Below are 57671 nucleotides of genomic sequence, written 5' to 3'. Positions count from 1 at the left end.
GTTGCCGACGTACTTCTTGCGGCCGTCGAGCCGGTGCGGGCCGCCGCCGTCCGGCGAAGTCTTCAGCGCCGTCTCCAGCGCGGTGGCGTCGGATCCGCGATCCGGCTCGGTGAGCGCGAAGAACGTCCACGTCGGACGTTCGAGGAGCCGGCCGTAGAACCACTCCTTCTGCTCCCGGTCGGCCAGCACGTCGACGAGCACGCCGGACATCGACGCGCCCGGGCTGGCGAGCATCAGGCCGGCGTCGCCGCGGGCGAGTTCTTCGAGCACCACGGTCCGCTCGATCGCCGTCATGCCGTGGAAGCGGTGCGCGCCCAGTGCCAGGCCCGCGCCCCCGAACTCCGCGGGGACGAGCATGGTGGCGAGGCAGCGGACGCCGGCCAGGTCCAGGTGCGCACCGACGCCGTCGGGGTCGGTGTCGAGGCCGGCGCCCGCGGTGCGGAACTCCGCGCCCCACTCCCGGGCCGCGTCCCGCAGCGTCCCGAGCCGTTCGTCCAGCACGGTCGCGGTCACGCCACCGCCTCCGGGGTGTAGGCCCCGGCGAGCAGCTCGGAGACGTCGGCGACCTCGCCCGCACCACCGCGGACGAACCCCGCTGCGCCGAGCAGGCGCAGCAGCACGCGGTCGGTGTCGGTGAGCCGCCGGTGCAGGTAGGCCAGTGCGTCCGGCGCCGGGACCGCGTCGTGCGCGGTCAGGAACGCGCGCACCTCGAGCTGCCCGGTCAGTGCCTCGGCAACGGCGCCCTGGACCATCTGGCGGCGCAGCAGGGTGGTGTCGCCGCTGCGCCGCCCGCCCAGATACGCGAGCCCAGAGTCGAGCAGGGCGCCGGACAGGCCCAGCCGCAGCCACACCGACCCGGTCGCCAGGATCGGGTCGGGGCGGCCCGCGGGCCGGTGCGTCCGCACGAGGACGACCGGGCCGCCCGGCAGCTCCGCCGTCCGGACCACGAGCACGTCGCCGGCCACCGGCCCGGCCGGCAGGACCGCGGCACCGCCGGCGCCGAACACCGGCGCCCCGGCCGGCAGCGCCGCGTGCAAAGCCACCAGCGCCGGGGCCATCCCTTCCGCACGGGCGGTGTCGTGGCACCGCAGCCAGGTCGCCGTGATCGGCGGCGAGATCGTGGTCATCGCTCAGGCGGCCATTTCGGCCGAGACGAACCGGGCCAGCGACCCGACCGACTCGAAGTGGCTCATTTCCAGGTTCTCGGCGTCGAATTCGATGCCAAGCGCCTCTTCCAGCTGCATCAGCAGTTCCAGCACGCCGGTGGAGTCGAGACCGGCGTCGGCGAGCCGGGTCTCCGGGCCGAGGTCGGTGACCTCCGCCTCCAGCACGGACTCCAGCGCGGCGCAGATGCCCGCGACCACGCGGTCGTCCAGGACCTCCGTCGGTTCAGCCACGGTTTCCGTCACTTCGCTCACCAATCCCTTCGTGAAGACAGCAGCACTTACCCACAGGCCCGGAACCGGGCCTAGAGTTCTTTTTTCTCCGGTCTGGCGCCCTATCCCGCCACGACCCGGTCGAGCAGGGCGAGGCCGCGCGCCCCGCGCCGCCGCAGGCCCCGGGAGGTGCGCAGCGGGTCCCAGCCGGGCTCGCGTTCCGGGAGCAGCTCGGGATTCCCCAGCACCCCGGCGGCGTCCGCGAGGACCGGCCGGCCGAGGATCGTCGACGCGCACAGCGCGCCCCCGGTCGCGACCCCGACGATTCCGCCACCGTGCAAGATGCTCTGACCCGCGAGGTAGAGACCGTCGACGCCCGAATCGATATCCGGCCGTTGCCCGACCCGGCCCCAGGTGTGCAGGCCGTACGCGCTGCCCCCGGTCGAAAGCGTGTAGCGCTCCTGGGTCAGCGGCGTCGACGTCTCGACGTGCACGAGGTGCTTGCGGAACGGCCCGATCGCGGCCTCGGCCAGGTCCAGCATCTGTTCGGTGAGCCGGTCCTTGGCGCCCAGGTAGCCGGGTTCGCGCCGGTAGCGGGCCCCGTGCGCCGGCCCGTCCGTGAGTCCCCAGTGCGCGTAGCCGGGCGGGCAGGCCGTCATGATCTGGAAGTTCATGTGCCCCGGCGGGCACGCCGAGCCCGGCACCGGGTCCTTCAGGGAAGCGAAGGACAGGAACGCGAACGGCAGCGCGTCGAGCCGGCCCGCCTCGACCTGCGCGTACGCCGCATCGACGTCTTCGTTGGGCCAGTACCAGATGTTCGCGCTGGGCAGCGGCAGTTCCCGGTCGAGCGCGACGTAGCAGACGGCCAGCGGCAGGCGCATCGTCGCCGTCTCCGCACGGGCCACCACCGGCTCGGGCAGGTTTTCCCGGCCGTCGCACAGTTCCAGCACGGTCCGGCGGTAGTCCGCATTGGACACGACCACCGGTGCGCGGTGGACCGTGCCGTCGGTCAGCCGGACGCCCGCCACCTTGCCGCGCTCGATCAGGATCCGGTCGACCCGCGTGCGGGTGAGCAGCGTGCCGCCGTGCGACTCCAGCAGCTCGACGAAGGAGGCGGCGATCACCTGCCCGCCGCCCTCGGGGTAGTAGGCGCCGCGCAGGTAGTCGTCGAGCATCATCGTGTGCGCGACGACGAGCGTGCCGGCCGGCGCGGACCCGTAGTTCCCGGACTGGGCGGCCAGGATCGTGCGCGCCCGGGCCGACAGTCCGCAGTGGTCGAACAGCTGCGCGAGCGTCCGGCGGCTCCAGCGCAGCATCACGGCCGGCACCTTCGCCGCCGGCCCCGCGGAGAAGGCGGACTGGCGGCAGGCCTGCGCGACGGCCGCGCACACCTCGATGTAGCGGGTGATGCCGTCGGTCTCCGCGGGCAGCGCGGCCCGCAGCCGGTCGGCGTAGCGGTCCCACCCGGTCGGCACGTCCACGGTCACACTCGGCAGGACGATCCGGTCGAACCCGTCGGGATCCATGGGGTGGAAGCGCACCCGGTCGGCGAGGCCGAGGCCCGAGAGGACCCGCGGCAGCAGGCCGTCCGGTCCGCAGTCGCCGAGGTAGTGCACCCCCACGTCGAACTGGTAGGCGCGCCGCCGGCGGAACACGTGGCTGTTGCCGCCCGCGACGTCGTGCTGTTCGAGCACGAGCACGCGCATCCCGCTCGCCACCAGGTATCCGGCGCACACGAGGCCGCCGATCCCGGAGCCGACCACGATGGCGTCCCAGCGCTGGGCGGCCTTCTCTTCTGTGTCCACGCCGGCGACGCTATGCCGGAGCGGTGACCTCGGGCTGACCGCGCGCTGACAATCTGGGGGAGAGTTCGTCAGCGCCGTGCTGGGGGCTCCGGCCCGCCCGAGGTCACCTATTCAGGGGCCAGCGTCGAAGGCGACGGCCTGGTGCGCAACGTGAACCACGTCGGCGCACAGGTGGCCACCACCGTCAGCACGACGGCCAGCCCGAGTATCACAAGATATATCCACAAAGGACCGGACGGGAAGAGGCTGTCCGAGACGGCCGCGCTGAACGGTATCAGCATCGACGCCGCGACCAGCGTGCCGAGGAAGACGCCGATGGCGGCCACGACCCCCGCTTCCATGGCCATCATGCGCATCACCTGCCCCCGCGTCGACCCGATGAGCCGCTGCAGCCCGAACTCCCGCCGCCGGTCCGCCGTGGCCATCACCAGCGTGTTCACCATCGAGATCGCGGCGTACACGAGCAGCAGCCCGACGATCAGGTAGTTGACCCAGGCATTGGCCTGGACCTCCGCCAGGAAGGCCTTGGTCAGCGCCTCCCGGCCGGCCACCTGCACGCCGTCCAGGTCCCCGACCCGGCTGCGCAGCGAGGTGAGCAGATCGCCTTCCGCCGTCCCGGGCTGCGCCATGACGAGGATCCGGTCGGCCGCACCCGCGGCCGTGTGCGGCGCCAGCGTGTCGGCCGGCATCAGCGCCGAGGCCGAGGCCGCCGTGGTCCGCAGCGTCGCGACGACGTCCAGGGTGATCGGGGAGCCGTCGCCCAGCCGCATGGCGATCTTGGCGCCCACGCCGACCCCCAGCCGCTGCGCGAGGTCGGCGGGCAGGGCGATCGTGTTGCCGTGCAGGGCGTCGAGCTGCCCGCTCGCGACGATGCTCCCCCACGCCTTCGCCACGCCCTCCGCGGTGACGCCGGTGAGGTCCACGCCGTCCTCGTCCTGCGTCGCGTCCGACGGCTTTTCGTTGTACCCCTTGCTCGTCACGAACGCCGAGGCCCCGGCCACCCCGGGGGCCTGCTGCACCTTGGCGACCAGGTCCGGCGGCAGGTCACCGGTCGCGGACGTCACCACGGCGTCGGCGAGCAGCGAGTCGGAGTACTGCTTCTCCGCGACCGCGACCTGCGTGGTCTGGAAGTACAGCATGAAGATGGCGAGCCCGGTGGCGAGCATGATGGGCGTGACCGCCCCGGCCATCGGCATCCAGCGGGCCCGCGCGTTCAGCGAGGCGAGGTAGCCGGGCAGGCCACCGAACGCGCGGATCGGCCGGCGCAGCACCGCGACCAGCAGCTTGGTGAGCCCGGGGGCGAACAGCGCGACGGCGGTCGCCACCAGCGTGACGGCCGGGCCGGCCGTGCTCGCCGCGAGCGGGCCGTCGACGACGGTGATCGTCAGGTAGGCCAGCGCCGCCGCGCCGATCAGGCTCGACACCCCGAGCCACAGCCGCGTCGGGGTCAGCCAGCGCGTGGGGATCGCCGTTTCCCGCATCGCTTCGACGGGCCGCGTACGGCCCGCGTACCGGGCGGCGACGAACGCGGCGCCCCACGCCGAACCCAGGCCCACGACCGCCGCGGCGACGACCGGGTAGAAGCCCTGCTCGAACTTGAGGACCGGCTGGATCACGCCGAAGCCGGTCAGCCGGCCGAAGAGCCAGTCGCCGAGCAGCACGCCGGGCAAGATCGCCAGCGCGGTGCCCAGCGCCCCGATGATCATCGCTTCGCCGGTGATCATCCGGCTCAGCTGGCGCGGGGTCGCGCCGATCGCCCGCAGCATGGCCACTTCGCGGCGGCGCTGCTGCACCGAGAGCGTGAGGGTGCTCGCGACGACGAACATGGCGACCTGCGCCGCCAGGCCACCGAACACGGCCGCGAGGATGATCAGCAGCTCGCCGTCGCCGGCGGCCCTGGCGAACTCGGCGGACCCGCGGGCGTCGCCGGTCAGCGTCACCGCGCGCTGGTCCCGCACCGCGGTCGCGATCTGCGCGCTGACGGCGGCGACGTCGGCACCGGGGGCGAGCTGGACGCCGAAGGCGTCGACCTGCCCGGCCGCGGACCGCAGCCCGCCGGCCTCGGCGGGCGAGAAGAACACCGCGTCGGTGGCCATCCGGCGGCCGGCGTCGGCGATGCCGGTGATCCGGTAGGAGTGCACGCCCCCGCGGACGGCGATGTCGGCCTTGCCGCCGGCGTGCGCCCCGATCCGGGCCGCGGTGGCGGAATCGAGCACGACTTCGCCCTCGCGGATCGGGGCCGCGCCCTCGGTCAGCCGGTAGGGCGCCAGCTCCGCGGAAACCCAGCTGTGGCCGGCCTGCGTGCCGGGTACGGACGGGCCGCCCTGGTCGCCGAGCACCTCGGCGTGGAAGGAGACGTCCGGGACCACGTGGGCGACGCCGGGCACGCCGCTGATGGTGCTCGCGAGACCTTCGCCGAGCCGGACGCGCTCGGACAGCGTCGCGGTCTCGTGGTCGGCGTCCTCCCCGTGGCCGACCGTGGGCAGGTCGTAGGACTGGTTGCCCGCCACCACGATCGGCGCGGCGGCCAGGCGCTGCGGCGGGATCACGGTCCGGATGCCGGTCTCCATGAGCCCGCCGCAGGCGAGCATCACGGCGGTGCCGACGAACACCGAGACGAGGGTGGCGATGAAGCCACCGGTGCGGTAGCGCAGGGTGCGTACGACGAGGGTCAGCATCAGCGCGTCAGCTCGCTCAGCCAGGGGCCTTCCTGCGGCCGCTGCTCGGCGCGGGCGACGAGGTTGGTCATCCGCCGGGCCACCTCTTCGGGGTTCGGCTGCCGCAGCTCGTCGACGACCCGGCCGTCGGCGAGGAACAGCACGCGGTCGGCGTAGGAGGCGGCCACCGGGTCGTGGGTCACCATCACGATGGTCTGCCGGGACACGCTCTTCGCTTCCCGCAGCAGGGAAAGGACTTCCTGGGCCGACCGCGTGTCCAGCGCGCCGGTCGGCTCGTCGGCGAAGATCACCTCGGGGTGGGTGACGAGGGCGCGGGCGATCGCCACCCGCTGCTGCTGGCCGCCGGAGAGTTCCGCGGGCCGGTGGCGCCGCCGCTGGCCGAGCCCGACCTGTTCGATGACGCGGCGCACGAGCGCCGGGTCCGGGCGCCGTCCCGCCAGCCGCAGCGGCAGGGTCACGTTCTGCTCGACGTCGAGCGCGGGCAGCAGGTTGAAGGCCTGGAACACGAACCCGATCCGGTCGCGCCGCAACCGGGTCAGCTCGACCTCGCGCATCACGCTGAGGTCGGTGCCGCCCAGCACGACCGAGCCGGACGTCGGCTTGTCCAGGCCGGCCGCGCAGTGCAGCAGTGTGCTCTTGCCCGACCCCGACGGCCCCATCACCGCGGTGAACGTGCCGCCGGCGAAGCCCGCCGTCACGTTGTCCAGGGCCAGCACCTGGGCCCGGTCCTTGCCGTACGCCTTGCGTACGGACAGCAGCCGCACGACTTCGACCGTGTCGCCTTGCTGGTACATCTGCGGCTCCCCTGGCGTGACTTCGTTTCGTCCATTCGTTACCGCGACCACGTTACGAAGGTGCGGGCCGGTTTCCGAGGGTGCTAGGGAGCGGAAGTTTGCGGGGGTTAGCACTACCGCGGAGAACGGCCCGGCCTGCGCATAATGGGCGCCATGACTAGCGGAAGCCCGGTCGCCACGATGACGCGGTCGCTGCTGCGCGACGGCGGGCTCGCGACCCTGCGCGGCGGCGTGCTCGCCGTGGTCGCGGTGACCGAACTCGTGGTGTTCATCGTCGTGGTCACCGCCGGCTCGCTGATCGGCGTGGGCGTGGGACTGTTCATGCTGCCCCCGGCCGTGCTGCTGATGCGCGCCCTGACCGACCGGGTGCGCGCGTCGGCCGACGCGTGGTCCGGCGTGCGGATCGCCTCGCCGTACCTGCCGGAGCCGGCCGGGAGCACAGCGCTGCGCCGCTGCCACCACCTGCTCGGCGACCGCGCGAACTGGCGCGACGCGCTGTGGCTGGTGGTGGACAGCTCCCTCGGCATCCTGCTCACCCTCACCCCACTGCTCCTGGTCCTGCACGGGCTGCGCGGACTCGCGATGCCGTTCCTGATCGGGTCCGACGCGGCCGACCGGCTCGGCAGCTGGTACGTCGTGATCCCGGTGGACGACCAGCCGACGGCCTGGTTCGCCGCCATCCTCGGCCTGGCGCACTTCCCGCTGGCGCTGTGGAGCGCGCCGCACCTGCTGAAGCTGCACGCGCGGCTGGCGGCCACCCTGCTGGCCCCGACCGAGGTGACCCGGCTGACGAACCGCGTGCAGCACCTGGCCGAAAGCCGTGACGACGCCGTGGGTTCCCAGGCGACCGAGCTGCGCCGCATCGAACGCGACCTGCACGACGGCGCGCAGACCCACCTCGTCGCGATGGGGATGACGCTCGACGCCGCCATGCGCGTGCTCGACTCCCACCCCGAAGCGGCCCGGTCCTTGATGGACGAGGCGAAGAACACTTCGGCGAAAGCGCTGCAGCAGCTGCGCGACCTCGTCCGCGGTATCCAGCCGCCGGTGCTGGTCGACCGCGGCATCGCCGACGCGATCCGCACGCTGGCGATCGAAAACCCGCTGCGGATCGAGACGACGATCGACCTGCCCGGCCGGCCGTCGCTGGCGGTCGAGACCGCCGCGTACTTCTCGGTGTCCGAACTGCTGAACAACGCGATGAAGCACTCCGGGGCGGACAGCGGCGCGATCCACGTCCACTACGAGTCCGGCCGGCTGGTCATCAACGTCAGCGACAACGGCAGCGGCGGCGCGAACACCGAAGGCGGCTCGGGACTGCGCGGCATCGAGAAGCGGCTCGCGCCGCTCGACGGCTTCATCACGATCCTCAGCCCGCTCGGCGGCCCGACCATGGTGACGATCGAAATCCCGTGCGGCTTGGCGCTCTGACGACGGTCAGTGCTTCAGGTAGGCCAGCACCGCCAGGACCCGCCGGTTGGCGTCCTCGGACTGCGGCAGGTTCAGCTTGGCGAGGATGTTGTTGATGTGCTTGGAAACGGCCTTCTCGGAGATGACCAGCTCGCCCGCGATGTTGCTGTTGGACCGCCCTTCGGCCATCAGCTTGAGGACTTCGCGCTCCCGGGCGGTCAGCCGCTCCAGGCGGTCGTCGCGGGTGTTGTGCGTCAGCAGCCGCGTCACGACGTCCGGGTCCATCACCGTGCCTCCCAGCGCGACCTGGCGGACGGCGTCGACGAACTGGTCGCCGTGGAACACGCGGTCTTTGAGCAGGTAGCCGACCGAGCCTTCGCCGTCCGCGAGGAGTTCGTCGGCGTAGAGCCGTTCCACGTACTGCGAAAGGACGAGCACCGGGAAGCCCGAGATGCGGCGGCGCGCTTCGATCGCGGCGCGCAGGCCTTCGTCGGTGAACGACGGCGGCAGCCGGATGTCGACGATCGCGATGTCCGGCCGTTCGCGCAGCATCGCTTCCAGCAGGTCCGGCCCGTTGTCCACCGCCGCGCTGACCTCGAATTCGTGCGCCTCGAGCAGCCGCACCAGACCGTCCCTGAGCAGGAACTGGTCTTCACCGATGACCACGCGCACTTTGTCCGTCCCCCGCTTCGAACCCGACCACGACGACCCTCATCATAGGGCCGCGTCAGTCGGACTCGGCCACCACGCAGATGCCCAGCGCACCTCGGCGCGGGTCGTAGTCGGCCAGCAGCACCGGACCGGCGGCCGGGCCGTCCGCGAGCGGCGCCCAGAGCCCGGTGCACGGGAACTCGGGCGGCGCGACGATCGCCCCCGGCCAGGCACCCGTCCCGGCGAGCCCGCGGCCGACGACGACCGTCTCCGCCGGCTCGAACTCCGGCAAGGCGTCCGGCACCACTTCGGGTTCGTAGCCGACGCGGACCGTCCGGCGGCCGCCCGCCTCGAACAGCAAAGCGGTAGCGGCGTCCCCGATCCGGTCCGGCACGTCGTACGGCGTGACGCCCTGGTCCATGATCAGGACCAGGGCGCGCCGGTAGTCGTGGCGCCGGACGTAGGAGCCGGCGATCCGCAAGGCGGTGAACGGGGCCAGGCTGCCCTGCCCCGAAACGGAAAACACCAGCGGGTTGCCGGGGAGCACGGCGGTCAGGTTCACCGGCGCCGACAGCCGCGGGTCGAACTCCGGCGCCGCGTGGGCGACGATCGCGAGGTCGATCCGCTCGCCGGAGAGCTGCCCGGCGAGCAGCTCGCGGGCCATCGCGAGGAAGGGGTTGCCGCGCGCCCGCGTCACCCGGCCGGGCCGGAAGCCGATGTCGTGCCCGCGGCTGAGGTCGGCGAAGTACCGGTGCAGCTCGGGAACGTCGATTTCGCGGTCGCCGGGTGCGAATTCACGCCGGGTCGCCAGCGCCAGGCGCAGCGGAAACGGCTGCAGGCCCGGCGATGGCGCGGCGGACAGGGTGGTCGTGGACGCGCGGTACATCGCCTAGCGCTCCGCGCCCACGGCGACCGGCGGCGCGAACTCGTGCAGGTGCTGGCGGCGCAGCAGGTCCGCGGGCTCGTCCCGCTCGCTGACGAGGTAGTGCCGTCCACAGTGGACGATGACTTCGGCCGGGTAGCCGTGGCTGAGGAACAGCACCGGTGACGCCGTCGGGCCGTAGGCACCGGACCGCGTGACGCCGACCAGGTCGCCCGGGCGGACCGGCGGCAGCGCGGCCTTCTTCGCGAGCACGTCGTTGGGCGTGCACAGCGGACCGGTCACCTGCCAGGTTTCGGTGGCGGGTTCGTCGATGCGGTTGAGCAGCCGGATCGGGAAGTCGCGCTTGACGTAGGACCCGATGCCGACGGCGGCCATGTGGTGGTTCGTACCACCGTCGGCGACGGCGAAGTTCTGCCCCAGCGAGGTCTTCGTGTAGCGGACGCGGACGACGTAGGTCCCGGAAGTGGCGGCCAGGTACCGGCCGAGCTCCATGACCAGCCGGGTCGCCGGGTGCCGCTGCGCGAACTCGTCGATCACCGGGTTGAGCAGCGAAGCGAGCAGATCGCGGTCGAGGTCCCGTTCGCCGTCGAAGTACGCGACCCCGAGGCCGCCGCCGACGTCGACCATGTCCAGCGGGAAGCCCAACCGGCGCGAGACGCGTTCGGCGAGCTCGAAGATGCGCCGCGTGTTTTCGACGATCGGCTCCTCGTCGAGGATCCGGGTGCCCATGTAGACCTGCACGCCCATCAGCCGCAGGTTCGGGTGCCGGTCGACGAGGTCGGTGGCGGCGAGCAGCTGTTCTTCGTCGATGCCGAACTGGCGTGGCTTGCCGCCCATGGTGAGGCCCGAGCCCTTGACCGCGAAGCTGGGGTTCACGCGCAGCGCGACCCGCGCTTCGATCCCGCGTTCGCGCGCGAGCTCGTCGAGGATCTTCAGCTCGCCGAACGATTCGCAGACGACGGTGTAGACGCCTTCGTCCAGGCACGCGGCCAGTTCCGAGGTGCTCTTGCCGGGGCCGAGGAAGATGATGTCCTCGCCGGCGACGCCGGCCCGGCGCGCGGTGATCAGTTCGGCCATCGACGAGACTTCGGCCCGGGCACCGTGGGCGTGCAGCAGCGCGCACACCGAGATGTTCGGATTGGCCTTGAGCGAATAGAAGATCTCCAGCCGCGGGTGCAGCTGCTCACGGAGACCCAGCAGCCGGCCGCCCAGTTCGTCACCGTCGTAGACGAAGAGCGGGGTGCCGTAACGCTCCGCGAGTTCGGCGATGCCGACGCCGGAGATCTCGAATTCGACACTCATGCAGCGCTCCTCATTTCCGGAAAACCATGGCGGAGAACGTCGACCCCAGGCCGACGGAAATCATCAGGTAGTGGGCCCCGGGCGCGATGAGCCCGAGACCGTCCGCGGCGTGGTGGTTGAGAAAGGGGTCGGCGCAGAAGCAGTGCCCGGTCGTCCCGACGTTCTGCAGGAAGATCTTCGAGCGCGCGATGCCCAGCGCCGCGCTCGCGCGGACCCAGGAGATCTTGTTGACGTTGTGCGGCAGCACCAGGTCGATGTCGTCGGCGGTCAGCCCGGCGGCGGCAATGGCTTCGAGTGCGACCTCGGCGACCGCGCCGGGGTAGATCTGCCGGAACTCCGCGGCTTGTTCGTCGTCGAGGATGACTTCGCCGCCCGGGCCGCCGAGCGTGGTGGTGGCGTAGCCGAGCATCGTGTCCTGGTCCTCGCCCGGCCCGACGAGCACCGCCGCGGTGGCCTCCCCCATGATCGCGACGTCGGGAATGACCTGCGCGGAATGGGTGAACGCCTTTTCGCCGGTGAGGATCAGGGCGAGCGCGTCGGGATCGCCGTCGGCGGCCAGCAGCGTGCCGCACAGGTCGACGGCGAGCAGCCCGGAGGCGCAGGCGTGGTCGGTGAGGGTGAACAGGGTGGCGTGGGTGAGCCCGAGCGCCTCCCGCACGTCGATCATCGGGTCGACGGGGTACGGGTTCGCGGCCGGCATCGTCTTGGCGCGGACGACATAGCGGACGCGCTCTTCCTGGCCGCGCAGGGCATCGAGCTTGCTGACCGCCCCGAGCACCATGTCCGCTTCGGACTCGTCCGACCGGCAGACCTCGTCGAGGCCGTACATCCGCCGGAACCGGCGCAGCTGCCCGGCGGAGAGGGCCAGCTCGTCCTGCAGCGATTCGATCGCCACGGTCGTCGGCACGTAAGTGGACACCGCCACCAGCGAAGTCATCGCGCCGTCAACTCCCCTCGGGTCCACCACCGGTTTTCGGTCCGGCCAAGAATCGCGGCGCGCGCTGACGGGGCACTGACGGCCCACTGACCGGGAGATCAGGCGCGCCTAACGAAGCCCTGGCGCACCTTTTTCCGGGCAGCGCTAAGCGTGGATTTCCCGGCGCACCGCCGGCGTTTCCGCCAACGCGGCCAGCGCTTCGGCTTCGGCGGTTTCGTCGGCCAGATCGCGCGCCAGCTTCACCGCCCGTTCGTGGTGCAGCACGGCCTCGGCGTGGCGGCCGAGCGCTGCGTGCACCCGGCCCAACGCCGTGGTGGCGGTGCGTTCCCACCACCGGTCGCCGACCTCCTGGGCCAGCGTGACGGCCTGGCGGAGGCAGTTCGCCGCCTCCGGTACGTCGCCGTCGGCGTGGTGGACCGTGCCCAAGCCGGTCAGCGCCAGGCATTCGGCCCAGCGGTCCCCCGCGGCGCGGGCGTACTGCAGGCCGCGTTCGAGGTGCCGGCGGGCGTGGCGGGGTGCGGCCGTGAACCCGAGCCCGATGGCGGCCAGCGCTTCGCCCCAGCAATCGCCGACCTCCTGGGCCAGGTCCAGCCCGCGCCGGAACTCCGCCGCGCTCTCCGCCCGGCGGCCGGCGTGGTAGTGCAGGTCGCCGAGGCCGACCAGGGCGCGGGCTTCGCCGCACCGGTCACCGGCCGCGCGGTAGAGCTCGACCGCGTGGCGGTGGTGGGTGAGCGCTTCGTCGTGGCTGCCGCCGCGGGCGTGGATGAACCCCAGGTGGTTGTGCGTCTTGGCCTGTCCCCACAGGTCGTGGTTCGCGCGGTCGAGCGCCAGCGCGCGGTGGTGCTGGGCGACCGCCTCCGCGAAGTCGCCGCTGCGCCAGTGCCCGAGCCCCAGGTTCTTGCGCAGTTCCGCTTCCGCGATCGGATCGCCCAGCTCGCCGGCCACGCGCAGGGCGAGCCGGTGCGTCCGGATCCAGTCGTCCACGTGCCCGCGGACGAAGTAGAACCGCCACAGCGGCTGGACGAGCTGCCAGCAGTGGTGCGGCCGGTCCCGGCCCGCGGCCGCGGCGGCGACCGCGGCGAGGTTCTCCCGTTCGGCCTCCAGCCAGGCGAGTGCCTCGGCGGCGGTGCCGAGCTCCGGACCGCACGCCGGCGGGGACCCGGCGGGCCGGAACCGTTTCCTCGTCGGCTCCAGCACGTCCGCCGCTCGCCCGGCGACGTGCAGGTAGTAGTCGAACATCCGGCTCGCCGCCGCCTCCCGGGCCGCGGTGGGGGCGGCGAGACCGGTGGCGCGGGCGTGGTCGCGGATCAGGTTGTGGAACCGGTAGCGCCCGAGCGCGGGCTGGGACAGCAGGTGGACGTCGACGAGTTCCTCGAGGAGCCGTTCGGTCTCCCGGAGTTCGCGGCCGGCGATCGCCGCCGCGGCCACGGCGTCGACGTCGGTGCCGGGGAATTCGCCGAGGAGCCGGAACAGCCGTTGCTGCGGCTCGGTGAGCTGGCGGTAGGACAGCGTGAACGCCGCCCCCACGCTGCGGTCGCCGGTGCTCAGCTCGGCCAGCCGCCGGTGCTCGTCGCGCAGCAGGCCGGCCAGGTGGCTGACCGTCCACAACGGACGGTCGCGGAGCCGGGCGGCGGCGATCCGCACGGCGAGCGGCAGGTAGCCGCAGAGCCGGGTGATTTCGCCGGCCGCCGGATCCGGCCCGACGCGGTCCGGGCCCGCGACCCGGGTGAGCAGCTGCGCGGCTTCGGCCGGCGCGAGGACGTCCAGCGACACCGTCGTCAGGACGTCGATGCTGGTCAGCCGGGCCCGGCTGGTGATCAGCACGAGCGAGCCAGGGCCGCCGGGCAGCAGCGGGCGCACCTGGGCGGCGTCGGCCGCGTCGTCGAGCACCACCAGCGCGTTGCGGCCGACCAGCAGCGACCGCCAGAGCGCGGCGCGCTGGTCGAGCCGTTCGGGGATCCGGGCACCGTCCACGCCGAGCTGGCGCAGCAGCGAGTCGAGCGCGGCCTCGGGGGCCAGCGGGCCGTCCGGGCCGTGGGCGTGCAGGTCGGCGAACAGCTGCCCGTCCGGGAAGCGGTCGGCGAACCGGTGGCCGAGGTGCACGGCCAGCGCGGTCTTCCCGACGCCGGCCATCCCGCAGATGCCGTACACCGCGGCCGGGCCGGCGGCGCCGGTCAGCAAGCCGGTCTCGGCCACGCGCCCGACGAAGTGGCCGACGTCGCGCGGGAGGTAGTTGCCGGTGCCGAAGGGCTGGGCCGCGGCGGGAACCTCCTGGCGCAGGACGTGCAGCTGGGCCGCCCGGACCTCCGGCCCGGGCTCGATGCCGAGTTCGCTCGCCAGCCGCGCGTGCAGGGCGTCGAACAGCGCGAGCGCGGCCGCCTGCCGCCCGCTGCCGGCGAGGGCGACCATGAGCCGGGCGTGCAGGCCCTCGTGCATCGGTTCGTCGTCGCGCATGGTCTCCAGTTGCGCGACGACCTCGTCGTGCCGCCCGAGGGCGATCCCCGCGTCGGCGTAGGCGAGGGCGGTGGACAGCCGCCGCCGGGAGAGGGCGGCCACGGCGGAGTGCCGGTGCAGGGCGTCGTGACCGGCGAGCACCGGGCCGCGCCAGCAGGCCATCGCCGCGTCGAGGGCGCGGAAGGCGCTTTCGCGGTCGCCGCCGGCCTGGGCGGCCTTGGCCTCGTCGAGCCGGGCGTCGAACCGCAGGACGTCGAGCTGGTCGGGCGTGCCGTCGAGCCGGTAACCGCCGCGGCCGGTGGCCCGCAGCTGCAGCTGCGGGTGCAGCAGGGCCCGCAACCGGCGCACCGCGCCCCCGATCAGGTCGAGGTGCGACCGAGGCGGCCGGGCGCCCCAAAGGACGTCGACGATGTCGTCCACGGCGACCGCCCGGTTCGGCTGCAGGGCCAGCAGGCCGAGCAGCCGCGCCCAGCGGGTGTCCCCGAGGTGCTGCGGTGCACCGCCGACCTCGACGAGCAGCGGCCCGAGGACACCGACCCGGGTGGTGGCCGCGGCCGGCGTCCCCGGCTCGGGTTCGAGCGCGGCGATCAGCTGCCGGATCGACGCCGTCCGCGGATTCCGCGTCCGGCCGTGTTCGAGGTAGCGCACGGCCCGGACGCTGACGCCGGCCCGCCGCGCGAGTTCGGCCTGCGTGATGCCGAGCTCGCCCCGGCGCCGCCGGAGCAGCGCCGAAAACGGCTCCCCCGCCGCGGCGGTGTGTTCGGTGTGCGGAAGGCCTCCCCTGCCTGTGTCCACCCCGTCGATTCTGCCAGCGCCGGGGCGACCGTGTCCGGAATATCACCCGGGCACCCGGCAACCGGACCAGGCCCGGCACCCGGTCGGCGGACGCGGGCCGGGTGCCACGACGAGGGGCGCAGCACCCGCCGCGGTCAGGCCGGCGGCTCCCCGAAGGCCTTCAGCAGCAACCGGTGCAACGTCTCCCGCTCGCCCGGGCTCAGCCGGGCGAGCAGCTCGCCGGTCACCGCGCTCGACACCTCCTCGACCGTGCCCACCGTGGCGCGGCCGCGCTCGGTGAGGGTGAGGACGTGCCGGCGGCGGTCCTCGGTGTCGCGCTCCCGCGACACCCAGCCCGCGGCCTCCAGCCGGTCGAGCACCTTCACCAGGTCACTGCGGTCCAGGCCGAGCCGGTCCGCGACGCGCTGCTGCGACAGCGGACCGGACTCGCCGATGCAGACCAGGACGTAGTAGTCGCGCAGGGCGACCCCGTGGCCGGCCAGCGCCGTGTCGATCCGGCCTACGCCGCTGCGGTGCAACTGGCCCATCACGTAGGTGGGCCAGCGCAGCAGCGCGCGGGGCCGTTCGGGCGAGGAAGCGGACATGCCGGCGAGCATATGGGGGGCCGCGGGTTGGCACAATTGTAGGAGATCCCTACAGTAGGGCTCATGAACGAAATTCCGATCGCGCTGGTCACCGGCGCGAGCCGGCCGGAGGGTCTCGGCTTCGCCGTCGCCCGCGAGCTGGCCATCCGCGGCCACCACGTCGTCCTCGCCGGCCGGCACCTCGACCGGACCCGCACGCTGGCCGGGCAGCTCGCCGGCGAAGGGCACTCCGCCGACGCGGTGCGCCTCGACGTCACCGCCCCGGACGACGTCTCGGCCTGCGCGGAATTCCTCCGCGGCCTCGCCGGCCGGCTCGACGTGCTGGTCAACAACGCCGCCACCATGCCCGACTTCGCCACGACGTCCCTGCTCGACGCCGACCTCACCGCGGCCCGCACCGCCTACGACGTCGACGTCCTCGGCAGCTGGGCGCTGGTGCAGGCCTGCCTGCCGCTGCTGCGGGCCGCCCCCGCCGCCCGGATCGTCAACGTCTCCAGCGGCGCCGCCGCGCAGATCGCCGCCGGAACCGCCCTCCGCGAAGGCGTCCGCTCCCCCGGCTACTCCCTGGCCAAGTACGCCCTCAACGCCTTCACCGCGACCCTCGCCGCCGAACTGCGCGAAACCGGCATCCTGGTCAACGCCGTCGACCCCGGCTCGGTCGCCACCCACCCCGAACGCGGCGACGACGCCGACGACCGCTCCCCGGCGGAAGCGGCCCTCGACGTCGTCCGCGCGGCGACCCTGCCGGCCGGCGGGCCCACCGGCGCCCTGCTCAGTGCCGGCGACCCAGCGCTTCGCGCTTGACGAACCCGATCACGCCGGTCGCGACGAACAGCACCGCGCCCACGATGATCAGCCAGAACAGGCTCTTGACGACGATGCCGAGCACGACCAGGACGGCCCAGACCACGAGCAGGGCGATGATGATTCCCATGGCGATTCCCTTCTGAACTTCTCAGCAGGGAAATACCCCGTGGCCGGCGTGTCTACTCCCGGGCAAAGGCCCTTCCGGGGCCGGCTCCGGAAGGGACCACGGGGTGAGCCGGGCCGGCACTCAGTGGGTTTCCGTCGCGTAGCCGCCGTCGATGGCGAGGGTGGCGCCGGTGATGTTGCCCGCCACCCGGTCGCTGGCCAGGAACGCCACCAGGTTCGCCACTTCGGCGGGCCGGGTGAACCGGCCGGTGACGGCGTGCCCGGCCGCTTCCTCGGCGACCGAGTCCGGGTTCGCGCCCGTGGTCGCGGCGAGGGTTTCGGCCACCCCGCCGGCGCCGAGCCACAGGTCCGTCGCGACCGGGCCCGGGTTGATCGCGTTGGCGCGGATGCCGCGGGGCCCGAACTCCTTCGACACCGACTTCGTGAAGTTGACCAGTGCCGCTTTCGCCGCGCTGTAGTCGATGACGCCGGGGTCGGGCAGGATCGCGTTGACCGAGGCGACCGTGACGATGCTGCCCCGGCCCGCGGTCACCATCGTCGGCAGCACCGCCCGCGTCGCCCGGACCGCGCTCAGCAGGTTCAGCGTCACCGACCGCGTCCACTCGTCGTCGGTGACCAGCAGGAAGCCGTTCGGCCGCGGGGTGACGGCGCCGACGTTGTTGACCAGGACGTCGATGCGCCCGAACTCGGCCAGGGCCAGCTCGGCGAGCCGGCCCGGGCCGTCGGCGGTGCCGAGGTCGACGGCGAGTGCGTGCGCTTTCCCCGCCTGGACGAGGGCATCCAGGTCCGGTCCCGGCTCGCGCGCGCCGGCCACGACGTGGGCGCCTTCCGCGACGAGGGCTTCGGTGACGGCCAGGCCGATGCCCCGGCTGGCTCCGGTGACGACGGCGACCGCGCCGGTCAATCCGAGGTCCACGGGCCTAGACCCCCTGCTCGCGCAGCCAGCCGAGCACGGCGTCGGCGACCTCGCGCCAGCCGCTGTCGATGGTGAGCGAGTGCCCGCGGCCCTCGAACTGCTTCAGCTCGGTGACCGCGGTGGAATCCCGGTACTGCTTGAAGGTCGAGCGGGTGACGACGTCCGGGACGGTGTGGTCCGCGGTCCCGGAGATCAGCAGCAGCGGGCCGCGGTCCGCGCGGTGGGTGTCGACCTGGGCCTGGGAGTGCAGCACGAAGTTCGCCGCCGCGGCCTGGAACAGCGGCCGGGCCGGGGACGGGATCGTCCAGCGCCGGAACAGTTCCCCCGATTCCTCGTCGGTCAGCGCGTTGCCGAAGCCGAACCGGAACTCCTTCTCGGTCAGCGACACGGACCGGTGGAGGTTCGCGGGGTCGCCCAGGGCCGGCAGGCCCGCGCGCAGCTGGGCCAACGGCAGCGGCAGGACGCCCTTGATCTGGGCCGGGTCGATGGCGACGCCGGCGAGGCCGATCCCCTGCCCCAGCAGCTTTTCGGTGATCAGGCCGCCGAAGGAGTGCCCGATGATCACCGGCGGCCGCTCGAGGCCGGCGATGATCGACGCGTAGTGGTCGGTGGCGTCGTCGATACTGGTGTCCGCGACGGCGTCGGGGTTCTCCCTGGCCAGCTCGACGGTTTCGGGCTCGTGCGGCCAGCCGGGCGCGACGGGCGCGTACCCGGCCGCCCGGAAGTGGTCGATCCAGGGGGTCCACGAGGTGGCGTGCAGCCACAGCCCGTGGATGAACACGACGGGGGTGCCCGGTTCGGCCATCGGATCCTCCAGTTCGTCCGGGTGGTCCCCGAAGCCAACCCGACGGGCGGCCCGCCGTCCAAGACCCGTTGTGCCCGGATCGATAGCCGTGGTGGCATCGTTGGCGCTCCCGACCCTTCGCGCGGAAGGCCCGCATGGACCTCGACCTCAGGTTGGTGCGGTATTTCGTCACCGTCGCCGACGAACTGCACTTCGGCCGGGCGGCGGCCAAGCTCTTCATCAGCCAGCCGACGCTGTCCAAGCAGATCCGCAAGCTCGAAACCGACGTCGGCGGCGCCCTGCTGGTCCGCGACAGCCGCCACGTGGCCCTGACCCCGCGCGGCGACCGGTTCCTGCACCTGGCCCGGCAGCTGCTGGCCACCGCGGACCAGATGCTGCGCGAACCCGCCCCGCACCACCTGCGGATCGCCCACATCTTCGAGCTGGACACGGGCCGGGTGATCGCGGACGCGTTCCACACCGACCATCCCGGCGTCCGGCTCGTCCAGAGCCAGCTGGACAGCGCCCGCCAGCTCACGGCACTGCTCGAGGACCAGCTCGACGTGGCGATCATCCGCGTCACCCGGGCGATGAAGGCGGCCCACCCGGCGGGCTGGCAGCACCAGCTGCTGCGGCTGGAGCCGTTCCGCCTGGTCGGGCGGCCCGGCGACCCCCGCCGCCCGGCGGTGTCGGTGCACGAGCGTCCGATCGAGGTCTTCGCGGACGCCCCCGGCACGGCGCTGTACAACGTGCACGGCCGGTACTTGAGCTCGCTGGAGCAGCACACGGGCCTCGGCCTGCGCTGGCTGGGCAACCCGGGCACGTTCGACACGTGCCACGCCGCGCTGACTCGGGCGCCGGACAGCGCTTACCTGCTGGAGTTCGAAAGCTACGCCCGGCGGTACGAAGATCTCGGGATCCCGACGTACCGGCCGCAGGAGCTGCAGCCGGTGTACCCGTGGTCGCTGGCGTGGCGGGCGGGCGGGCGGTCGGAGGCCGTCCGCGCGTTCCTGGAACTGGCCGGGGAACTCGCGGCGCGGCTGCACTGGCTGCACCCCGAGCGGGCGGCCGGGGTGCCGCTTTGGGCGCCGCCGGAGGACCTCGCCGTCGCCACCGGGTGAACGACGGCCACCCGGCCAGGCGGTGCACCACGATCATGCCGCCGTGCGCGGGTCGTCGCCGGTGGCGGCCAGCCGCTCCTGCACCCGCGCGTGGCGGAACTGGTACACGCCACCGGCCTGTCTCAGCACTCCTCGCCGGTGGGCGTCGTCGAGGAAGTGCATCAGGCGCCACGGCAAGCGGCCCGTGGCCGCCAGCCACAGGTGGTTGACGAAGTAGTTGCCCCACGCGCGGGTCACCAGGACCGCCAAGCCGATGCCTGCGCCGAAACACACGCCGACCACGATCGGGGCCACCGGGTTCGTGGCCGCCGGGAACACCTGGCCGCCCGCCAGCGCGCCCGCCACGCCGTAACACGCCGCCGCCACTGCGCGGCCCATGAAGAAGCCGAACGACGCGCCCGCCACCCCGCCCGCGACGGCCAGCGCCAGGTCGAAGCGGCCGCCCAGCACCGGCAGGAAGTGCGTCTGCGCCGTGAACGCGAACGCCATCCCGTCGAACAGCCCCAAGGACACCAGGAACGACACCGACAGCGCGATCGCGCCGGTCCGTTCGTTGCGCAGGATCGTCCGCGGGCTCGACACGCGGCTCGCGTCGACCGGTTTCGCCAGCCACACGTGCACCGCGAACACCAGGCCGAACACCAGCGCCAGGAAGACGACCAGGCCCGTCGCCAGTGACCAGCCCAGGCCGAGCAGAACGCCCACCGCGGCACCGATCGCGAAGCGGCCGGCGAACTTCCGGGCCGCGCCGGCGAACCGCAGCTCCGTGCGCAGCGGCTCCGGCGGACGGCCGAAGCGGTGCGTCAGGGCGGCGGCGCCGCCGAACGATACGCCGTAGATCGCCGCCAGCACCGGTCCGTCGTCGACCCAGCCCGTGATGACGAAGAAGAACGCGATCAACGCGCCGGCCAGCCCCGACCGGGTTCCGGCGGGCACCGTGCGGTACAGCTGCCACCAGGCCAGGTCGCGGCTGCGCGCGCGTTCGAGGTGCCGGGCCAGGAAACCGAGCCAGCGGGTGGCCTGCTCGGCGGTATAGCGCCCGGACGGGCTCGTCTTCGGGTTCCGCCCCGGCGGCTGCGGCACCTGCGCGTAGGCGTTGGGGACGAAGGAGTCGAGCAGCTGCCCTTCGAGGGCCGCGGCGTCTTCGGCGGCGAGCAGGTCCGCGGGATCGGCCGGCGGACGGCCGTAGCCGATCCGCGCGAGGTCGACCATCAACGGCGTCCGCAGCACCCGGGCCAGTGCGGCGTCCGGATCGCGGCGCAGCCGGTCGGCGACGGGACGCCAGCGGTCTTCGCCCTGCCGCGCGGCCAGGTAGGTGATCGCCTCCTGCCGGACGACCGGTTCGAGCCGCACCACCGTGGCGGCGCCGAGCACCGTGCCGGACTCGCGCGTCGCCTGCTCGTACTCGGCGGAGCGGCAGGTGAGCACCAGCGAACGTCCTGCGCCCATGGTCTGGTCCAGGGCGTCCAGCGCGGCGATCCGCAGGTCGGCCGGCATCTCGTCGAGGCCGTCGAGGACCGGGACGACGTGGCCGCCGAGGACGAGCCGGGTCGGGGCGTCGGTCCCGTACTCGCGGGCGTTGAGCAGCGCCGGGTGGTCGTCGGCGAGCCGGGCCGCCAGCCACCGGTCGAGGTGCTCCCGCCGCGGATCCCACGACGCCAGCGACAACAGGACCGGGACGGGGGCGTCCGGGGTGCGGGTGCGCAGCAGCTCCAGCGTCAGCATCAGGGCGAGCACCGATTTGCCCGAGCCGGGAGCGCCGAGCACGACCAGCTGCCGCACGGGCAACGCGGTGAACGTCGCCGCGACGTCGTCGAGGTCGCCGCGCAGCGCGGGTCTCCCGGTGCGCGCGACCGCCGACCAGCGCAGCCTGATCGGCTGCGGCCGGTGCAGTGAGCGCAGCTCGGCTTCGGCGCGCCACTGCCACGTGACGGCTTCGGCCAGCTCCGTGATCGCCCGGTCGAACCGGTGCTGCGCCGGGGATTCCGGCTCGGCGTCCTCGGCGCCGGGCGCGGCCTCGGCGAGGATCTGCTCGTGGAGCCGCCGCAGATCGGGGTTCGGGTCGACGCCGAGTTCGTCGGCCAGCCGCCGGCGCAGGCCGTGGAACAGCGTCGACGCTTCGGAGTAGCGGCCTTCCTTCGCGAGGGCGCGCATGAGGAGCAGGTGGGACAGCTCGCGCATCGGGTGCTCGCCGCAGAACTCCGTCAGGTCGCGGACGACTTCCCCCGTTTCGCCGAGCCGCAGCCGCCATTCGGCGCAGAGTTCGACGGCGTCGGCGCGTTGTTCGTCGAGCAGCGCGGCCCGGCCGGCGAGCGTGGTCGTCCGCAGGCCGTCGAGCGCGGGACCGCGCCACAGGGCGAGCGCGGTGCGGATTTCCTCGACGGCGTCGACGAGTTTGGCCTGCCCGGCCAATCCCCGGGCCACGGCGACGTGCCGGCGGAAGCGGAGGGAGTCGAGATCGTCGGCGTCGATCTGCAGGCGGTACCCGGGACCGTCGGTGACGATCGCGCCGCCGAGCTCGCCGAGCCGGCCCCGCAACGCGGAAACGCAGTTGCGCACCTGCTTCACGGCCGTCGCCGGCGGCTCGTCGTCCCAGAGCGCGTCGATCATGCGCTCCACCGGGACGACCGCGCCCGCGTTGAGCAGCAGCACGGCGAGCGCGCGCTGCTGGCGCGGGCTCGCCAGGGTGACCCGGCTCCCGTACGCCGTCACTTCCAGCGTCCCGAGAATCCGGAACCTCATCGCAACCCCCTGGTCGTCAAGGCAGGCCCGGCTTCGAAACGCGCAGGTGGAGCGGCGAATGCCGGCGCGAGGACGAAACGAGGACGGCGTCGGGAACCCTAGGGGCACGGTGACCGAGGGGAACTGCCGGGGCGACCCGGTGGCGGGCGCGTCGTTGGGGGTCGCGCCCTCCACCGGGACCGCTCGGCGGTCCACGTTCCCGGCTCGGCGCCCGTGATGCCGGCGAGTTCGCGGCGGCAGGCCTGGGTGTAGTGCCCCTGTGAGGTCGGGGACGCGGCTGGTTGGTCTGTTGCGCAGTTTCTTGATGTCCACGTGCACCAGGTCGCCGGGTGCGTCGTGTTCGTAGCGGCGGACTGGCCGGCCGGTGGACCGTGCAGGGATTGAGCCGGAGCAGGTAGGCGATCCGCGCGGGTCCCTACCTGCGGATCACCCGGACCTTGATGATCCGCCGTTCGGTCCTGCCGGGAAGCTGGTTGCGGCTGGTGTGCGGCCGGCACGTGTCGCCACGATCGCGACCTCCCCGGGCACCACAGCCAGGCCCGCGTGCCCGCCCGGCGCGCCTCACCGCGGCGGGAACGCCGTCGGGGCCGGCTCGTAGCCGAGGCGGTCGATCGCCGCGGTGATGTCCAAGGTGCGCTCCACCGCGAACTGGCTGATGACGTACCGGTTCAGGCGGCCGGCCGGGAACACCAGGGCGAGCGGGGTCAGCAAGGGGGCCGGTACGTACGCCGGGCGCACCGGCACGCCCGCCGAGGCCAGCAGCCCGCGCAGGGCCCAGTCGATCGTCACCGGGGCGCTGTCGGCGATGTTGAACACGTTCGGCCACCCCGGTTCGGCCGTCGCGGCGAGCAGGCAAGCGCGGGCCAGGCTGTCCACATCGGTCATGCTGACCAGCACCCGGCCGGTGCCGGGAACCAGCAGCCGGGTGCCCCGCACGTTCTGCAGCAGCCTCGGCAGCAGGGTCGTGTCCCCCGGGCCGTAGACGGCGTGGGGCCGCAGGACGACCGCGTCGCGGGCGATGGCCAGCACGAGCTGTTCGGCCGCGGCCTTGGCGGCCGCGTAGGCGTTGAGGTACCGGTCCACCGGAGCTTCGTGTTCCTTCGCCCGCACCGTCGGCCGGTACGGGTCGTACACGCTGGCGCTGCTGACGTGGACGAAACGGCAGTCCGGGAACGACGCCAGCACGTGGTGGGTGCCGAGCAGGTTGGTCCGCCACACCTCGCGGGCCACGCCGGTGTCGGTCGCCGACGCCGCGCAGTGCACCACCGCGTCGACCTCGGGCGGATCGGCGAGCTTGGCCGCCCCGACGTCCCACGACCGGTACGCGGCCCCGCCGACGTGCCGGGCGTCCGCCGCGGCGCGCCTGCCGAAGGCGCTCACCTGCCAGCCCGCGGCCGCGGCGGCCCGGCAGACCGCGCCGCCGACGAACCCGGTCGCGCCGGTCACCGCGAGCCTCACGGCCGGCTCGCGGTCATCAGCTCGCGCAGGCGGCTCCGGTCGAGCTTGCGGGACCGGCCCGAGCGCGGCAGCTCCGGCAGGACGACGATGCGGTCGGGCACGGCTTCGGCGTCGATCAGCTCGGGCAGCTGCCTGCGGAGCCGCCGGACGAGGCGGGCCGGGTCGGTGTCGGCGCCGTCGGCCACGACCGCCAGCACCACGCTCTCGTCCCCGGTCAGCGGATCGGGCGTCCCGACCATCGCCGCTTCCCGGACCCCCGCCAGCAGCGCGATCGACGGCTCGTACAGCCCCGGGTAGATGTTGTACGAGCCCCGGATCAGCATGTCCTTCTTGCGGCCCGTCATGACGATCCGGCCCGCCCCGTCCAGCCGGGCCAGGTCGCCGGTGGCCAGCTCGGTCAGCGGCGGCGCACCGAGGTAGCCGAGACAGGCGTTGGGGGCCGACACCAGCAGTTCGCCGTCACCGGCGATCCGGACGCTCACCCCGGGCGACGGCGTCCCGAGCAGATCGCCCGGGAGCCCCCGCTCGATGTGCGCCAGCTTGTCCTCGGCACGGGCGACCGCGAGCGGGATCGCTTCGGTCATCGCGTAGATCGAGAGCACCTGCCCGGCGGGAACCGCGGCCATCGCCTGCCGCAGCACCGCTGGTGCCGCGGGCGCGGACCCCATCACCAGGTGGCGGACGTGCTCCGGCCAGTGCGGGAACACGCCGAACACCTCGGCCAGGTGCACCGGTACCCCGTAGGCGTGGGTCACCCGCCGGTCCACGAGGTCGCGCGCGAAACGCCCCGGCGGCGCGGACGGCTTCGGCAGGGAGAGCCGGGCGCCGCCCAGCAGCGCGGGCAGGCCGGCCATGATGCCGTCGGCGTGCATCACGTCCCCGGGCGCGAACGGCAGGTGCTCGCCCAGCATCATCACCGCCGCGGTGAGCGACCGCAGCGAGTGCACGACGCCCTTCGGCTGCTCCGTGGTGCCCGAGGTGAACACGATCAGCGCGGGTGCGTCCGGGTCCCGTTCCGGGGCCGTGCCCGGCGCGCGGCCGAGAAGGTCCTTGAGGGCCAGGGCCGCGCGCGGCACCCCGGGCAACCGGCGTCCGATGTGGACGTGCCGGATCCCGGGGTCGCCGATCGGCTGCCGCAGGTCCGGCACCGGCCAGCCGCGGCGACGGCAGAACGTGCGGGCCGGGCCGATCACGCTGGTCGTGTAGAACAGCGACTCCGCGATCAGCCAGCGCGGGCGGCAGGCCCGCAGCCGCGCCGACACCAGGGCCGGGCCGACCGCCGTGTCCGCCGACACGAGCACCGCACCGGCCTGCAGCGCCCCCAGGAACAGGCCGAGCGCGGTGGCCGAGTTCCGGACGGCGAACAGCACGCCGTCGCCGGGCTCGAGGCCCTCGGCCCGCAGCCCGGCGCCGACCTCGAGGGCGAGGCGGCGCAGTTCGCCGAAGGTCGTCGTGCGGCCGTCCGGATCGATGACGGCGACGTCGCCGGGCCGCTGCCCGGCGGTGCTCAGGAATCGGGTCACGAAATCGTTCATGCGCGGCTGACCTCCAGGCGCCGGTAGGCGGGGAAGAGCACCCCGGGTGCCGCGCGGCGTGCGGTGATCCGCAGCGCCGCGGGGCCGGCCAGGGTGCCGAGGATGGCGTGGATCTCGGCCATGGCCAGCGGGTAGCCGAGGCAGAAGTGCGGCCCCGCCCCGAACCACAGCCGCCGCAGCTCCGGCGGGTGCGGGCGGGCGAGGTCGAACCGGCCGTGCGCCCGGGCGCAGTTGAGAGTCGACAAAACGACCCGGTCCCCCGCGCGCACGGCGACCCCGCCGATCCGCCCCGACCGGACGGCGTTGCGCAGGATGATCGGCGCCGGGGTGATCAGGCGGGCCGTTTCGTGGATCGCGGCCTCCATCGGCCGGGTGTCGCCATCGCGGTACGCGGCGGCGACCCCGGCCAGCGCACCGTGGTCGTGGAGCACCGCGACCATCCGGGGCAGCAGGCTGGTGATCGTCTCGGTGCCCGCGATCAGGAACGCCGAGGCGAGCCCCCGGGCCTCGTCTTCGGTGAGCCCGAAACTGCGCATCCGCCCGACCGCGGTGGTTTCGTCGCCCTTTTCCCACGCGAGCGATGTGGTCGCGCCGATCTCCGCGACGATCGCACGGGCCCGGGCGATCTGCCGGTCGCTCAGGCTGAGCTTGCCCAGCTTGACCAGGCCGATGATCGCGGTGGCCTGGCCGGTCATCCGCAGGTACGCCGCCTCCCGCTCCGCCGTGGACCCGGTCACGGTGAACCCGACCAGTGCACTGGTCACCGCCCCGGCGACGATCTTCGTCGTCCGCACGACATCCACCGGACGGCCGGCGCGCAGGGCCTCGGCCGTCCGGGCCAGCGGTTCCGTGCACGCCGCGTCGACCAGCTGGCGGACGTAGGCCGGCGTGAAGAACTCGGCGAGCTTGCGCCGCATGGCCCGGTGCTCCGGGCCGTCCATGTTGACCAGCATCGACGGGCCGAAGACCGGGGTCCACAGGTCCGCTTCGGTGCCGCCGCCGCTGCGGAAGGTCTCGGTGTCGGTCAGCACTTCCCGGGCGGCCGCCGCCTCGTTCACGACGACCCCGAGCCCGGGCACCCGCACCGCGGGGCCGAGCCGGCCGAGGACGCGGACCACCGGGTACGCGAGCGGGTGCGCCGCCAGTTGGAGCCGCAGCTCGTGCGCGGCCGCCTTCATCGGACGTCCACCGTTTCGCCGCGGTAGCCGTGGCTGGTGTACCAGGCGAAGGTGTTGCGGATGCCCCACGCCTTGGTCCGCCGCTGCGACCAGTAGACGACCATGTCCCGCCGCCGCCCGTAGGCCCGGGTGACGCACCGGACGCGGTTCACCAGCGTCCGGTCCTCGTGGTCCTCTTCGATGCAGGACCGCGGATAGCCGCCGCACCGCTCGTACAGGCTTGCGGTGATGGCCGTGTTCCCGCCCGCGCACAACAGGTACGGCCCGAGGTACTCCGGCCCGCGGTTGGCGCGGCGGAACCGCGCGGCGTACCCGCCGAACCCGACCAGGAACGCCAGCACGGCCCGCTCGGTCCGTGGCACGGCGAAGTCGTCGGTGCGTGCCTTGAACCGGCCCCCGATCAGCTCCAGCCCGGACGCGAAGCCCCGCATGACCGCTTCGGTCCACTGTGGAGCGACGAGGCAGTCGGCGTCGGTCCGGGCCAGGTGGGTGGCCCCGTTTTCGATGGCCTGGCGCATCCCGGTGTCACAGGCCGCGCCGGTGCCCTTCTGCCGCTCGCCGATCACCCGCACGTCCATCTCGGGGTGCGCGGCGGCGAAGGCGCGGACGACGTCGGCCGTGGCGTCCGTGCTCGCGTTGTCCACCACCAGCACGGTGAAGTCACGGAAACGCTGGGCGGCGAGCGACCGCAGCGGTCCCTCGATCCACTTTTCCTCGTTGTACGCGGGGATGATCACCCACAGCCGCCCGGTCATGACGGCAGCTCCGCGAACACCGTGCCGACGCTGACGCCCCCGGCCAGCCCGATGAACGCGACCTTGTCGCCCGGCCCGCACCGGCCCGACTCCAGCGCCAGGCTCAGCTGCAGCGGCAGGCTGCACGAAGCGACGTTGCCGTGCTCGGCGATCGTCACGACGAGCTTGTCTTCGGGCACCCCGCTGCAGTCCAGGAACGCCCGCAGGTGCGGCACACCGACCTGGTGCACGCAGAACAGCGCGAAGTCGTCCCGGCTCAGGCCGGTGCGGGCCAGTGCCGCGTCCAGCTGCGGCCGGATGCCGCGCACGACGGACTCCATCAGGGTGCGGCCGTCGCCCGTCAGGTAGCCGTCGGTGACCGGGTCACGGGAGTTCGCGCCGCCGTGCCCCGGAATCGAGGCGACGTCCCAGCAGGACGAATCGGCCGAGAAGTCCCGGTGGAACAGGCCCGGTGCGGCCGAGGCTTCCAGCAGCATCGCCGCACCGGCGTCGGACAGGGTGTACCCGGCGAGGGAGTCCACGAACTGCTCGCGGTCGGCGACCGACCACCGGACCACCCGGGAGCCGGTCTCGCCGGTGCACACCAGGACGCGGCGGTACTGCCCGGAGCGGATGAGCGCTTCGGCGACCTGCATCCCGTTGAGGAAGCTGTTGCAGGCGTTCTTGACGTCGAACACCGGGCAGGACGCGCCGAGCTTCGCGGCCACGACGTGCGCTGTGGCCGGTTCGATGAGGTCCTGGGAGGCGGACGCGAACACGAGCAGGTCCACGTCGTGCGCACCCAAGCCCGCGCCGGACAGCAGTTTCGCGGCCGCGGCCACGGCGAGGTCGGAGGCGAGCTCCCCGGTAGCGGCGCGGTGCCGGGTCTTGATCCCGCTGAGCTTGCGGATCGCCCCCGGCCGGGGCGTGAAGCCCGGGCTCTCGCGGTCGATGCGGGCCTCGATCTCGCGGTCGGTGACCAGAGCCGGGGGCAGGTAGGCGGACACCCCGCCGATCGCCACGTGCATGACACCGTCCTTTCTAGACACCGGCGAACGCCAGCGTCACGTTGTGCCCGCCGAAGCCGAACGAGTTGCTGATCGCCGCGGTGAGCGTGACGCGGCGGGGCTCGCCGGCCACGACGTCGAGGCCGATGCGGTCGTCGAGCGTGTCGAGGTTGGCCGTGGGCGGGACCAGGCCGTCCCGGACCGACAGCACGGTCGCGATGGCTTCGACCGCGCCGGAGCCGCCGAGCAGGTGCCCCAGCGCCCCCTTCGGCGCGGTGACCACCGGCCCGTCGCCGAGCACGCGCCGGATCGTGGCGCTCTCGGTGAGATCCCCCAGCGGCGTCGACGTCGCGTGCGCGTTCACGTGGCCGATGTCGGCGGCCGCGAGTCCCGCGCGGCGCAGCGCCGTGGTGATGGCGGTGCCCTGCCCGGCGCCGTCGGGGTCCGGCGCGGTGATGTGGTGGGCGTCGTTGCTCATACCCACGCCGGCGAGCCTGCCGTACGCCTTCGCGCCGCGCGCCGCGGCGAAGTCCGCGCGCTCCAGCACCAGGATGCCCGCCCCCTCCCCCAGCACGAAACCGTCCCGGCCCGCGTCGAACGGGCGGGATGCCGTCTCGGGACTGGCGTTGCGGGTGCTCATCGACCGCGCCCGGGTGAACCCCGCCATGATGGCGGGCGTGATGCAGGCGTCCGTGCCGCCCGCGACCACGACGTCGGCCTCCCCCGCCACGATCATCCGCCACGCCCAGGCGATCGCCTCGGCCCCGGACGCGCACGCCGACATCGGGGCGTGCACCCCGGCCCGCGCCCGCAGCGCGAGGCCGACCAGCGCGGCCGGGCCGTTGGGCATGACCATCGGGATCAGCTGCGGCGACACCGCCCGCAGCCCCCGCTCCCGCAGCGCGTCGTGCTGGGTGACCAGCGTCGTCGCGCCGCCGATCCCGGTGCCGATCACCACGCCGCAGCGCACGGGATCCACCGTGTCCTCGGCCAGGTCCGCGTCCCGGCACGCCTGCCGGGACGCGACCACGGCCAGCTGTTCGGCCCGGTCCATGCGCTTGAGCTCGACGTAGTCCAGTTCCCCGTCGGGTTCGACGGCGAGCCGCGCGGCGATGCGCACCGGGAACCGGTACTCGCGCGTCCACTCGGTGTCCAAGGTGGACACCCCGGGCCGTCCGTCGAGCAGCCCCCGCCAGGTGGTGGCCACGTCGCCGCCCAGCGGTGTGGTCGCGCCGACGCCGGTGACCACCACCTCGACGCCGGTGCGCGGCGAGCTGTTCACGCCGCGGCGCGCAGGTAGTCGGCGACGTCGCCGAAGGTCTGCAGCCGGTGCAGGCCGTCCTCGGGGATCGTCAGGCCGTAGTTGTTCTCGATCTCGTCGGTCAGCTCGACCATGGCCAGCGAGTCGATGTCCAGTTCGTCGCGCAGCGACAGCCCGGTCAGCGGGCGGCCGGCGGACAGCGCCACCGGGTCGGTGCCGGACACCTTCGCGATCAGCTGGACCAGGGTGCGCTCGACGTCGTCCGAAGGGCTCACGAGTTACCTCTCACGGGTGTTCGGGGCGGGGGTACCGGGCCGGATGGCCACCTCGAGCAGGCTGGCAACGGGCGCTGACCGACAGCTGACGGGTGGCCCGGATTCCGGCCCGGCTGTGCGCCGTGCACAACCGGTTCGCGGCACCGGCCCACCCGCCGGGCTATGGTCGGCGGATGCCGGGGCACCCGCACGCGTCCAGGAGGGTCATCCGCGAGGTGGCCGCCGTCGTGCTCACCGAGCTGCCGTCGTTCGCCGACCGGCTGACCGAGCGGGGTGTGGTCGAGGAGAAGACGTTCTACGCGCGCGGGGACTGGGTGGCGCCCGCGGACATGCGGCAGTCGTTCATGGACAACGCCCGCAGCGCGCTGGTCCTGATGACCGACGGGTTCGAAACGCGGGCCGACTGGATCGCGGCCCCGCTGGCCACCGGCCGCCGCCGCGCCGAACAGGGCGTGCCCCTGGAGGCGGTGCTGCACCTGTTCCGGCTGGGCACCGAGCTGCTGTGGGAGATGCTGCTGGCCGCGGCCCGCCGCCGGTCACCGGACGAGCTGGCCGAGTTCGTCGACAGCGTGATGGTGCTGTGGCAGGCGACCGACCGCGTCTCGACGGCGATGGTCGAGGGGTACCGCTCGCGCGAGATCCAGCTGCAGACCCGGGTGAACCGGCGCCGGGAGCGGCTGGTCCGGGTGCTCGTCGAGGGCCGGGGCGTCGACCCGGCCGTGGCCGCGGACGCCGAGGCCGACCTCGGCCTGCCCGGGCACGGCCGGTACGTCGTGGTCCTGGTGGTCTGCGATCTGACGGCCGAGGAGATGGGGCCCGTGCCCGAGCTGGCGGCGCTCGGGGTGCGCGTGGTCGTGGCGCCCTACCGGGACCGGGTGGTGTGGCTGGTGGAGCTGGGCGGGCACACCGCCGACCGGCTGGCCGGCCTCCTGGCCCCTCACCTGCGCCACCGGGCGGCCCTGTCCGGCGAGGTCGACGGCCTGGCCGAGATCGGCATCGCCTACCAGCTGGCGGAAATCGCGCTGCACACGCAGGCCCCGGACGTGCCGGGCCTCGCCGTGCTCGACGACCGGCTGCCCGAGGCACTGGTCGTCGCCAGCCCGCGGCTGGCCCACCGGCTGGCGGCCCGGACCCTGGGCCGCGTCCTGGACCTCGAAGACGAGGAGCGCCAGGTCCTGCTGGACACCCTGCGGGCCTGGTTCGGCGCGGACCGCTCCCCCACCCGCGCGGGCGAACTGCTGTACTGCCACCGCAACACGGTGCTCAACCGGCTGCGCAAACTCGAGCAGCTGACCGGGGCGTCCCTGGAAGACGACCGCCACCAGCTGTGCTGCCGGCTGGCCTTGCTGGCCCACGACCACCTGCGCCGCGAGTGACTCGCCCGCGAAGCTTCGCGGACGAGTCACTCGCGCCGGTCAGGAGGCGCTGCAGCTGACGCCGGGCCAGGTCCAGTTCCCGTTGGTCATGATGGTGACACCCCAGTTGTTGCCGCTGCCGTTGGGTGTCGCGATGAGCACCTGGCTGCTGGGCCAGGTGGCGTTGATGTTCCAGGTGGTGCTGATCCGCTCGGGGCTGGGCACGTTCATCGTGACCGTCCACGAGGAGGAGCCGCTGACCGAGACGTTCAGGTTGTACCGGTCACCCCAGGACTGCCCGGCCGAAAGCGTTGCCGTGCAACTGCCCCCGCCCGGTGTCGTGGGCGTGGTCGTCGGGGTCGTGGTGTCCGTCGGGGTGGTCGTGGGTGTCGTCGGTGTCGTGGTCGGGCCGGGGCCGGCGGCGTTGAGGGCGTTCAGCACCGAGTTGTAGGCGGCCTTCTTGTTGCCGTTGCCGTCGAACAGCAGCGGGCTCTCGCTGGACCGCCAGGAGTCGCTGTCCCGCACACCCCACACGGTGATGCCGACGCAGCGGGCGACGTTCATGCACGCCTGGGTCAGCGCCGAGTACTGCGAAGTGTTCGCGTTCGTGACGTCGACCTCGGTCAGCGCCACGTCGACGCCGAGCGCCGCGAAGCTGGAGATCGTGGTCTGCAGGCTGCTCGGGACCGAGCTGCCGCCGGTGAAGTGGGCCTGCAGCCCGACGCAGTCGATCGGCACGCCGCGGGACTTGAAGTCCTGGACCATGCGGTAGACGCCTTGGGTCTTGGCGTAGTTCCAGTTGTCGATGTTGTAGTCGTTGTAGCACAGCTTGGTCGACGGGTCGGCCGCGCGGGCGGTCCGGAAGGCGACCTCGATCCAGTCGTTGCCGGTGCCCTGCAGGTTGGACTGACGACGGCTGCCGTCTTCGTTGTAGGCCTCGTTGACCACGTCCCAGTAGGCGAGCTTGCCCTGGTAGTGGGCCATCACCTTCTGGATGTGGTTGATCATCGCGCTGCGCAGCGCACTGCCGCCCATGCTCTGCATCCAGCCGGGTTGCTGCCCGTGCCAGGCGAGGGTGTGCCCCCGGACCCGGGAACCGTGGCTGATCGCCCAGTTGTAGACCTGGTCGCCCGCCGAGAAGTTGAACTGGTTCTGGTTCGGCTCGGTCGCGTCCGGCTTCATTTCGTTTTCGGGCGTCACCATGTTGAACTCGCGCGCCGCGATCGTGGTGTAGGCCGAATTGCTCAGCCGACCGGCGGCGATCGCCGTGCCGAAGTACCGGCCGGACTGTGCGGCCGCGGCGCCCAGCGTGCTCGCCGCGGCGTCCGCGCCGGGCGCCGTCACCAGCACGGTTGCGGTCGCGGCCAAGGTCGCCACGCCCGCCAGTACTCGAGTGGTCGTCGACCGCCACCAGCGCCTGCGGCGCAGGTCCGACGAACTTTCCGCCATCCGTGGTCTCCTTCGGTGAAATTCCCCCGTTGCCAGCAGCAGAGCACGCCGCCGGAGCGCCGCGCAAAAAGTTTCGATCGACTTTCGGACCTTCCGCTCCGGAAAGCCGGAACCGGTGAAAATTACGCGCCTTCCGGATCGGAGCCCGGCACCGCGGACGGCGGGAGAATCCGGCCGAGGAGGTGACCGGTGCCGGAGACGTCGACCGCGGGCGGCCAGGGGGCGCGCTCAACCATCGCCGCCGCCGGACGTCTCCGGGAAGTGATCACCGAGGGCATCCGGGAGGACGTGCCGACCGGCGCACCCCGGCCCGGCCGGTGGTGGCCCGCGGTCGCCGCGGTCGTGCTGCTCGCCGGGATGGCGGTCGCGATGATCACGACGGCCGTGGAACAGACCCCGACCATCGACGAGCCGGTCTACATCGGCACGGCGGTCTACTCCCTCGAACACCACAGCCTGCGGTTCAACCCCGAGCACCCGCCGCTGGGCAAGCTGCTCATCGCCACCGGGCCGGCCTTCGCGGACGTGCACGTCGACGCCGGGTTCGCCGGCGACCAGGCACAGCTCGGCCGGTCCGTGCTCTACGAATCGGGCCACGACCCGGGCCGGCTGCTGCTGCTGGCGCGGTTGCCGGTGATCGTGCTGACGCTGCTGTTCGGGCTGGTCGTCTTCGCCTTCGCCCGCGATCTGGCCGGGCCGGCCGGCGGCGTGGTGGCGCTCGCGCTGTATGCGCTTTCCCCCGACCTCGTCGCGCACGGGTCACTGGCGACCCTCGACGTGCCGGTGGCCGGTTTCCTGGTGACGTCGGCCTGGCTGCTGTGGCGCGCCCGGCGCCGTCCCGGCCGCTACCTTCCGCTCGCGGCGCTCGCCCTGGGCGCGGCCGTGGCCACGAAGATGAGCGCCCTGGCCGCGGTTCCGGTCGTGCTGCTCCTGGTCGTGCTCTCCGTCCGGCAGGCCGGCCGCGCCTCCGGTCCACAACGGACACTCCGGCGGCTCGGCGCCGGTGCCGCGGCGGCCCTCGGCGTCGCGCTGATCGCGGTCGCCGTGGTGTGGGTTTCGTACCTGGTCGTCGATCCGCGGCTGCGCTGGGTGCCGCCACCGGGTCTGCCGCCCGCCGAAGGCCTGCGCTCGCTCGCGCGCCTGCTGCCGCTGCCCGGCCCGTACCTCGACGGGATGCGCGTCCAGTTCGGCTTCGAAGACCAGGTGTGGACCACCTTCCTGTTCGGCAGCCGCCACGTCGGTGCGCTGTGGTACTACCTCCCGGCCGCGCTGCTGGTGAAGACCCCGCTGGGCACGCTGGCGCTCTGGGCGGCCGGCGTCGTCACGATGGCCGCGGTACCACGGCTGCGCCCGGCGGCGTCGTACGTCCTCCTCCCCGCGGCCGTGTTGCTGGCCGCGGCCATGACGGGCAGCCGCGACCTGGGTGTCCGGTACGCGCTTTTCCTGCCGATGTTCCTGGCCGTCGCGGCGGCGGGGGTGGTCGCCGTCCGCCGCCGGTGGGCGGCCGTCGCCGTGGTGGCCCTGGTCGCGTTCACGGCGGTCAGCGCGCTGCGCACGTTCCCCTACTACCTGCCCTACGCCAACGAGGCCTTCGGCGGCCCGGAGGGAACCCACCGCCAGCTGCACGACTCGAACGTCGACTGGGGCCAGGACCTGGGCCGGCTGGCCGACCGCCTGAAGCAGCGCTATCCGGGTGAGCGGGTGTGGCTGGTCTACAAGGGCAGCGGGGTGCCGTCGTACTACGGCATCGAGGCCGCGGACCCGCTCGCCGTGCCCCCGGAGGCCGTGCACGGACTGCTCGTCGTCTCGGATTCCGCCATCGCCAAGGCGGACGACCGCCTGGGGCTGCTGCTCCGCACGAGCACGCCCATCGACGAGGTCGGCCACTCCATCACGATCCACCGCCGGCCGTGACCCGGACGCCGACGACACGATCCTCGCGCCGGGTTCGCGCACCCGGCTTCCCGGCCCGCCGACGTCGCTCCCCGCCGTCCGGCATGATGGCCGGGTGCCCCGTCGTGAACTCCGCCCGCGCCAGGTCTGGCTGATCGGCGTCCCGCTCAACCTGCTGCTGGCCATCCCGGCCGCCTACCCGGTCGCCTTCGGGATGCTGGCGGCGCAGGTCCTGGCGGGCGAGCTCGGCTGGGTCCCGATCGACCCCACGGTCGTCGACGACGGCGCGGGCTTCATCATCATGCTCGGCGTGGTGGCGGTGGTGTTCACCGGGCTGGTCGTGGCCGGCTTGAACGCCCTGTTCGCTTTCCGCGCACCGCAGCTGAAGGCGAGCCACTACTGGCTCGCGGTAGCCCTGCTGATCGTGGTTCCCGACGTCCTCTACTGGACCAACCGCTGAGAGCTCAGCTCGGAATGAGTTTCGCAGGCGGATCACGGAGCAGGCCACTGCCCGGCTGACCCGCCCCGGACGTTCGCCCAGGGGGCCGCCGGTGAAACTTTCAGCCGCCACCGGGCCTCGGCCAGCGGTGACGCCGGGCCGGCCGTGAATTGCTTGCCAGAACCGGATCCCTTGCGAACGATGGTGACGGACCAGCCTGCGAACCGGCGGTTCCCTCGGCCGGCGGCGGGCCAGTGCTCCTGGCACGGCCGGAGCACCCAGCCCATCGACCTTCTGCGACGGAGATCCGATGTCCTTGCGCTTCCCCGGCCGGCGACGGGTACGGCTGACCGCCGTGCCCCTGCTGGCCGCCACCCTGACCGCGGCCACGCTCGTCCCGGCCGCGTCGGCGGCTCCCGCGCAGCCGGCCGCGCTGCCGGTCTACCGCGACACGCACTACAGCTTCGCCGAGCGAGCCGCCGACCTCGTCGCCCGGATGACCCTGCCCGAAAAGGTGCTGCAGCTGCGCACCAACAGCGCGCCGGCCATCCCGCGGCTCGGCGTGCAGCAGTACACGTACTGGAGCGAGGGCCAGCACGGCCTCAACACGCTCGGCGCGAACACGAACGACGGCACGGTGACCGGCGGGGTGCACGCCACCAGCTTCCCGACGAACCTGGCGAGCACGATGTCCTGGGACCCGGAGCTGATCCAGCAGGAGACCACCGCGATCTCCGACGAGGCCCGCGGCATGCTGGACAAGTCGCTGTGGGGCGTCGCGCAGAACAACATCGGCCCGGACAAGAACAACTACGGCTCCCTGACCTACTGGGCGCCGACGGTCAACCTCGATCGCGACCCGCGCTGGGGCCGCACCGACGAAGGCTTCGGCGAAGACCCGTACCTGGTCGCGAAGATGGCCGGCGCGTTCGTCAACGGCTACCAGGGCCAGACCGCGTCCGGCCGGCCGGCGACGCCGTACCTCAAGGTCGCGGCCACCGCCAAGCACTACGCGCTCAACAACGTCGAAAACGACCGGCACGCGGACTCCTCGGACACGACCGAGGCCAACCTCCGCGACTACTACACCAAGCAGTTCCGGAACCTGATCCAGGACGCGCACGTGTCCGGCCTGATGACGTCGTACAACGCGATCAACGGCACCCCGTCGCCGTCCGACACGTACACGGCGAACGCCATCGCCCAGCGCACCTACGGCTTCGACGGCTACACCACGTCCGACTGCGGCGCGGTCGGCGACGTCTACGCGCCCGGCAGCCACAACTGGGCGCCGCCCGGCTGGACCACGGCCACCTCCAACGGCGGCACGCAGTGGACGAACACCGCGACCGGGCAGCAGGTCGCCGGCGCCGCCGGCGGCCAGGCGTACGCGCTGCGCGCGGGCACCCAGCTCAACTGCACCGGCACGGAAGCCACCGTGGCCAACATCCAGGAGGCCATCAAGGCCGGGGTGCTCTCCGAAGGCGTGCTCGACAACGCGCTGGTGCACGTGTTCACCACGCGCATGCAGACCGGCGAGTTCGACCCGCCGGACCGGGTGGCCTACACGAAGATCACCAAGGACGTCATCCAGAGCCCCGAGCACCAGGCGCTGGCCGCGAAGGTCGCCGCCCACTCGCTGGTGCTGCTGAAGAACGACCCGGTCCCCGGCACCGCCGCGCCGCTGCTGCCCGCCGATCCGGCCAAGCTCGGCACCGTGGTCGTCGTCGGCGACCTCGCGGGCAAGGTCACCCTCGGCGGCTACTCCGGCGAACCCGCGCTCCAGGTGAACGCGGTGCAGGGCATCACCTCCGCGGTCAAGGCGGCGAATCCGGCTGCCACGGTCACGTTCGACGCGTGCGGCACGTCCACCGCCACGACGACGGCGGCGAGCTGCTCGGCGGAGACCCTGGCCGCGCTGAAGACGGCCGACCTGGTCGTGGTGTTCGCGGGAACCGACGGGAACGTGGCCACCGAGGGCCGGGACCGCACCACCATCGCCATGCCCGGCAACTACGACTCGCTGATCGACCAGGTCAAGGCGGCCGGCAACCCGCGGACCGCGCTGGCCGTCCAGGCGGGCGGCGCCGTCTCCCTCGGCCACGCCGCGGGCATTCCGGGCATCGTGTTCAGCGGGTACAACGGCGAAAGCCAGGGCACCGCGCTGGCCGACGTGCTGTTCGGCAAGCAGAACCCCAGCGGGCACCTGAACTTCACCTGGTACGCCGACGACTCGCAGCTGCCCGCCATCAAGAACTACGGGCTGACGCCGTCGCAGACCGGCGGCCTCGGCCGGACCTACCAGTACTTCACCGGCACGCCGGCGTACCCGTTCGGCTACGGCCTCTCGTACACGAAGTTCGCCTACTCCCGCGTGCACGCGGACACCTGGGCCGCCGACGCGAACGGGCAGGTGACCGTGCACGTGGACGTGACCAACACCGGCAGCACGCCCGGGGCCACCGTCGCCCAGCTGTACGCGGCCACGGCGTTCGGCGTGCCCGGTGTGGAACTGCCGCGCCAGCGCCTGGCCGGCTTCGCGAAGACCGACGTGCTCGCCCCCGGCCGGACCCAGCACCTGGCCATCCCGGTGCGGATCGGTGATCTGGCGTTCTGGGACGAGGGGAAGCGCCGCGAAGTGGTGCACCCCGGTGCCTACCGGTTCGGCGTGGGCGCCGATTCGGCCCACCTCGCCGGCACCGCCCCGGTGGCCGTCACCGGAGCGATCAGGCCGAAGACCCAGTACGTGACCGTGCAGCCGGACCAGGTCGTGTTCGCGCCGGGTCAGCGCCTCGACCTGACCGCGAAGAACCCGTGGATCGCCGACGACACCGCCCAGGCCGGCCAGCACGTGCCGGCCGACCACATCGTCGAAGCGGTGCACGACGACCAGTCGTTCGTCGACCTCTCACGGGCCCGGATCGGCTACCGCAGCAGCGATCCGCGGGTGGCCCAGGTGAGCCGGACCGGCCAGGTGACCATGGTGGCGCCCGGCGTCGCGACCATCAGCGTCACGGTCGACGGCGTCACCGGCACCACGCCGGTGGTGGTCGAGCAGCCGTTCACGCTCACGGCACCGGACCGGGTGCAGGCGGGCAGGACCTACACCGCCACCACCACGCTGCCGAACCCGGCGGGCGCCCGGCCGCTGCGCGACGTCGCCATGACGCTCAGCGGACCGGCCGGCTGGACCGTCAAGGCCACCTCGCCCTCGACGTTCGCCACCGTGCCTGCCGGGCAGACCGTCAGCACCACCTGGGAGATCGGCGTCCCGGCCTCGGCGGAACCCGGCAAGTTCGACCTGTCGGCGCAGGCCACGTTCACCTCGGCCAACGGGCGGGGCACATCGACGGACGCGACGACCGTGCTGTTGCCGCACCCGCCGTACCCGTCGTTCCCCGCGGCGTACAACAACGTCGGCGTCAGCGACGACGCCACGCCCGGCGCGGGCAACTTCGACGGCGGCAACGCGAGCTTCTCCGCGCAGGCACTGGCCGCGGCGACGCCAAGCCTGACCCCGGGAGCGACGTTCACCCACGACGGGCTGACGTTCACCTGGCCGGACGTACCGACCGGCAGCCCGGACAACGTGGTCGCGGGCGGCGTGGCCGGCGGCCAGACGATCGCGATCTCCGGCACCGGCCACACGCTGGGCCTGATCGGCGCCGGCGACTACGGCAGCCCGAGCGGAACGGCAACGGTGACGTACACGGACGGAACGACCGAGTCCCACTCGGTGAGTTTCGCGGACTGGTGGTCCAACGCGGCCACCGGCGGCGACATCCTCACCACGTTGCCGTACCTGAACAACAGCAGCGGGCAGCTGAACCAGCAGGTCAGCCTGTACTACGCCCCGATCCCGCTGCAGCCGGGCAAGACGGTGCAGTACGTGACGCTCCCGGACGTCAGCGACGGAGCGAACATGGGCACGGCGGCGATGCACATCTTCTCGATCGCCATCGGCTGACCGAGGGGTCCCGTCCCGCCGGCCCCCCGGCCGGCGGGACGCCCTTCAGCGGGCACAGAAGAAGCTCGCCGCGCTGTCCGGATCACCACCGCGGTACCGCGGCCACTCCGGATAAGTGCACAGCGGCCGGGTGCGCGGGTGGGCCAAGTCGGTCACGACCTGACCCGCCGGGGCCCGGCCACCCTCGACCCACCGCTCGAGGGCCGTGAGCGAGTCCCAGCTCGCGGCGAAGGCCGGGGTTCCGAAGTTGGCGTGGTTGGCCCCCGGGACGACGTAGTACCGCAGGAACGACTCCGTCACCCGGGGCCCCGCCACCGAACGGACCCGTTCGTAGTAATCGCTCGTCGAGTACGGGGAGACCAGCTCGTCCGCGGCACCGTGCATGAGGATCAGCTTGCCGCCCGCACGGGCGAACGGGCGCAGGTCCGCGTTGTTGCGGTCCTCGATCGACGACAGCGCGCTGATCCGGGCGAGCCACTTGCCGGGGCGGCGGGGATCGACGTCCAGCGCCCGGTGGCCCGGATCGCGGGTCAGGAAGTACTTGACCCACTGGTCCCAGTACTGCATCCCGTAGCCGCTGGTCACCGGCATCGGGTCGGCCGGTGCCGTGGTGCCGAAGCCGAGGAACGGCGTTCGCATGTCCGCCCCCGACAGGAACGGGAAGCCCGGGTACTCCGTCTCGCCGCCGGCGATCCGGTACGGCCACCGGAACGGTGCCGACACGGCGGTCACCGCACCGATCTGCGGGTCCGACAGGCACGCCGGGCCGGTGTCGGTCCCACCCGGGCAGCGCAGCACGCGCGGATCGAACCGGCAGCGTCCCGGGTTCGAGACGATTCCATCGGTAACCCCGTCCAAGCCGTCACACGCCTTGATGACGCTGTTGTAGAGGAGCGTCTGCTTGGCAGGGTCAGGGAAGGCACCCGGGCGCGACAGGACCTGCGCCAGGTAGCCCAGGTCCAGGATTTCGGCCATGTTGTTCCAGGCCGGGTAGGCCGAAATCACGCCGTCGAACGCCGACGGCCAGCGCTGGGCGACGACGAGTGCTTCGCGCCCGCCGGTCGATCCGCCGGCGAAGAAGACTTCAGTGGGCGTCGCCGCATAGGCGCGCCGGATGAGGAACAGGCTCGCGTCCCGCGTCTTCTTCAAGGCGTCGCCGGCGGCGAAGTTGACCAACGCTTCGTCGTTGACGCCGAACGACCCGTCCAGCGACGGCGGGGACGCCGGGTTCTGCTGGTGGCCGGAGTCGCTCGCGAAGGTCGCGTACCCCCGGGCCAGCGGCGCCGGCCGGTCAGCGGGGCCGAACGGGACGTTCGCCGTCACGTCGGGGATCGTGCCGTTGTACCCACCGCCGCCGAACATCAGCGCCTTGTGGTTCCAGGCCAGGGGCAAGGCGACGCGCAGCTTGATGGCCGGCGCGGCCGGGTCGACGGGGTGGAGATCGGCGTCGACCCGGCAATAGCCACCGGGCACCACGGAAGCCGCCGTGACGACCCCGCCGCTCGTCGGCAAGCTCATGACCGACGCCGGAATCCGCACCCCGGCCAGCCCGGCGCAGTCCGGGGCCGCCGGGGACGCGGCGGCGGGCACCGGCGCGCTCGCCGCCAGGACCAAGGCCGCCGACACGGCGAGCCGGAGTGTCTTCCTCATCGCGTCCCCGTTTCTTCGGACGACCGGTGGAGGTGCGCGCCGGGGACGGCGAGCGGATCGGCGCGGACCTCGGCCGGGTTCGTCTCGGGCAGGAACCACGCGCTGGCGAAGGTGATCAACCCCATCGCCGCGATGTAGACGGCGACCGGCCACGTGCTCCCGGTCCCGGCGATCAGCGCGGTCATCAGGAACGGCGTGCCGCCGCTGACGATGATCGCGGACAGCTGGTAGGCCAGCGACGCACCGGAGTAGCGGACGTTGGGCGCGAAGAGTTCGCTGAGGAAGCTCGCGATCGGGCCGTAGGTGAGGCACTGGAACACGAACCCCACCGCCACCGCGACGAAGATCAGCGGCAGGGACGCGGTGCCGACGAGCCCGAAGTACGGAAACGCCCACAGGGCGACGCCCAGGCCGCCGATCAGGATCAGCGGGCGGCGGCCCACCCTGTCCGAGAGGTACCCGGACCAGGGAATGGCCGCGAGCATCGCGGCGGAACTGAGCAGCACCACCGCGAGCAGCGAGTCACGCTGGAGCTTGAGCGTGCCGGTGCCGTAGCTCAGCAATCCGGAAATGCTGACGTAGAACAGGCTGTTGGTGGCCGAGAGCAGCCCGCAGCCGAGCAGGATGGTCCCCCACTTGCTGCGCAGGACCTGGGCGATCGGCGCCCGGACCACCGGGCCGTCGTGCTGCGCCACTTCTTCCTGCAGCCGCCGGAACTCCGGCGTGTCCTCCACTTTGGCCTGGATGTAGAGCACCACCCCGAACATCACGACGCTCAGCAGGAACGGGATGCGCCAGCCCCAGCCGAGGAAGGCGGCGTCCGGCATCAGCCCGCTGGTCGCCACGAAGATCAGGTTGGACACGATGACGGCCACCGGCACGCTCGTCTGCCCGAAGGTCCCGGCGAAGCCGCGCCGCTTCGGACTGGCGGATTCGGTCAGCAGCAGCACGATGCCGCCCCACTGCCCACCGGTCGCGAGGCCCTGCACGAACCGCAGGAGCACCAGCAGCGTCGGGGCCAGCGCGCCGACGCTCGCCGCGCTGGGCAGGCAGCCGATCAGGAAGGTCGCGGCCCCCATCACCGCCAGGCAGGCGACGACCACCGGCTTGCGCCCGTACTTGTCCCCGAGGTGCCCCGCCAGCACCCCGCCGATCGGCCGGGCCACGAACCCGGCCCAGAACGTGCTGAAGGCCAGCAGGGTGCCGGTCAGCGCCGAGGCGTGCGGGAAGAACACCTTGGGGAACACCAGCGCGGCCGCGGTGCCGTAGAGGAAGAAGTCGTACCACTCGATCGAGCTGCCGATGAGCCCGGCCGCCAGCAGTTTGCGGAAGGCCCGGCGCGGGGTCGCGGGCACCCCGGTGCCGGACTGCCCTTCGGGCTGGGTGAGCGGAATGGCCATGCGAGCCGCCTTCGTCGAGGAGCGCCGGCAGGTGATGGCGGTGATGCTAGGACGCCGTTACGCTGCCGGCTGAGGTGTGGACCACCCACTCCTCCCGCCGCAGCGGTGGGTCTTTCGCCCACCCGATGCCGAGGAGGAAGACACTGTGACCAGTGCGGCGGAACCGCGCCGGCAGCGCGAACTGGCGTCGTTGTACGCCACCGTCAAGTCGCTCACCGCCCTGGGCGAGCTCGACGAGGTGCTGCAGTCGATCGTCCACCACGCCCACGACCTGATCGGCACGGACTTCACCTACCTCTCGCTGGTCGGTGCGGACGGCCGGCTGTCGGCCCGCGCGTCGGAGGGCACGATCTCCGCGGAGTTCCTCGCGGCGACCATCCCCGCCACGGTGGGGCTCGGGGGCAAGGTGCTGGCTTCCAAGAGCCCGCACTGGGTGCGCGACTACGCCACCTCGACGCTCATCGAGCACGATCCGAACTTCGACCGCCTGGTCGGCACCGAGGAGCTGATCGCGCTGCTCGGCGTGCCGCTGGTCATCCGCGGGGAGGCCGTGGGCGCGCTGTTCGCCGCGGACCGCTCCGAACGGTCGTTCCAGGCCGAGGAGATCGCGCTGCTGAACGCGTTCGCCGACCACGCCGCGGTCGCCCTCGACAACGCCCGGCTCTACGAAGAAAGCCGGACGGCGTTGCGGGAACTGCGGGTGGCGTACCGGAAGATCGAGCGGGCCCAGGCGATCCACGAAGCCCTGACCGGTGTCGTGCTCGACGGCGGCACCCCGCGCGACGTCGCGCAGCACCTCGCCGATCAGCTGGGCGGCAGCATCACGCTCCTCGACCGGACCGACAGTCCACTCCGGACGGACCTGGCCGGCGCGGTCGGCGACGCCCGCCGCACCGGCCGCTGCACGACGTCGTCCGGCACCGACGGGACCGACCGCAGCGTGGCGGCGGTCCAGGCCGGCGACAGCTACCTCGGCGCGCTCGTGTGGAGCCGGCCGTCGGGCACCGGCGACGACACGGACCTGCGGACGCTCGAGCGCGCCACGCACATCCTCGGGCTGCTCATCCTCAAGGAGCAGGCCGTGGCCGAGGCCGGCGAGCGGCTGAGCGGGGAGCTGCTGACCGAGCTCATGGTCGGCAGTCCCGGGATCGGGCCGGCCCAGCGCGTCCGCGCCCGGGCCCGCAACATCGACGTCGACCGGCTGGACCTGGTCCTGGTCGCGGACTCCCCCGCGGTGCCGCCGGGCGACCTCGCGCGGCACCTGCACGACGTCGCCCGGGAGCGCGCCGGGCTGGCCGGCGAGCACCTCGGCCGGGCCACGATGATCCTGCCCGGCGCCGACGCCGAGGCGACCGTCGCGGCCGTCCACAAGAGACTGCGGCGGACGCTGGGCGGTCCCGTGATCGTCGTCGGGGAACGGGCGGACGGCCACGACTGGTCACGGGCGTTCTCGCTGGCCGGTCGCTGCGGCGCCGTGATGCGCGCGCTCGGGCACACCGACGGCGGCGCCACCACACGGCAACATGCCTTGTACGCCATGGTGTTCGACCCCGAGCGGGCCGGCGAGCTCGACCGGTTCCTGACCGGCTCGATCGGCGCGCTCCTCGAGTACGACCGGCGGCGGGGCACCGATCTGGTCGGCACCCTCAGCGCCTACTACGTCCACCGCACCAACGTCGCGGCCACCGCGCGTGCGTTGCACCTGCACGTCAACACGCTGCTCAAGCGCCTCGACCGGGCCGGCACGGTCCTCGGCTCCGACTGGCGCCACGAGAACGACCTGGAGCTGCAGCTCGGGCTCCGGCTGCACCAGCTCCGGGCCGTTGCGTCCTGAGGCCGTTCAGCCGACCCGCACCGAGTCGCGCAGGGCGATCTTCGAAATCTTGCCGGTGCCCGTCTTCGGCAAGGCGGGCACGAAGACGAACTCGTCGGGCAGCCACCACTTCGCGACCATCGGCGTGAGGTGCGCCAGCAGCTCCTCGGCCCCCGTCGCACTGCCCTCGCGCAGCACGACGTACGCCACCGGACGTTCCATCCACCGCGGGTCCGGCCGGGCGATCACCGCCGCTTCGACGACGTCGGGGTGGGCCGCGATGGCGCCCTCGAGCTCGACCGAGGAGATCCACTCGCCACCGGACTTGATCAGGTCCTTCATCCGGTCCACCAGCCGCAGATAGCCCTCGGCGTCGATGGTGGCCAGGTCGCCGGTGCGCAGCCAGCCGTCGGCGGTGAAGCTGCCGTCGGCGCGCACGCGGTAGTAGCCGCCCGCCACCCAGGGACCCGCGACCTGCAGCTCGCCGACCGCGTCGCCGTCGCGGGGCAGCTCGCGGCCGGTCTCGACGTCGACGATCCGCACGTTCACCAGCGGCAGCGGCTGGCCCTGGGCGGCCCGCACGGCCACCTGGTCCGCCGCGGGCGCATTCCGGTGCTGGGTGCGCGTGCCGCCGATCGCGCCGACCGGGCTGACCTCCGTCATCCCCCAGGAATGCGTGATGGGCACGCCGATCGCGGCGCGGTAGGTCTCCGACAGCGCCGGCGGGACGGCCGATCCGCCGCCGAGCAGGAACCGCGTGGCGCTCAGGTCGTGGTCCCGCAGCCCGGGAGCCATGCTCGTCCAGACCGTGGGGACCGCTCCGGCGACGGTGACCCGCTCGGCCGCCATCAGCCGCAGCAGGTGGTCCGGGTCCGCGGACGGGCCCGGCAGCACCAGTGCCGCACCCGTCAGCATCGCGCCGTAGGGCAGGCCCCAGGCGTTGGCGTGGAACATCGGCACGATCGGCAGCACGACGTCGCTTTCGCAGAGGCCGACGAGCCCCGCGGCGAGCGTCCCCAGGCCGTGCAGCACCGTCGAACGGTGGCTGTAGAGCACGCCCTTGGGCGGCCCGGTCGTGCCGGAGGTGTAGCACAGCCCGGACGCGAGGTGCTCGTCCGCGAGCGTGAAGGTGTCCTCGAACGAGCCGGTGAACGGCGCCGCCGCGGAGACCAGGTCGTCGTAGTGCCGGACGCGGGGGTCGTCCGGGATCGGCTCGTCGCTGTCGTCCGGGAGCACGACCCAGTAGCGCACCCGCGGCAGGCGGCCGGCGCTCGGCCAGATCCGCGGCAGCAGCGCCCGGTCGACGAACACCACGTCGTCCTCGGCGTGCTCGACGATGTACTCGAGGTGCTCCGCGGGCAGCCGGATGTTGATCGGGTGCAGCACCCGCTTGGTGACCGGCACGGCCAGGTAGAGCTCGAGGTGCCGCCGGTGGTTGCTCGCGAAGGTCGCGACCCGGGCGCCGGGCGGGACGCCGAGCGTGTCCAGCGCGGTGGCGAGGCGCCGGGTCCCCGCGGCCACCTCGGCGTACGTCAGCCGTTCGCCGCCGGCCGTGACGACTTCCTTGTGCGCGTAGAGCCGCTCGGCCCGCTCCAGGATGTGGGCGAGGGTGAGCGGCCGCGGCTGCATCAGCCCGTCCATGGCGCCTCTTCCGGTCGGGGATCTTTCCCGGAACTCTAAGAGCGGGTCACGGCCGGGGAAGAGGTCGGAATCTCCCACTCGTCGGCCCGCCGCGGTGGTGATCACCTCCACGTCGAGATGCCCCTCCGATCACGCGAGATGCCCCGCCAAACACGTGAGATGCCCCGCCGATCACGCCGGGTGCGCCGGAACGTGCCGCGGTCAGGCCGGTGCGATGACGCTCTGCACGCACTCCCGCAGCAGCGTCCGGCGCCGGTCGTGGACCTCGGCCGGTTCCGCGTCCGTGGCGGCGTAGACGTTGCTGACCGGCGACCACGCCATGGACATCGCGATCACCATCGCCATCAGGTCGAAGGGGTTGCCCGCCCGGACCAGTCCCGCGGCCTGCGCTTCGGCGATGGCGCGCAGCTTGGGGTCGTCCAGCCGGTCGACGTCGGCCACCAGATGCCCGGCCGGCCGCCGCTCGAGGCGGGTCCAGGTGGCCAGCCGGATGAGGTCCGGCCGCCGCAGGTACTCGTCGTAGAGGCGGACCGCCCAGCCGGCGAGGTCGGCGCCGTCGATCGGCACCACGTTGACGATCCGCTCCAGCGAGGCGAAGAAGATCGCGTCGAACAGCCCGTCCTTGCTGCCGAAGTAGGCGTACAGCTGGGCCCGGTTGGTCCGGGCCGCCTCGACGATGCGCTCGACGCGGGCCCCGGCGATGCCGTACCGGGCGAACTCCTCGGTCGCCGCGTCCACGATGCGCTGCTTCGTGGCGGCTCCGCGGGAGGTCAGCAGCTTGTCGGCCATGGACGTCAGCCTACAACAGAACAGTCGGTTTGCTTTGCCGGGCCGGGCCCGCTAGCGTCGAGCCAACAAACCGACTGTTCTGTTTCTAGAGGAGCTGCGATGCGGACCACGACCGGCTGGCTGGCCGGCCCGGACGACCCCACGCTCCGGCGCGCCACGCTCCACCGGCGCGACCTGCGCGACGACGACATCGCGATCCGCGTGGACCACTGCGGGGTCTGCCACACCGACCTGCACGCGCTGCACACCCCCCGGGACGCCGGACTGGTGCCGGGCCACGAGTTCACCGGCGTCGTGACCGAGACCGGACCGGCGGTGACGCGGTTCGCGATCGGCGACCCGGTGGCGGTCGGCAACATCGTCGACTCCTGCGGGAAGTGCCCGATGTGCCGCCGCGGGCAGGAGAACTTCTGCGCCGAGTTCCCCACGCTGACCTACGGCGGAACCGATCGCCACGACGGCTCCCCCACCCTCGGCGCCTACGCCCGCGAACACGTCGTCCGGGAAGACTTCGCCTACCGGCTCCCCGCGGGCCTCGACCCGGCGGCCGCCGCACCGCTGCTGTGCGCGGGCATCACGGTCTGGGAACCGCTGCGCGCGCTCGGCACCGGGCCCGGCACCCGCGTTGCGGTGATCGGCCTCGGCGGCCTGGGGCACCTGGCGGTCAAGCTCGCGATCGCCCTCGGCGCCGAGACGACGGTCATCAGCCGGTCGGCCGGCAAGGCCGCCGACGCAAGCCGTCTCGGAGCGCGCGAGCTGCTGGTGTCGGCGGACCCGCGGCAGCTGGAAGCGGCCCGCGACCGGTTCGACGTCGTCATCGACACCATCGCGGTCCCCCACGACCTCGGCCCGTACCTGCGGCTGGTCGCCCTGGACGGCACCCTCAGCCAGGTCGGCCACCTCGGCTCGCTCACGGTCGAGGCGATGGACCTGCTGGTGGGCCGCAAGAAACTGACCTCGGCGGGCAGCGGCGGCCGGCCCGGGACCGCGGCGATGCTCGACTTCTGCGTCCGCCACGACGTCACCGCGGACGTCGAAACCGTCCCCTCGGCCCGGGTGAACGAGGTCCTGGACCGCCTGTCCGCAGGCGACGTCCGCTACCGCTTCGTGCTCGACCTGGCCGACCTCGACCACGCCGACAGCTGACGGCCTCGGCGAGCCTGGCCTGCTTCACCGCGCCGGTACGGTGAAGCAGGCCAGGTCCTCTCCCTCAGCGTGCCCGCCGGGCTGCCGGCGGGCGCGACCGGACGCCGGTCAACAGGTGGCGTTGGTCTGCGTCAGCAGGCCCAGCCGCCACGGCAGGCTGTTGTAGTCCCCACCGGAGGCGGGGTCCCGGCCCTGGTAGAGGTAGCGGATGCGGCAGGGGTCGATGGTCAGCGTCTGGTCCGTGCCGGCCCGGATCATCTCGCCGTGGCTGATGTCCGTCGTCCACTGGCCGGCCGGGAAAGTCACGTTGGCCGCGCCGGCGAACGGGGCGCTTTCGGTGTCGGCCAGCGGTGTCCACGGTCCGGCGATCGCGCTCGAGGTCCAGGACCGGAAGTACCGTCCCTGGGCACCGATCGCCTCCACGACCAGCAGGTACTGGTCCGCGCCCGCCACCTTGTACACATTGGACGCTTCGAACAACGCGTACCGGTCCGCGTCCTGGGCGGCGATGACCGGGTCGCTCATGCCTTCCGGGAAGTTCGCGACCGACGTCTGCGACCGGTAGAGGTGCCCGTTGTCGTCCGAAGAGAACAGGTGGCAGGTGGTGGCGTCGCAGATCACCCACATGTCCACCCAGTAACCGCTGCCGATGTTCTGCTGGATGATCCCCGGCATCGACGGGTAGAAGTGCTTCGGGGCGCTCCAGCCGCTCGGGTTGCCGATGTCCGGGTTGGTCGAATAGGCCGCGTTGCCGTCCTGGTACACCAGGTACCACAGCTTTTGCGGCGCGAAGTAGAACACCTCGGGTGCCGCGCGGTACCCGGTGCCGATCCCGGACTGGTCCAGGTAGTACTGGGTCGCCGAGCCCGCCTGGGCCCAGTCCGTGAAGCTCAGGTACACCAGGTTGTACCCGGCCGCGTTCGCCGTGCTGGCGAACACGTGGTACTTCCCGTCGGCGTAGACCACCGACGGGTCCTTGATGCCGGCGATGTCGTGCGTCGCGTCGGACTTCGGGGCGATCAGCGGCCCGCTGGAACTCCACGAATACCGGGACGGCAGGGTGCCGCCGGTCGGCGCGGACGGCCCGGTCCACCGCTGGTTGGCTCCGCCGTTGCAGCTCCAGATGATCACCTTGGTGCCGTTGGCGGTCGCGGCGCCGGAGACGTCCAGGCACAGTCCCGACTGGCCGTGGGTGATCGTGCCGCTGCCGGTGAACGTCCACTTCTGCCCGGCACCGCCGGTGCAGTCCGCGATGACCGCCGCCGTGCCCGCGGCCGTCCCGCCGCCCGCGGTGCCCAGGCACCGCTTTCCCGCACCGGAGTAGACGCTCAGCTCCCCCGCGCTGCCGCGGGTCCACTGCTGGTTCGCCCCGCTGTGGCAGTCCCAGATCTGCACCTGGGTGCCGGCCGTGCCCGCCGAGCCGGGGACGTCGAGGCACCGGTTCGCCGCCGTGGCACGCACCGGACCGGTGCTCCCGCCGGGATCCGGGTCGTCGCCGCCGAGCGCGTCGAGGACGGACGTGTAGGCCTGCTTCTTGCCGTAGTTGCCGTCGAACAGCAGCGGGGTGTCGCCCGAGCGCCACGAGTACTTGTCCGTGACGCCCCAGACCGTGATGCCGGTGCACCGGGTCACCGCCCGGCACGCCTGGGTCACCTGGCGGTACACGTTCGCCTGGCCGGTCCCCGAGCCGCCGACGTCCAGCTCGGTGATCTGGACGTCGACCCCGAGGTCGGCGAAGCGCTGGAGGTTGGCCTGGTAGCTGCTCAGGTTCGAGTTCGAGGAGAGGTGGCTCTGGAAGCCCACGCAGTCGATCGGCACGCCCCGGCTCTTGAAGTCCCGCACCATGTTGTAGATGCCGGTGCTCTTCGCGTTGATGCCGTCTGTGTTGTAGTCGTTGTAGCAGAGTTTGGCGCTCGGGTCGGCCGTGCGGGCGGCACGGAAGGCGTCCTCCAGGTAGCCGTCACCGAGCTTCTGCTGGAACACCGACTGCCGGCGGGTGCCGTTCTCCTCGAACGCCTCGTTGACCACGTCCCACGCGATGACCTGGCCCTTCCAGTGCCCGGCCACCTGGCTGATGTGGTTCAGCATCGCCGAGCGCAGGTTGGTCGCGTCCAGGCCGCCGACCCAGGGGGCCAGCTGCTGGTACCACACCAGGGTGTGCCCGCGGATCTTCATGCCCTGGGCCTTCGCCTGGCTGACGATCCGGTCGGCCGGCGCGAAGTTGAACTGGTTGCGGTTCGGCTCGACCGTGTCCCACTTCATCTCGTTTTCCGGCGTGACGCCGTTGAACTCCGACGTCCACGTGTTGACGTAGGCCGCCTCGCCGAGGTGGCTCGTCGAGATCGCGGCGCCGAAGTACCGTCCGCTCTGCGCCGCCGCGGCCCCGAGCGTGCTCGCCGCCCCGGCGACCCCGGGCGACAGCACCACGGCGGTCGCCGCGAGGCCGGCGGCGGCGAGCACGGTGACGGCGGTCCGGAGGCGCCGCCGCGGGGGTGAGCCGGTGGTCATCGCAGTCCTCGTTTCGGTCTCGGGCCGGGTCAGCCCAGCGTCCACTGCTGGTTGCTGCCGCCGTTGCAGGTCCACAGTTCGACGGGCGCACCGTCGGCCGTGGAGGCACCGGTGACGTCCAGGCACAGTCCTGATTGGACACCGGTGACCGTGCCGTTGGAGTTGACGGTCCACTGCTGGTTGCCCTGGCCGTTGCAGGGCCAGGTCACCACCTTCGTGCCCGCGCTCGTGCCCTGGCCGGACGCGTCCAGGCACATCGTCGCGCCGCCGAGCGACGCCGTCAGCGTGCCGTCCGACGTGCGCGTCCAAGCCTGGTTCGCCTGGCCGCTGCAGCCGGCGATCTGCAGCTGCGTGCCCTGGTTGCTGTTCGGGGCGGCCAGGCACTTGCCCGCGCCGACCGCGTGCAGCGGCCCGGTCCCCGTGTTGCTGCCGCCGGTGCCGTACCCGGCCGCGACGATGTTGGCCTGGACGGCGCTCTCGGTGGCGTCCGAGGGGTAGCCGGACGTCATGACGCCTTCGTAGAACGTGCCGGCGGATCCGATGCTGTTGTCCCCGCCGGTGCCCAGGATGATGGCGCCTTCCTTGCGCATCGGGTTGTAGCCCGACACGTTGGGGCGCACGCCGTCGTAGAAGGTCGACACGCCACCGGACTGGGCGTTGCCGCCGCGGATGGCCCACCGGTTCTGACCGCCCTTGATGATCGCGGTCAGGTACCGGTGGCTGATGCTCGGGTCGTTGGCGTTGTAGTGCTGGTTGACCCCGGAGAACAGGCCGTTCTCCAGATCGGCCATGATCCACGGGCCGTTGCCGGCGCCGTAGCCCCAGACCTTGATGTTGCCGAAGTAGATGGCCTCCATCGTGCCGTTGCCGTTGTCCCGGCTGTTGCGCTCGGCGTTGCCGTAGTCGAAGCAGCAACCGCCGTTGTAGTGCGTACCGTCGAAGATCGCGTACATGCCCTCCGGCTGGTCACCGGTCGCGATGCCGTTGGTGTTGTTGTTGCGGTAGCCGGTTCCGGGAGCCACGTAGACGCCGTACGCCTTCTGGCCGCCGACGGTGGTCGGAGCGGCCGTCGCGCTGGCCAGGTTGTCGTACCCGCCGGGCGCCGGGCCGGAGAAGCCACCCGGCGGCGCCTGGGTCAGGTGGTTGCCGCGGCCGGACTGGTCGTAGATGACCGTGATCAAACACGTCGTGCCCGCGCAGAACGAATCCTGGGCCGCGGCGTTCGCGACGCCGCCCGCGCTCAGGACCCCGATGTCCCGCGTCGTGCTGTCCGACGCGCGCCGCACTTGGTAGAGCGAGCCGTTGTACGCGCCGTACAGCGCCCGGGTGGTCGAGTGCGCGGCGACACAGGGCGTGCCGCCGGTCGCGTAGATGTCGCACGGCCCTTCGGTGGCGGCCTGCGACGTCGTCGCCGTGGAGGTCAGCGCGGCCGCGGCGATCACCACGGCCGGCCACATTCTTGTCCAGCGTGCCTTCATCGACGAACTCCTTCGTCCGCTTGGGATGCGGCTAGCTCCGTGTCCACTTCTGGGCGTTGCCGCCGGTACAGGTCTGCAGGGTCACCGGCGTGCTGTTCGCGGTGCCGTTGCCGCTCGGGGTGAGGCACAGTCCCGATGGGGCGCCGGTGATCGTGCCGTCGGCGGCGGCGTTCCACTGCTGGTTCGTGCCGCCCGTGCAGTCCCAGATGATCGCCCGGGTCCCCGCCGTCGTGCCGGAGCCCTCGGCGTCGAGGCACTTGCTGCCGTACACCTGGATCTGCTTGCCGGAGGTGAGAGTCCACTGCTGGTTGCTGCCGCCGTTGCAGTCCCACAACGTCACCTGGGTGCCGTTGGTCTGCGACACGTTCGGGACGTCGAGGCAGCGGCCGGCGCCGGTGTTGCGCAGCACGGAGGTCGACCCGCCACCCGCACCGTCGACGGCGAGGTTGTCGAACTGCGCGGTCTCCCCCACGCCCGTGCCGATGCCGACCTGGCCGGCCGGGAAGGTGCCGTCGGTGACCGTGCCGAGCACCGTGCCGTCGACGGAGGCGGTGATGGTGCTGCCGGAGAAGCCCAGTGACAGCTTGTGCCAGCTGCCGGTGCCGAGCGCGGTCGTCGTGCCGGTGCGCAGGGTCGTGTTCTGCTGGCTGGTGTTGTTGCGCCGGATCGACCAGGCACCGGTGTCGCTCACGCGCAGGTAATAGGCGTTCAGCGCACCCTGGTTGCCCGTGTCCTGCGAGCCGGCCCGGCCGAGCAGCTCGACGTACCCGGGCTTCTCGAGCAGCACGTCCGTGCTGAGCGTGTAGTTGCTCCAGGCCACGTTGCCCAGCAGCGCGTAGGGATCGACGAACTTCTTCCACGGGATCGTCTTCTGCGGTGCGGACTGGCGCACGCAGGTGCCCGCGCGGCCGGCGCCGCAGGCCGACGTCTCGAAGGCGCCCTCCATGTCCATCAGGTACTTGGCTTCCTTGCCCTTCGCGTAGCCCTCGAAGTCGTCGCTGTAGGGCAGGTTCAGCGAGCCCTGCGGCGGGCTGGTCGCCGTCCCCTTGCCCTGCCCGGTGGTGGTCGTGATGGAGTAGAGGTAGCCGGGCTGGACGGTCAAGGAGTAGGCCCCGCCGGACGGCGTGATGTCGGTGCTGTGCACGAAGTGGTCGGCCGGGTTGTTCGAGTTGAGGTTGGTCGCCCAGACATGCACCTGGCCGGTGGACAGCCCGCCGGTGACGTTCAGGTTCAGCGTCTGGGCCGAGGTGGCGTCCATCGTCTCGATGATCGTGCCGTAGTCGGTGTTGTTCGGCGACTTCAGCGAGACGTAGCTGCCGTTGCCGCGGTTCCCGCCGAGGTAGCCGCTGGAGGCGTCGAGGTACTTCCAGCCGGGCGCGGTGAACTGCGTCGTGTGCGCCAGCGTCCACGAGTCCTTGCCGACCGAGTAGTAGCCGGACCACGGCTGGTTGGCGAGGATCAGCCCCACGGTCGGCCACGGGATGTTCGGCGTGACGGCGGCGATCAGGTCCCAGTTGAGGTAGGCGGTCATCTTGCCATCGAGGTAGACGCGGTTGATCCCGCGGGCCAGCGGCTTGGCGCCGTCGTTGTAGTCCTGGGAGCCGTTTTCGCTGGACCACAACGTCTTCCCGGTGTTCGTGACGTTCGCCGGGACGCTGCAGGAGGTCTGCGCGCTGAGGTAGCCGCAGGTGTAGTGGGCGCTGAGCACGTCGGTCGCGTTGCGGTAGGCGGTGTTGGTCGAGATCGCGCTCGCGGGACCCCAGTCGCCCGGCCACGAATCACCGGAGATGATCTTGATGGCGCTGTACCCGTTGGCGTTGAGCGCATTGCGCAGGGTCACGGTCCAGTCCGCGCTCCACTGCTTCTCGTTCTGGACGCTGGTGAGGTAGTCGATGGTCAGCCCGTGCTGTTTGGCGCACCCCAGCCACGACAGGTAGTAGTCCGTCAGGTCGTTGGAGAAGAAGGTGCCGTTGCCGATCCAGCCCGGTGCGCCCCAGGGCAGGCCCACGAGCTTGATGCCGGGGTTGCGTGCCTTCGCCTGTTCCATGAGCCACCACTCGTACCCGCGGTTGCAGTCCAGGTCGCCGCGGAAGTGGGCGTGGCTGGGCTCCGCGCCGCTGGTGGAGTTGGTGTCCCCGCCCATTTCCACCTTGAGGATCTGCAGGGCGGCGCCGTAGCCGGGCTTGAACAGGTAGTCGAGGATCTGGCCACGCTGCGGCTCGGGGTAGTCGATCAGCAGGCGGGTGTTGCCACCGCCGCCGCTGACCGCGCCGACGCCGTCGAACGTGCGGCCGCCCGAACCGCCGTTGACGGTGATCGAGGTGGCGGCCTGGGCCGGTGCCGCGGCGACGACGCCGCCCGCCACGGCCAAGACGACCGCGGTCACCGCCGCTGCCGCGATTCTCGCGCTCCGGAACATGGTAGTCCTCACTTCCGAACGAAGGCGGCGCCCGGCGAAACTCTCGGGTCGGCCGGCGAAACAATCGGTCGATCAGCGAAGGGGGAAACCGCCATGAGAACCCCATCTTCGTCGATGGCGAACACGCTGGGCGTTAACGCTAACAGCCGCCCTCCCGCCGAACAACCATCACCAGTGGGCGCCCGCCGCACTTTACGAAACACCACGGTCAACGCCACACCGGCCGGCCATCACCGCAGTTCAGCGGTCCGCCACAGCCCCGCACCGGCGCTTCGCGCAAAATGTAACTTTCGCGGCGGCGAGCCGGAACAACACCGCGGACCCCTTTCCCGGGCCGCCCGCCCGGGTTACAGTCTTCGATTGCTGGGAGCGCTCCCAGTAGCCGATTCCGGCGCCACCCCGCGGTTCGAAGGAGAAGGTGCATGCGAAGCAGGACAGTGGCAGCCGGTGGACTGGCCGCGGTGGCCGTGACCGCCGTCGTCGCCACGACCACCGGGGCCGGCGCGCAGGCCGCCGCCTCGGCGTACTACGTCGACCCGGGCACCAACGCGGCCAAGTGGGTCGCGGCGAACCCCGGCGACTCCCGGGCCGCGGTCATCCGCGACCGCATCGCCTCGGTACCGCAGGCGCGGTGGTTCACCACCACCAACACGTCCACGGTCCGTGGTGAGGTGGACGCCTACACCGGCGCGGCGGCCGCCGCGGGCAAGATCCCGATCATGGTCGTCTACGACATCCCGAACCGCGACTGCGGCGGCGCGAGCAGCGGCGGCGCGCCGTCCCAAGACGCCTACCGGGCCTGGATCGACCAGGTGGCAGCCGGGCTGTCGGGCCGGCCCGCGGCCATCGTGCTCGAGCCCGACGTGCTCCCGCAGATGACGAACTGTCAGAACAGCGACCAGCAGCGCCAGACCACGGCGTCACTCGCGTACGCGGGCAAGCGGCTCAAGGCCGGCTCCTCCCAGGCGAAGGTGTACTTCGACATCGGGCACTCCGCCTGGCTTTCCCCCGGTGACGCCGCGACGCGGCTGCGGGCCGCCGACATCTCGAACAGCGCCGACGGCATCTCGACCAACGTGTCGAACTACCGCGCGACCGCCGACGAAGTGGCCTACGACAAGGCGATCCTCGGCCAGCTCGGCGACTCGCGGCTGAAAGCGGTGATCGACACGAGCCGCAACGGCAACGGGCCGCAGGGCAGCGAGTGGTGCGACCCGGGCGGGCGCGCGATCGGTACGCCGAGCACCAACCAGACCGGCGACGGCCAGATCGACGCGTTCCTGTGGATCAAGCCGCCGGGCGAGGCGGACGGCTGCATCGCCACGGCAGGCCAGTTCGTGCCCCAGCGGGCCTACGACCTCGCCGTCGCGGCCGGGCCGGTCACGACCACCCCGACGACGCCGACCACGCCGACGACCCCCACCACGCCGACCACGCCCTCGACCCCGACCACCACGACCCCGCAGCCGACCGGCGGCTGCAAGGTCACCCACCGGGTGGTCAGCTCCTGGCCGACCGGGTACACCGGGGAGATCGTCATCGAAAACCGCGGCGCGGCCCTCACCGGCTGGACGCTGACGTTCTCCGCACCCGGCGTGACGGTCAGCCAGGGCTGGAACGGGACCTGGACCGACAACGGCGACACCGTCAAGGTCGACAACGTGTCGTGGAACGGCAACCTGGGCACGGGCGCGACGGTCACCCTCGGCTACAACGCGGACTACACCGGCAGCACGCCGCCGTTCCTGCAGCCGGCGCTGAACGGGACCTACTGCTCCTGAGCCTTGCGGCCCCGGCCCAGCCGCAGCGCGGAGACGAGGAAGAAGACGCCGCCCAGCGTGGCGTAACCGGCCAGTGCGGTCAGCGAAGCACCGTCCTTTGTGGCCTGGAAGATGAACGAAGCACCGGCCAGCACGGAGATCGCCCCGCTGAGGATCATCGGCCACTGGCCGCCGAGCCCGCGCCGGGTGACGCCGACGACGAGCTGGACCAGGCCGGCGACGATCGCCCAGCTGCCCCACACGCGCAGGACGCCCGGAATCCCGGACGAGGCGGCGAAGCCGAGGCCGGCAGCGGCGAGCAGGCTGATCGCGACGTTCACGTAGAGCGCCGCGATCGGCTTGCCCGTCCGGGCCGAACGCGCGTCGAGCACGGCCGCGACGACGTCGAACAACGGGTACAGCACCAGCAGCGCGACGCTGACCGGGCCGAGGCTCGACGCCGTCGCGAAGAGCAGTCCCGCCCAGACGAGGGCGAAGGCGAACCGGACGAAATAGAGACGTCGCAGGGTCTGCGCGACGCCGGCGGCCGGAGCGGTGGTGGTGGTCATGCGTTCTCCCGGTAGATAGAACGATCTGTCTCGTCGACGACTATGGCAGCGGTGACCATCGGCGTCAAGACCGACCGTTCTATCTGCTAGGCTCGGCTCGGCGGAACCCGGAGGTGAAAGATGTCCGAAGCGCGAGCACGGCTGCTGGCCTCGGCGAGCCGGCTGTTCTACGCGGAAGGCCTGCATTCGGTCGGCATCGACCGGGTCATCGCCGACGCGGGCGTCACCCGAGCCACGCTCTACCGGCACTTCCCGGGCAAGGACGACCTGCTGGTCGCCTACCTGTCCGAAGTCGACAAGGCCATCCGGGCCCAGGTCGAGGCGGCGCGCACGGCGACACCCGGCGCCTCGCCCGAGGACATCGTCCAGGCGGTGGCGGCCACGATCGCCGACGGCATCCGGTCGCCCGGGTTTCGGGGCTGCGCGTTCCTCAACGCCGCCGCCGAATACCCCGACCCCGCCCACCCGGTCCACCAAGCCGTCCTCGCGCACCGGCAGTGGTTCCTGGAGACCGTCACGGAGTTGCTCGCCGAGACGGGCGAGACAGCCCCCGAGCCGGCGGCCCGCCACTTCGTGATGCTCCGCGACGGCGCCATGGCCGCGGGCTGCCTCACCGACCCGGCGCCGGTCTGCGCGACGTTCTTGCTCGGTGTGGCGGGAATCCTGCGCTACCGGGACGTGCCGGTGGCGGCCGGACCCAAGCGGCGCAGCCGGGGCTAGGCCGCCCGGCCCGCACTCCAGGCCGCGACGGGAGCGGCCGGCGCGCCGAGCTTGGTGCCCTTGCGGTAGCCGCCGAAGATCATGCCGAGCACCAGGATGGCGAGCACGACCAGCAGGATCCACAGCCACCAGGACTTGCGCACACCGTCTCCCTCCGTCGGATCGGTGCTCACGGTACCGCCCGATTGGTCCGGTGCCCGGTTGGGTATTCCTCCCGGCATGGGTGCTTGGGGCAAGCGGCTGGTCGCTTTGGCTGTGGCTGTGGTGGTTCTGGTCGCCGCGGTACTCGTCGCATCGGCGGTGCACCTGTTACCCCAATTGCGCAACCCCTTCGCAGAGCGGACCGAGGAGCACTCCGGCCCGGTGCTCCTGCAGTCGATCGTCGAGCTTTCCCGCTACGAGGCGGCGAGTGGTTCGTTCCAGGTGGTCGTCGACATCACGACGAGCTCGGTCCTCCCCAGTTTCCTGGTGGGCAGCGACACCCTGTTCATCGGCGTGGGCACGGACAACGCGTATGTGGACTTCTCGCGCCTGAAGGGCAACGCGGTCCAGGTGTCCGACGACCGCCAGTCGGCCACGATCACGTTGGGCCACGCCCAGCTGGAGCCGGCAACGCTGGACGTGCACGAATCCCACGTGTACGCCCAGCAGCAGGGCCTGTTCACCCGCATCAACGACTTCCTGAGCGGAAACCCCAACTCCCAGCAGGCGTTGTACGAGCTGGCCCAGAAGCAAATCCAGGCAGCGGCGGCCAAGAGCCCCCTGGTGGCCGACGCAGAGCGCAACACCCGAACGATGTTGACGGGCCTGCTGCAATCCCTGGGCTTCAAGAACATCACGATCAAGTACGCCGACAACGACGCAGGCTGACCGCCCACACTTTCCGCGCCACACACGGCGACCAACCACGGCATCCAGGCCCTCCGCAACCCCGATCCGAAGCCCCAACACGGCCGGGGGGGCCGGGGCCACGCACGCGGTGCCGCCGAGGCGCGGGGGGCCCCGGCGGGGGGAGCAGACGGCGACCGGGGGGGCGGGAACCACCACAGGACCCCCCCCCGG

The 57671-nt window shown here is 72.4% G+C and carries 45 protein-coding genes and 1 pseudogene (1 of these 46 cut by a window edge); 12 read left to right on the top strand and 34 right to left on the bottom strand.

The genetic code is table 11. From position 1 onward, the window contains the following. From ISP_RS21660 to ISP_RS21635, 6 genes are all read right to left on the bottom strand, one after another. Nucleotides 1–513 carry the 5' end (the start) of an acyl-CoA dehydrogenase family protein gene (locus tag ISP_RS21660; protein WP_013225881.1) on the bottom strand. It extends 711 nt beyond the left edge of the window, so the window shows 513 of its 1224 coding nt (coding positions 1–513); it begins with the start codon at nt 511–513; its stop codon lies beyond the left edge, outside the window. Next, nucleotides 510–1127 carry a hypothetical protein gene (locus ISP_RS21655; RefSeq protein ID WP_013225880.1) on the bottom strand — a complete coding sequence of 206 codons (618 nt, stop codon included), beginning with the start codon at nt 1125–1127 and terminating at the stop codon, nt 510–512. The genes ISP_RS21660 and ISP_RS21655 overlap by 4 nt, the downstream gene beginning before the upstream one ends. 3 nt (nt 1128–1130) lie before the next feature. Next, on the bottom strand, nt 1131–1397 hold the full coding sequence (locus ISP_RS21650; protein ID WP_034285364.1) for an acyl carrier protein: 267 nt from the start codon (nt 1395–1397) through the stop codon (nt 1131–1133). 101 nt (nt 1398–1498) lie between these two features. Then, nucleotides 1499–3181 (bottom strand): phytoene desaturase family protein, encoded by a 1683-nt coding sequence (locus ISP_RS21645; protein WP_013225878.1) that lies wholly within the window; start codon nt 3179–3181, stop codon nt 1499–1501. A 107-nt stretch (nt 3182–3288) separates the two neighbouring features. Then, nucleotides 3289–5859, bottom strand: a complete 2571-nt coding sequence (locus tag ISP_RS21640) for an FtsX-like permease family protein (protein WP_013225877.1) — start codon at nt 5857–5859, stop codon at nt 3289–3291. Next, nucleotides 5859–6653 (bottom strand): ABC transporter ATP-binding protein, encoded by a 795-nt coding sequence (locus ISP_RS21635; RefSeq protein ID WP_013225876.1) that lies wholly within the window; start codon nt 6651–6653, stop codon nt 5859–5861. The genes ISP_RS21640 and ISP_RS21635 overlap by 1 nt, the downstream gene beginning before the upstream one ends. Before the next feature lie 153 nt (nt 6654–6806). Between ISP_RS21635 and ISP_RS21630 the strand changes: the two genes are divergently transcribed. Beyond that, on the top strand, nt 6807–8084 hold the full coding sequence (locus ISP_RS21630; protein WP_230468880.1) for a sensor histidine kinase: 1278 nt from the start codon (nt 6807–6809) through the stop codon (nt 8082–8084). Between the two features lie 6 nt (nt 8085–8090). Here ISP_RS21630 and ISP_RS21625 read toward each other — a convergent pair whose 3' ends face one another. The 6 genes from ISP_RS21625 to ISP_RS21600 form a co-directional block, all read right to left on the bottom strand. Further along, nucleotides 8091–8735, bottom strand: coding sequence for a LuxR C-terminal-related transcriptional regulator (locus ISP_RS21625; protein ID WP_013225874.1), 645 nt, complete (start codon nt 8733–8735; stop codon nt 8091–8093). Between the two features lie 55 nt (nt 8736–8790). After that, complete coding sequence (locus ISP_RS21620) at nt 8791–9600, bottom strand: beta-ketoacyl-[acyl-carrier-protein] synthase family protein (RefSeq protein ID WP_013225873.1); 810 nt, start codon at nt 9598–9600, stop codon at nt 8791–8793. A gap of 3 nt (nt 9601–9603) precedes the next feature. After that, a complete protein-coding gene (locus tag ISP_RS21615) occupies nt 9604–10899 on the bottom strand; it encodes a type III PLP-dependent enzyme (RefSeq protein ID WP_013225872.1) in 1296 nt (431 codons plus the stop codon). A 10-nt stretch (nt 10900–10909) separates the two neighbouring features. Beyond that, a complete protein-coding gene (locus tag ISP_RS21610) occupies nt 10910–11836 on the bottom strand; it encodes a 3-oxoacyl-[acyl-carrier-protein] synthase III C-terminal domain-containing protein (protein ID WP_013225871.1) in 927 nt (308 codons plus the stop codon). Between the two features lie 144 nt (nt 11837–11980). Then, nucleotides 11981–15085 carry a BTAD domain-containing putative transcriptional regulator gene (locus ISP_RS21605; protein WP_013225870.1) on the bottom strand — a complete coding sequence of 1035 codons (3105 nt, stop codon included), beginning with the start codon at nt 15083–15085 and terminating at the stop codon, nt 11981–11983. Between the two features lie 134 nt (nt 15086–15219). Next, nucleotides 15220–15669: a MarR family winged helix-turn-helix transcriptional regulator gene (locus ISP_RS21600; protein ID WP_230468879.1), complete on the bottom strand. Its 450-nt coding sequence runs from the start codon at nt 15667–15669 to the stop codon at nt 15220–15222. 63 nt (nt 15670–15732) lie between these two features. Here ISP_RS21600 and ISP_RS21595 point away from each other — a divergent pair, with 63 nt between their 5' ends. After that, complete coding sequence (locus tag ISP_RS21595) at nt 15733–16473, top strand: SDR family NAD(P)-dependent oxidoreductase (protein WP_013225868.1); 741 nt, start codon at nt 15733–15735, stop codon at nt 16471–16473. Here ISP_RS21595 and ISP_RS21590 read toward each other — a convergent pair. The 3 genes from ISP_RS21590 to ISP_RS21580 all read right to left on the bottom strand — a co-directional run bounded on the left by ISP_RS21590 (nt 16442) and on the right by ISP_RS21580 (nt 18323). After that, nucleotides 16442–16603: a hypothetical protein gene (locus ISP_RS21590; protein ID WP_013225867.1), complete on the bottom strand. Its 162-nt coding sequence runs from the start codon at nt 16601–16603 to the stop codon at nt 16442–16444. The genes ISP_RS21595 and ISP_RS21590 overlap by 32 nt on opposite strands. A gap of 120 nt (nt 16604–16723) precedes the next feature. Then, nucleotides 16724–17518, bottom strand: coding sequence for an SDR family NAD(P)-dependent oxidoreductase (locus ISP_RS21585; RefSeq protein WP_013225866.1), 795 nt, complete (start codon nt 17516–17518; stop codon nt 16724–16726). Nucleotides 17519–17522: 4 nt separating this feature from the next. Further along, complete coding sequence (locus ISP_RS21580; RefSeq protein WP_013225865.1) at nt 17523–18323, bottom strand: alpha/beta hydrolase; 801 nt, start codon at nt 18321–18323, stop codon at nt 17523–17525. A 134-nt stretch (nt 18324–18457) separates the two neighbouring features. Between ISP_RS21580 and ISP_RS21575 the strand changes: the two genes are divergently transcribed. Then, nucleotides 18458–19423 (top strand): LysR family transcriptional regulator, encoded by a 966-nt coding sequence (locus ISP_RS21575; RefSeq protein WP_013225864.1) that lies wholly within the window; start codon nt 18458–18460, stop codon nt 19421–19423. 33 nt (nt 19424–19456) lie between these two features. On the opposite strand, the gene ISP_RS21570 is transcribed toward ISP_RS21575, so the two are convergent. From ISP_RS21570 to ISP_RS21530, 9 genes and pseudogenes are all read right to left on the bottom strand, one after another. After that, nucleotides 19457–22165 (bottom strand): BTAD domain-containing putative transcriptional regulator, encoded by a 2709-nt coding sequence (locus ISP_RS21570; RefSeq protein ID WP_013225863.1) that lies wholly within the window; start codon nt 22163–22165, stop codon nt 19457–19459. A 282-nt stretch (nt 22166–22447) separates the two neighbouring features. Beyond that, a pseudogene (locus ISP_RS21565) lies at nt 22448–22742 on the bottom strand (IS481 family transposase); the annotation flags it as partial. Continuing rightward, entirely contained in the window at nt 22727–23623 is an 897-nt protein-coding gene (locus tag ISP_RS21560) for an NAD-dependent epimerase/dehydratase family protein (RefSeq protein ID WP_013225862.1), read from the bottom strand. The pseudogene ISP_RS21565 and the gene ISP_RS21560, both read right to left, overlap by 16 nt. Then, complete coding sequence (locus ISP_RS21555; RefSeq protein ID WP_013225861.1) at nt 23620–25158, bottom strand: class I adenylate-forming enzyme family protein; 1539 nt, start codon at nt 25156–25158, stop codon at nt 23620–23622. Before ISP_RS21555 ends, ISP_RS21560 begins: the two co-directional genes overlap by 4 nt. After that, complete coding sequence (locus ISP_RS21550; protein ID WP_013225860.1) at nt 25155–26336, bottom strand: cytochrome P450; 1182 nt, start codon at nt 26334–26336, stop codon at nt 25155–25157. The genes ISP_RS21555 and ISP_RS21550 overlap by 4 nt, the downstream gene beginning before the upstream one ends. After that, nucleotides 26333–27091 (bottom strand): glycosyltransferase family 2 protein, encoded by a 759-nt coding sequence (locus ISP_RS21545; protein WP_013225859.1) that lies wholly within the window; start codon nt 27089–27091, stop codon nt 26333–26335. The genes ISP_RS21550 and ISP_RS21545 overlap by 4 nt, the downstream gene beginning before the upstream one ends. Further along, nucleotides 27088–28098, bottom strand: coding sequence for a 3-oxoacyl-ACP synthase III family protein (locus ISP_RS21540; protein ID WP_013225858.1), 1011 nt, complete (start codon nt 28096–28098; stop codon nt 27088–27090). Before ISP_RS21540 ends, ISP_RS21545 begins: the two co-directional genes overlap by 4 nt. A gap of 13 nt (nt 28099–28111) precedes the next feature. Then, entirely contained in the window at nt 28112–29359 is a 1248-nt protein-coding gene (locus ISP_RS21535; protein WP_013225857.1) for a beta-ketoacyl-[acyl-carrier-protein] synthase family protein, read from the bottom strand. After that, nucleotides 29356–29613: an acyl carrier protein gene (locus ISP_RS21530; RefSeq protein WP_013225856.1), complete on the bottom strand. Its 258-nt coding sequence runs from the start codon at nt 29611–29613 to the stop codon at nt 29356–29358. The genes ISP_RS21535 and ISP_RS21530 overlap by 4 nt, the downstream gene beginning before the upstream one ends. A gap of 173 nt (nt 29614–29786) precedes the next feature. Here ISP_RS21530 and ISP_RS21525 point away from each other — a divergent pair, with 173 nt between their 5' ends. Then, nucleotides 29787–30989, top strand: a complete 1203-nt coding sequence (locus tag ISP_RS21525; protein WP_230468878.1) for a PucR family transcriptional regulator — start codon at nt 29787–29789, stop codon at nt 30987–30989. 39 nt (nt 30990–31028) lie between these two features. On the opposite strand, the gene ISP_RS21520 is transcribed toward ISP_RS21525, so the two are convergent. Continuing rightward, the gene (locus tag ISP_RS21520) at nt 31029–32417 is read right to left on the bottom strand and encodes an endo-1,4-beta-xylanase (protein ID WP_013225854.1); all 1389 of its coding nucleotides are present in this window, start codon (nt 32415–32417) and stop codon (nt 31029–31031) included. A 189-nt stretch (nt 32418–32606) separates the two neighbouring features. On the opposite strand from ISP_RS21520, the gene ISP_RS21515 reads away from it, so the two are divergent. The 3 genes from ISP_RS21515 (at nt 32607) to ISP_RS21505 (ending at nt 38716) form a co-directional block, all read left to right on the top strand. After that, nucleotides 32607–34331, top strand: a complete 1725-nt coding sequence (locus tag ISP_RS21515; RefSeq protein ID WP_013225853.1) for an ArnT family glycosyltransferase — start codon at nt 32607–32609, stop codon at nt 34329–34331. 94 nt (nt 34332–34425) lie between these two features. After that, on the top strand, nt 34426–34770 hold the full coding sequence (locus ISP_RS21510) for a hypothetical protein (RefSeq protein ID WP_013225852.1): 345 nt from the start codon (nt 34426–34428) through the stop codon (nt 34768–34770). A gap of 289 nt (nt 34771–35059) precedes the next feature. Beyond that, a complete protein-coding gene (locus tag ISP_RS21505) occupies nt 35060–38716 on the top strand; it encodes a glycoside hydrolase family 3 C-terminal domain-containing protein (RefSeq protein WP_013225851.1) in 3657 nt (1218 codons plus the stop codon). Nucleotides 38717–38761: 45 nt separating this feature from the next. On the opposite strand, the gene ISP_RS21500 is transcribed toward ISP_RS21505, so the two are convergent. Both ISP_RS21500 and ISP_RS21495 read right to left on the bottom strand, forming a co-directional pair. Next, nucleotides 38762–40366 (bottom strand): tannase/feruloyl esterase family alpha/beta hydrolase, encoded by a 1605-nt coding sequence (locus ISP_RS21500; protein WP_013225850.1) that lies wholly within the window; start codon nt 40364–40366, stop codon nt 38762–38764. Beyond that, nucleotides 40363–41766, bottom strand: a complete 1404-nt coding sequence (locus ISP_RS21495) for an MFS transporter (RefSeq protein ID WP_013225849.1) — start codon at nt 41764–41766, stop codon at nt 40363–40365. Before ISP_RS21495 ends, ISP_RS21500 begins: the two co-directional genes overlap by 4 nt. Nucleotides 41767–41911: 145 nt before the next feature. Between ISP_RS21495 and ISP_RS21490 the strand changes: the two genes are divergently transcribed. Next, entirely contained in the window at nt 41912–43600 is a 1689-nt protein-coding gene (locus ISP_RS21490; protein ID WP_013225848.1) for a helix-turn-helix domain-containing protein, read from the top strand. A 6-nt stretch (nt 43601–43606) separates the two neighbouring features. On the opposite strand, the gene ISP_RS21485 is transcribed toward ISP_RS21490, so the two are convergent. Beyond that, on the bottom strand, nt 43607–45220 hold the full coding sequence (locus ISP_RS21485; RefSeq protein WP_013225847.1) for a long-chain fatty acid--CoA ligase: 1614 nt from the start codon (nt 45218–45220) through the stop codon (nt 43607–43609). A gap of 201 nt (nt 45221–45421) precedes the next feature. Beyond that, entirely contained in the window at nt 45422–46009 is a 588-nt protein-coding gene (locus ISP_RS21480; protein ID WP_013225846.1) for a TetR family transcriptional regulator, read from the bottom strand. A 99-nt stretch (nt 46010–46108) separates the two neighbouring features. Between ISP_RS21480 and ISP_RS21475 the strand changes: the two genes are divergently transcribed. Next, nucleotides 46109–47155: an NAD(P)-dependent alcohol dehydrogenase gene (locus tag ISP_RS21475; protein WP_013225845.1), complete on the top strand. Its 1047-nt coding sequence runs from the start codon at nt 46109–46111 to the stop codon at nt 47153–47155. Nucleotides 47156–47263: 108 nt separating this feature from the next. On the opposite strand, the gene ISP_RS21470 is transcribed toward ISP_RS21475, so the two are convergent. The 3 genes from ISP_RS21470 to ISP_RS21460 are packed head-to-tail and all read right to left on the bottom strand — an operon-like array spanning nt 47264 to nt 53560. Then, a complete protein-coding gene (locus tag ISP_RS21470; RefSeq protein WP_013225844.1) occupies nt 47264–49663 on the bottom strand; it encodes a non-reducing end alpha-L-arabinofuranosidase family hydrolase in 2400 nt (799 codons plus the stop codon). Between the two features lie 29 nt (nt 49664–49692). Next, nucleotides 49693–51141: an arabinofuranosidase catalytic domain-containing protein gene (locus tag ISP_RS21465; protein WP_412152577.1), complete on the bottom strand. Its 1449-nt coding sequence runs from the start codon at nt 51139–51141 to the stop codon at nt 49693–49695. 31 nt (nt 51142–51172) lie between these two features. Further along, nucleotides 51173–53560, bottom strand: a complete 2388-nt coding sequence (locus tag ISP_RS21460) for a ricin-type beta-trefoil lectin domain protein (protein ID WP_013225842.1) — start codon at nt 53558–53560, stop codon at nt 51173–51175. Between the two features lie 437 nt (nt 53561–53997). On the opposite strand from ISP_RS21460, the gene ISP_RS21455 reads away from it, so the two are divergent. Continuing rightward, nucleotides 53998–55341 (top strand): glycoside hydrolase family 6 protein, encoded by a 1344-nt coding sequence (locus ISP_RS21455; RefSeq protein WP_013225841.1) that lies wholly within the window; start codon nt 53998–54000, stop codon nt 55339–55341. Here the strand turns inward: ISP_RS21455 and ISP_RS21450 are convergent. Continuing rightward, the gene (locus tag ISP_RS21450) at nt 55329–55889 is read right to left on the bottom strand and encodes a membrane protein (protein ID WP_013225840.1); all 561 of its coding nucleotides are present in this window, start codon (nt 55887–55889) and stop codon (nt 55329–55331) included. The two genes, ISP_RS21455 and ISP_RS21450, sit on opposite strands and share 13 nt — an antisense overlap. A 120-nt stretch (nt 55890–56009) precedes the next feature. Between ISP_RS21450 and ISP_RS21445 the strand changes: the two genes are divergently transcribed. Next, on the top strand, nt 56010–56609 hold the full coding sequence (locus ISP_RS21445) for a TetR/AcrR family transcriptional regulator (RefSeq protein ID WP_013225839.1): 600 nt from the start codon (nt 56010–56012) through the stop codon (nt 56607–56609). On the opposite strand, the gene ISP_RS21440 is transcribed toward ISP_RS21445, so the two are convergent. Further along, a complete protein-coding gene (locus ISP_RS21440; RefSeq protein WP_014467048.1) occupies nt 56606–56752 on the bottom strand; it encodes a hypothetical protein in 147 nt (48 codons plus the stop codon). The two genes, ISP_RS21445 and ISP_RS21440, sit on opposite strands and share 4 nt — an antisense overlap. A gap of 22 nt (nt 56753–56774) precedes the next feature. Between ISP_RS21440 and ISP_RS21435 the strand changes: the two genes are divergently transcribed. After that, nucleotides 56775–57479, top strand: a complete 705-nt coding sequence (locus ISP_RS21435) for a DUF4230 domain-containing protein (RefSeq protein WP_230468875.1) — start codon at nt 56775–56777, stop codon at nt 57477–57479. The last annotated feature ends 192 nt before the right edge of the window (nt 57480–57671 follow it).

The sequence above is a fragment of the Amycolatopsis mediterranei genome (genome assembly GCF_026017845.1).
In the GTDB taxonomy this organism is placed as follows: Bacteria; Actinomycetota; Actinomycetes; order Mycobacteriales; family Pseudonocardiaceae; genus Amycolatopsis; species Amycolatopsis mediterranei.
The sequence above is the reverse complement of the archived record's forward strand: the minus strand, read 5'-3'. Positions and strand labels throughout refer to the sequence as shown.

Bases quoted from the DNA above. Each gene is read 5' to 3' on its own strand.
- ISP_RS21545 (WP_013225859.1), bottom strand. From the start codon at position 27,091: ATGACCGGGCGGCTGTGGGTGATCATCCCCGCGTACAACGAGGAAAAG.
- ISP_RS21465 (WP_412152577.1), bottom strand. From the start codon at position 51,141: ATGAAGGCACGCTGGACAAGAATGTGGCCGGCCGTGGTGATCGCCGCG.
- ISP_RS21610 (WP_013225871.1), bottom strand. From the start codon at position 11,836: ATGACTTCGCTGGTGGCGGTGTCCACTTACGTGCCGACGACCGTGGCG.
- ISP_RS21475 (WP_013225845.1), top strand. From the start codon at position 46,109: ATGCGGACCACGACCGGCTGGCTGGCCGGCCCGGACGACCCCACGCTC.
- ISP_RS21555 (WP_013225861.1), bottom strand. From the start codon at position 25,158: ATGAACGATTTCGTGACCCGATTCCTGAGCACCGCCGGGCAGCGGCCC.
- ISP_RS21575 (WP_013225864.1), top strand. From the start codon at position 18,458: ATGGACCTCGACCTCAGGTTGGTGCGGTATTTCGTCACCGTCGCCGAC.
- ISP_RS21520 (WP_013225854.1), bottom strand. From the start codon at position 32,417: ATGGCGGAAAGTTCGTCGGACCTGCGCCGCAGGCGCTGGTGGCGGTCG.
- ISP_RS21550 (WP_013225860.1), bottom strand. From the start codon at position 26,336: ATGAAGGCGGCCGCGCACGAGCTGCGGCTCCAACTGGCGGCGCACCCG.
- ISP_RS21570 (WP_013225863.1), bottom strand. From the start codon at position 22,165: ATGAGGTTCCGGATTCTCGGGACGCTGGAAGTGACGGCGTACGGGAGC.
- ISP_RS21640 (WP_013225877.1), bottom strand. From the start codon at position 5,859: ATGCTGACCCTCGTCGTACGCACCCTGCGCTACCGCACCGGTGGCTTC.
- ISP_RS21635 (WP_013225876.1), bottom strand. From the start codon at position 6,653: ATGTACCAGCAAGGCGACACGGTCGAAGTCGTGCGGCTGCTGTCCGTA.
- ISP_RS21450 (WP_013225840.1), bottom strand. From the start codon at position 55,889: ATGACCACCACCACCGCTCCGGCCGCCGGCGTCGCGCAGACCCTGCGA.
- ISP_RS21460 (WP_013225842.1), bottom strand. From the start codon at position 53,560: ATGTTCCGGAGCGCGAGAATCGCGGCAGCGGCGGTGACCGCGGTCGTC.
- ISP_RS21470 (WP_013225844.1), bottom strand. From the start codon at position 49,663: ATGACCACCGGCTCACCCCCGCGGCGGCGCCTCCGGACCGCCGTCACC.
- ISP_RS21495 (WP_013225849.1), bottom strand. From the start codon at position 41,766: ATGGCCATTCCGCTCACCCAGCCCGAAGGGCAGTCCGGCACCGGGGTG.
- ISP_RS21540 (WP_013225858.1), bottom strand. From the start codon at position 28,098: ATGCACGTGGCGATCGGCGGGGTGTCCGCCTACCTGCCCCCGGCTCTG.
- ISP_RS21630 (WP_230468880.1), top strand. From the start codon at position 6,807: ATGACTAGCGGAAGCCCGGTCGCCACGATGACGCGGTCGCTGCTGCGC.
- ISP_RS21480 (WP_013225846.1), bottom strand. From the start codon at position 46,009: ATGGCCGACAAGCTGCTGACCTCCCGCGGAGCCGCCACGAAGCAGCGC.
- ISP_RS21590 (WP_013225867.1), bottom strand. From the start codon at position 16,603: ATGGGAATCATCATCGCCCTGCTCGTGGTCTGGGCCGTCCTGGTCGTG.
- ISP_RS21620 (WP_013225873.1), bottom strand. From the start codon at position 9,600: ATGTACCGCGCGTCCACGACCACCCTGTCCGCCGCGCCATCGCCGGGC.
- ISP_RS21500 (WP_013225850.1), bottom strand. From the start codon at position 40,366: ATGAGGAAGACACTCCGGCTCGCCGTGTCGGCGGCCTTGGTCCTGGCG.
- ISP_RS21580 (WP_013225865.1), bottom strand. From the start codon at position 18,323: ATGGCCGAACCGGGCACCCCCGTCGTGTTCATCCACGGGCTGTGGCTG.
- ISP_RS21655 (WP_013225880.1), bottom strand. From the start codon at position 1,127: ATGACCACGATCTCGCCGCCGATCACGGCGACCTGGCTGCGGTGCCAC.
- ISP_RS21600 (WP_230468879.1), bottom strand. From the start codon at position 15,669: ATGTCCGCTTCCTCGCCCGAACGGCCCCGCGCGCTGCTGCGCTGGCCC.
- ISP_RS21485 (WP_013225847.1), bottom strand. From the start codon at position 45,220: ATGGACGGGCTGATGCAGCCGCGGCCGCTCACCCTCGCCCACATCCTG.
- ISP_RS21595 (WP_013225868.1), top strand. From the start codon at position 15,733: ATGAACGAAATTCCGATCGCGCTGGTCACCGGCGCGAGCCGGCCGGAG.
- ISP_RS21445 (WP_013225839.1), top strand. From the start codon at position 56,010: ATGTCCGAAGCGCGAGCACGGCTGCTGGCCTCGGCGAGCCGGCTGTTC.
- ISP_RS21525 (WP_230468878.1), top strand. From the start codon at position 29,787: ATGCCGGGGCACCCGCACGCGTCCAGGAGGGTCATCCGCGAGGTGGCC.
- ISP_RS21615 (WP_013225872.1), bottom strand. From the start codon at position 10,899: ATGAGTGTCGAATTCGAGATCTCCGGCGTCGGCATCGCCGAACTCGCG.
- ISP_RS21505 (WP_013225851.1), top strand. From the start codon at position 35,060: ATGTCCTTGCGCTTCCCCGGCCGGCGACGGGTACGGCTGACCGCCGTG.